This window comes from Bifidobacterium sp. W8104, from assembly GCF_016100735.1.
Lineage (GTDB): Bacteria > Actinomycetota > Actinomycetes > Actinomycetales > Bifidobacteriaceae > Bombiscardovia > Bombiscardovia choladohabitans.
This window is the reverse complement of sequence record NZ_JACFRW010000001.1, coordinates 692,059-749,729: the sequence shown is the minus strand read 5'-3', so window position 1 is coordinate 749,729 and position 57,671 is coordinate 692,059. Positions and strand designations below refer to the sequence as shown.

Annotated in this window: 38 protein-coding genes and 1 tRNA gene (2 of these 39 only partly in view); 29 read left to right on the top strand and 10 right to left on the bottom strand. The window is 61.7% G+C overall.

From position 1 onward, the window contains the following. On the top strand, positions 1–978 hold the 3' portion of the coding sequence (locus H3U89_RS02845; RefSeq protein ID WP_198178571.1) for a glycoside hydrolase family 1 protein. 210 nt of this gene lie to the left of the window's left edge; the window shows 978 of its 1,188 coding nt (coding positions 211–1,188); its start codon lies beyond the left edge, outside the window; its stop codon occupies positions 976–978. Positions 979–1,061: 83 nt separating this feature from the next. Here the strand turns inward: H3U89_RS02845 and H3U89_RS02840 are convergent, their stop codons facing one another. From H3U89_RS02840 to H3U89_RS02825, 4 genes are all read right to left on the bottom strand, one after another. Continuing rightward, the gene (locus H3U89_RS02840) at positions 1,062–2,951 is read right to left on the bottom strand and encodes a cellulase family glycosylhydrolase (protein ID WP_198178572.1); all 1,890 of its coding nucleotides are present in this window, start codon (positions 2,949–2,951) and stop codon (positions 1,062–1,064) included. 246 nt (positions 2,952–3,197) lie between these two features. Then, positions 3,198–3,270, bottom strand: a tRNA-Ala gene (locus H3U89_RS02835). Between the two features lie 141 nt (positions 3,271–3,411). Further along, positions 3,412–4,137, bottom strand: a complete 726-nt coding sequence (locus H3U89_RS02830) for a DedA family protein (RefSeq protein WP_198178573.1) — start codon at positions 4,135–4,137, stop codon at positions 3,412–3,414. Positions 4,138–4,400: 263 nt separating this feature from the next. After that, a complete protein-coding gene (locus tag H3U89_RS02825) occupies positions 4,401–5,051 on the bottom strand; it encodes a YesL family protein (RefSeq protein WP_198178574.1) in 651 nt (216 codons plus the stop codon). A gap of 374 nt (positions 5,052–5,425) precedes the next feature. Here H3U89_RS02825 and H3U89_RS02820 point away from each other — a divergent pair, with 374 nt between their 5' ends. The 12 genes from H3U89_RS02820 to H3U89_RS02765 all read left to right on the top strand — a co-directional run bounded on the left by H3U89_RS02820 (position 5,426) and on the right by H3U89_RS02765 (position 23,795). Continuing rightward, positions 5,426–6,397, top strand: coding sequence for an ABC transporter permease (locus tag H3U89_RS02820; RefSeq protein ID WP_232342615.1), 972 nt, complete (start codon positions 5,426–5,428; stop codon positions 6,395–6,397). A gap of 31 nt (positions 6,398–6,428) precedes the next feature. Next, positions 6,429–7,358, top strand: coding sequence for a carbohydrate ABC transporter permease (locus tag H3U89_RS02815; protein ID WP_198176963.1), 930 nt, complete (start codon positions 6,429–6,431; stop codon positions 7,356–7,358). Between the two features lie 361 nt (positions 7,359–7,719). Beyond that, positions 7,720–9,465, top strand: coding sequence for an ABC transporter substrate-binding protein (locus H3U89_RS02810; protein WP_198178576.1), 1,746 nt, complete (start codon positions 7,720–7,722; stop codon positions 9,463–9,465). Positions 9,466–9,621: 156 nt separating this feature from the next. Further along, positions 9,622–11,373 (top strand): ABC transporter substrate-binding protein, encoded by a 1,752-nt coding sequence (locus H3U89_RS02805; protein ID WP_198176961.1) that lies wholly within the window; start codon positions 9,622–9,624, stop codon positions 11,371–11,373. Between the two features lie 240 nt (positions 11,374–11,613). Beyond that, complete coding sequence (locus H3U89_RS02800) at positions 11,614–12,291, top strand: SGNH/GDSL hydrolase family protein (RefSeq protein ID WP_232345465.1); 678 nt, start codon at positions 11,614–11,616, stop codon at positions 12,289–12,291. Next, positions 12,278–13,801, top strand: a complete 1,524-nt coding sequence (locus H3U89_RS02795) for an alpha-L-fucosidase (RefSeq protein ID WP_198178578.1) — start codon at positions 12,278–12,280, stop codon at positions 13,799–13,801. The genes H3U89_RS02800 and H3U89_RS02795 overlap by 14 nt, the downstream gene beginning before the upstream one ends. A gap of 76 nt (positions 13,802–13,877) precedes the next feature. Next, complete coding sequence (yicI, locus tag H3U89_RS02790; protein ID WP_198178579.1) at positions 13,878–15,905, top strand: alpha-xylosidase; 2,028 nt, start codon at positions 13,878–13,880, stop codon at positions 15,903–15,905. A gap of 209 nt (positions 15,906–16,114) precedes the next feature. Next, on the top strand, positions 16,115–17,194 hold the full coding sequence (locus H3U89_RS02785) for a glycoside hydrolase family 5 protein (protein WP_029677562.1): 1,080 nt from the start codon (positions 16,115–16,117) through the stop codon (positions 17,192–17,194). Positions 17,195–17,206: 12 nt separating this feature from the next. Then, complete coding sequence (locus H3U89_RS02780; RefSeq protein WP_198178580.1) at positions 17,207–18,709, top strand: glycoside hydrolase family 43 protein; 1,503 nt, start codon at positions 17,207–17,209, stop codon at positions 18,707–18,709. An 88-nt stretch (positions 18,710–18,797) separates the two neighbouring features. Further along, positions 18,798–20,837, top strand: a complete 2,040-nt coding sequence (locus H3U89_RS02775) for a beta-galactosidase (RefSeq protein WP_198178581.1) — start codon at positions 18,798–18,800, stop codon at positions 20,835–20,837. A gap of 36 nt (positions 20,838–20,873) precedes the next feature. Beyond that, positions 20,874–21,920, top strand: a complete 1,047-nt coding sequence (locus tag H3U89_RS02770; protein ID WP_044097610.1) for a LacI family DNA-binding transcriptional regulator — start codon at positions 20,874–20,876, stop codon at positions 21,918–21,920. 126 nt (positions 21,921–22,046) lie between these two features. Next, positions 22,047–23,795 (top strand): extracellular solute-binding protein, encoded by a 1,749-nt coding sequence (locus H3U89_RS02765; RefSeq protein ID WP_198178582.1) that lies wholly within the window; start codon positions 22,047–22,049, stop codon positions 23,793–23,795. A 122-nt stretch (positions 23,796–23,917) separates the two neighbouring features. Here the strand turns inward: H3U89_RS02765 and H3U89_RS02760 are convergent, their stop codons facing one another. Together H3U89_RS02760 and H3U89_RS02755 are read right to left on the bottom strand one after the other, a co-directional pair. After that, positions 23,918–24,745, bottom strand: a complete 828-nt coding sequence (locus H3U89_RS02760; RefSeq protein WP_198178583.1) for an alpha/beta hydrolase — start codon at positions 24,743–24,745, stop codon at positions 23,918–23,920. Between the two features lie 76 nt (positions 24,746–24,821). Continuing rightward, positions 24,822–27,323, bottom strand: a complete 2,502-nt coding sequence (locus H3U89_RS02755) for a GH36-type glycosyl hydrolase domain-containing protein (RefSeq protein ID WP_198178584.1) — start codon at positions 27,321–27,323, stop codon at positions 24,822–24,824. A 414-nt stretch (positions 27,324–27,737) separates the two neighbouring features. Here H3U89_RS02755 and H3U89_RS02750 point away from each other — a divergent pair, with 414 nt between their 5' ends. The 6 genes from H3U89_RS02750 to H3U89_RS02725 all read left to right on the top strand — a co-directional run bounded on the left by H3U89_RS02750 (position 27,738) and on the right by H3U89_RS02725 (position 35,019). Beyond that, positions 27,738–28,640 (top strand): TetR/AcrR family transcriptional regulator, encoded by a 903-nt coding sequence (locus tag H3U89_RS02750; RefSeq protein WP_081708956.1) that lies wholly within the window; start codon positions 27,738–27,740, stop codon positions 28,638–28,640. A gap of 20 nt (positions 28,641–28,660) precedes the next feature. Then, the gene (locus H3U89_RS02745) at positions 28,661–30,133 is read left to right on the top strand and encodes a glycoside hydrolase family 1 protein (RefSeq protein WP_232345463.1); all 1,473 of its coding nucleotides are present in this window, start codon (positions 28,661–28,663) and stop codon (positions 30,131–30,133) included. Between the two features lie 435 nt (positions 30,134–30,568). Further along, positions 30,569–31,585 (top strand): ABC transporter permease, encoded by a 1,017-nt coding sequence (locus tag H3U89_RS02740; protein WP_198179423.1) that lies wholly within the window; start codon positions 30,569–30,571, stop codon positions 31,583–31,585. Positions 31,586–31,622: 37 nt separating this feature from the next. After that, a complete protein-coding gene (locus H3U89_RS02735) occupies positions 31,623–32,543 on the top strand; it encodes a carbohydrate ABC transporter permease (RefSeq protein ID WP_232342917.1) in 921 nt (306 codons plus the stop codon). Positions 32,544–32,628: 85 nt separating this feature from the next. Continuing rightward, positions 32,629–33,300, top strand: a complete 672-nt coding sequence (locus H3U89_RS02730; RefSeq protein ID WP_198178586.1) for a YesL family protein — start codon at positions 32,629–32,631, stop codon at positions 33,298–33,300. Positions 33,301–33,396: 96 nt separating this feature from the next. Continuing rightward, a complete protein-coding gene (locus H3U89_RS02725; protein WP_198178587.1) occupies positions 33,397–35,019 on the top strand; it encodes an extracellular solute-binding protein in 1,623 nt (540 codons plus the stop codon). Positions 35,020–35,745: 726 nt separating this feature from the next. Here H3U89_RS02725 and H3U89_RS02720 read toward each other — a convergent pair. Beyond that, on the bottom strand, positions 35,746–37,407 hold the full coding sequence (locus tag H3U89_RS02720) for a dolichyl-phosphate-mannose--protein mannosyltransferase (protein WP_415873552.1): 1,662 nt from the start codon (positions 37,405–37,407) through the stop codon (positions 35,746–35,748). A gap of 121 nt (positions 37,408–37,528) precedes the next feature. On the opposite strand from H3U89_RS02720, the gene rsmI reads away from it, so the two are divergent. Continuing rightward, a complete protein-coding gene (rsmI, locus tag H3U89_RS02715) occupies positions 37,529–38,482 on the top strand; it encodes a 16S rRNA (cytidine(1402)-2'-O)-methyltransferase (protein WP_198179432.1) in 954 nt (317 codons plus the stop codon). Here the strand turns inward: rsmI and H3U89_RS08360 are convergent. Beyond that, positions 38,446–38,919 (bottom strand): variant leucine-rich repeat-containing protein, encoded by a 474-nt coding sequence (locus H3U89_RS08360; protein WP_232345460.1) that lies wholly within the window; start codon positions 38,917–38,919, stop codon positions 38,446–38,448. The genes rsmI and H3U89_RS08360 overlap by 37 nt on opposite strands. Further along, positions 38,916–39,392, bottom strand: a complete 477-nt coding sequence (locus H3U89_RS02705; protein ID WP_198178588.1) for a hypothetical protein — start codon at positions 39,390–39,392, stop codon at positions 38,916–38,918. The genes H3U89_RS08360 and H3U89_RS02705 overlap by 4 nt, the downstream gene beginning before the upstream one ends. A gap of 396 nt (positions 39,393–39,788) precedes the next feature. Between H3U89_RS02705 and metG the strand changes: the two genes are divergently transcribed. The 6 genes from metG to H3U89_RS02675 all read left to right on the top strand — a co-directional run bounded on the left by metG (position 39,789) and on the right by H3U89_RS02675 (position 51,511). Beyond that, positions 39,789–41,660, top strand: a complete 1,872-nt coding sequence (gene metG, locus H3U89_RS02700; RefSeq protein WP_198178589.1) for a methionine--tRNA ligase — start codon at positions 39,789–39,791, stop codon at positions 41,658–41,660. A 237-nt stretch (positions 41,661–41,897) separates the two neighbouring features. Next, positions 41,898–44,918 (top strand): HAD-IA family hydrolase, encoded by a 3,021-nt coding sequence (locus tag H3U89_RS02695; RefSeq protein ID WP_198178590.1) that lies wholly within the window; start codon positions 41,898–41,900, stop codon positions 44,916–44,918. Between the two features lie 225 nt (positions 44,919–45,143). Next, positions 45,144–46,982 (top strand): ABC transporter ATP-binding protein, encoded by a 1,839-nt coding sequence (locus tag H3U89_RS02690; protein ID WP_198178591.1) that lies wholly within the window; start codon positions 45,144–45,146, stop codon positions 46,980–46,982. A 29-nt stretch (positions 46,983–47,011) separates the two neighbouring features. Beyond that, positions 47,012–48,919 (top strand): ABC transporter ATP-binding protein, encoded by a 1,908-nt coding sequence (locus tag H3U89_RS02685; protein WP_198178592.1) that lies wholly within the window; start codon positions 47,012–47,014, stop codon positions 48,917–48,919. A gap of 57 nt (positions 48,920–48,976) precedes the next feature. Beyond that, on the top strand, positions 48,977–50,101 hold the full coding sequence (locus H3U89_RS02680; protein ID WP_232345458.1) for a glycoside hydrolase family 43 protein: 1,125 nt from the start codon (positions 48,977–48,979) through the stop codon (positions 50,099–50,101). Between the two features lie 51 nt (positions 50,102–50,152). Then, positions 50,153–51,511 carry a glycoside hydrolase family 27 protein gene (locus H3U89_RS02675; RefSeq protein WP_198179438.1) on the top strand — a complete coding sequence of 453 codons (1,359 nt, stop codon included), beginning with the start codon at positions 50,153–50,155 and terminating at the stop codon, positions 51,509–51,511. 6 nt (positions 51,512–51,517) lie between these two features. On the opposite strand, the gene H3U89_RS02670 is transcribed toward H3U89_RS02675, so the two are convergent. Beyond that, a complete protein-coding gene (locus tag H3U89_RS02670) occupies positions 51,518–53,101 on the bottom strand; it encodes a glycoside hydrolase family 43 protein (protein WP_198178593.1) in 1,584 nt (527 codons plus the stop codon). 215 nt (positions 53,102–53,316) lie between these two features. On the opposite strand from H3U89_RS02670, the gene H3U89_RS02665 reads away from it, so the two are divergent. The 3 genes from H3U89_RS02665 to H3U89_RS02655 all read left to right on the top strand — a co-directional run. Further along, positions 53,317–55,488: a family 43 glycosylhydrolase gene (locus tag H3U89_RS02665; protein WP_198178594.1), complete on the top strand. Its 2,172-nt coding sequence runs from the start codon at positions 53,317–53,319 to the stop codon at positions 55,486–55,488. Continuing rightward, on the top strand, positions 55,485–56,567 hold the full coding sequence (locus H3U89_RS02660; protein ID WP_198178595.1) for a LacI family DNA-binding transcriptional regulator: 1,083 nt from the start codon (positions 55,485–55,487) through the stop codon (positions 56,565–56,567). The genes H3U89_RS02665 and H3U89_RS02660 overlap by 4 nt, the downstream gene beginning before the upstream one ends. 157 nt (positions 56,568–56,724) lie before the next feature. After that, positions 56,725–57,671, top strand: partial view of a family 43 glycosylhydrolase gene (locus H3U89_RS02655; protein WP_198178596.1) — the 5' portion only. 1,888 nt of this gene lie beyond the right edge of the window; only the first 947 of its 2,835 coding nucleotides appear in the window; it begins with the start codon at positions 56,725–56,727; its stop codon lies off the right edge, out of view.

Here is a 57,671-nt window from a genome sequence, read left to right as displayed (position 1 = left end):
ACCTACCGCTTCTCAGTGGAGTGGGCCAGGGTGGAGCCTGAGGAGGGGTTCTTCTCCCAGGCCCAGCTCCTACACTACCGGGCCATGATCGAAGCCTGCCTCCAGGCCGGGGTGACCCCCATGGTCACCCTGAACCACATGACCCTGCCCCGCTGGCTGGCCAGGCGGGGGGGCTGGCGTAATCCTGCCTCCGCAGACCTCTTCGGCCGGTACGTGGAGCACCTCATTCCTATTCTGGAAGGTGTCACCTGGGTCTGCACGATCAACGAGCCCAATATGGTGGCTCTGACCCAAGGGGGGCAGGAGGGCAGCGACATGGCTGCCGCCTCCCTACCCACCCCCGATCCGGGCATCTCCGAATCCCTGGTCAAGGCCCACAGGAGGGCTCGGGCAGTCCTTTCCCGCCGACCGGGAATCAAGTCCGGTTGGACCATTGCTTGTCAGGATTTCCAGGCCCTGCCGGGCTGTGAGCAGGACATGGAGGAGTACCGCTATCCTCGTGAGGACTTTTTCACCCAGGCCGCACGAGGCGACGACTTCATAGGGGTGCAGGCCTACCTGCGTACTTTCATCGGCCACGACGGCCCCCGACGGGTCCCGGAGGATGCGGAGAAGACCCTGACCGGCTGGGAGTATTACCCTGCCGCCCTGGGGGAGGCCGTGCGCCACACTTGGCGGACCGCCGGGCACATCCCCATCGTGGTCACCGAGAATGGGATCGCCACAGCCGATGACAGTCGGAGGATCGACTATACCTTTGACGCCCTGGCCGGCCTTCATCAGGTCATGGATGAGGGTGTGCGCGTGGAGGGTTACCTACACTGGTCGCTCCTGGACAACTACGAGTGGGGGTCCTACAAACCCACCTTCGGCCTGGTATCCGTGGACCACGAGACCTTCGAGCGTCATCCCAAGCCCTCCCTGGCCTGGCTGGGCCAGGTGGCCCGTTCCGGCATCCTCGCCCATCCCCGAGGCTAATACAGGCATGAGCACCAACGTTCGGCCCCGAACCGTCTTCGTATCGGTCCGGGGCCGAACGCTACCGCATACCGCTCTTGCGCTTACTGGTCTGCCGGGCGCGATGCCCCTGCCTGTACGGAGCCGGATGAAATGGTCATTGGGACCACGATCGAGGAGCCGTTGAAGAACTCGATGGTCACTTCTACGGTTCCATCAGTCACGCTGGGGTCGGAGAAGAAGTTCCCATTCAGGGTGAAGGTGCCGGCCCTTCTGTCACTGGAGAAGGCGGAACCGGCCTGCAGATAGGACCACCAGGAGGAGTTGGGGCCGACGGCCCGCCCGTATTCCTTGGCGGAGACCCTGCGGACGGCGTTTCCCTCATAGTTCATGGGGATTGTGATTCCGCTGCGCTGACCAACGGCGGGCGAGGAGGTGGCCTGCCCTGCTCGAACCAGATACTCATGCCAGTCGGCGCCGGCGGTGAACGTGAGGGTCAGATCGGCCAGCTGACCGTAGGCCGGTGCCTTAGGGGCAGACAGGATCCGGTTCAGGTAGGAGGCGGTCAGGGTCACCGTCTGGGAGGAAGCGTCGTAGGTGTAGTCGGAACCGGCCTTGAGGCCCTTGATCGAGTTGAAGGAGTTCCCGTTCAGGGTCAGGGGAATGGTCAGTCCCGATTGAGCCTTGGAGGCAAGATAAACAGTGTCGGGACCCGTGGCATAGGAAGAGACGGCGCCCATGGCCGCCTGGAGTTCGGAGCCGATCCGGGCGCTCTTCCACCCATACGGGGCCTGACGTGAAATCATGGAGCCGTTGTCCCAGAGCATGAGCCCAATTCCGCCCTGGCGGGCCATCTGGTTCATGTAGTCGTAGTACTTGAGTTCTTCTCCCTCCTGGAGCACGTCGCTGCCCGTGTCATACCCCAGGAGGCCGTACTCGCCAATCACCGTGCCGATGCCCTGACTGGTCAGGTTGTCCTGGATGGTCTTGAAGGTGGCGGCGGCCGAGGTTCTGGCCGTGGTAGGGCGGCCTTGGTTGTCGGTGCCGATTCTCTCGTCGAAGCCGGTGATCCCCAGGTTGGCGCTGTAGAGCCACTCACTGTAGTAGTGGACCGTGGCCGCGAGGTATGGATCGTTGAAGCTCTTGATCAGGGAGGCCAGATGCCTGGTGTACTCGTCGGAAGGGGTGGTGGAAGGGGTGGGCATGACGATCATGCGGTGCTCGTTGCCGGGCACGGAGCGGATGACGGAGCGCGCCTCCGTGTTCAATCTGTCCAACTTCTCCTGGGCGGACGGGTAGTCCCAGGTGTTGAACTGGGGTTCGTTGATGGTCTCGAAGGCCACCTTGTCCGACTCGTCGGCGAAGGTTCTGGCCAGCTGTTTCCAGAAATCCGAGAACATGACCTCCTCCTTGGCCCCGACCTGCCCATTCCACTGCTTCAGCCAGATCCAGGAGTCATGGTGGATGTTGACCAGGACGTGCATTCCCAGTCCGGTCGCCTGGTCGACCACCTGGCGATACCGGTTGAGCCAATCCCGATTGATCAGGTAACGGTAGCCGTCCTTGTTGGCCGAGCCCAGGTCCTGGTATCGCCGGTAGACGGTCATGGGAATCCGGATGCTGGTGTAGCCCTTGTCCTTGACTGCCTTGAGCAGGTCGGGAGTCACCTTGGGATTCCCCCAGGCCTGTTCGCCCTGATCGGGGGAGGACCAGTTGGTGTCCACCGCGTCGAAGGAATTGCCTAGGTTCCACCCCCTGCCCATCTCCCTGGCGAACCGGAGAGAAGGCGTCAGCCCGGTCTTCGGCAGGATGGTAGTCGAGGCCGTGATGTTCTCTGGGTCTGATTCGGTGCGGGTTTGTGTGTCCGCGCTCGCCGCAGGTGCCAGGACCAGCCCCATGGCGGTCAGGGCCGTTGTGGCCGCGGTCAGGGCCGGACCCCACCCTGTCGTTCCCGTCTTGCATGTCTTCGTGATAAATGATCTGAATCGCTTCATCGTCAATTCAATCCCCTGTTCCATGACTGGGCAGGCTCTGCCTGCAGGACAGGACCTGCCGGATGTTTCCTGTGTGCTGCTCTGAGCATGCAGCTGCGCGGCACAATCCGTATTATGTCGCCTTAGTGAGCCCGCCAACTGTGGCAGAATCTCATACAGATATTATAGTTCAATCATTAGAATAAATAGCGGAGGCCGAGCCGACTGACGGGCCAGGCATGCATGCCCGGAATTACTGGTGAAAAGTGGAGCTGAGGGTAGTCGAAACCCCGACCTCTTCGATGCGAACGAAGCGCTCTACCAACTGAGCTACAGCCCCATTCGTTGCCCGACCGTAGCCGAACAACAGACTGTACTGTATCGCACGGTGGGCACAAACGCAATCTGGACGGTCTGTGCCATGGCTCCGTGTTACAAACCCATGGCTCGGTTTCCGCGGCTGCCGGATGGGTTGTCGTATTCAGTCGCTGGGGTTCCCGTCCTGCTTGCTTTCCCCGAGATCGTCCCGGTCAGCGGCAGTCTGCGCGGATTCGGCCCTTTTGCCCTTGCCTGCCCTGGCCTTGATCAGTCCGATGACGGTCGGCATGACGGATATGAGCAGAATAAGGATGATGACCAGCTCGAAATGCTCCTGGACGGCCGGAATGCCGCCGAAGAAGTAACCCAGGAGGGTGAAGAGGGTGGACCAGACCAGGCCCCCCAGAACGCTGAAGGGGGTGAACCGGCTCCACTTCATTCCCGAGATTCCCGAGATGAAGGGCATGAAGGTCCTGATGAAGGGGAAGAAACGGCCCAGGAATACCGCCAAGGGCCCCCACTTGTCTATCATTCCCTCGGTTTTGGCCAGCCGCTCCGGGGTCAAGGCCTTCACCCTGCCTGACCTGATGATGGCCCGTCCGAAAAAGTGCCCTATGAAGTAGTTGCTCTGGTCGCCAAGGATCGGAGCCAGGCAGACGACCGGCAGGAGGATGTCCAATGCCATCCCGCTGGTGGGGTCGTGTGCGAAGACGCCGGCTGCGAACAGGAGGGAGTCGCCGGGCAGAAAGGGCATGAAGACCACGCCCGTCTCGATGAAGATGATCAGGAAGATGAATGCATATGTAGGCACCAGTCCCATGGCAATCCACCCTGCGATGGCGCTGCGCGGATCCTTGAGTAGGTTGATGAGCCAGTGTATGAATCCCATTTGCCAAAGACCGTCCTGTTATGTTGGAGCACGAACCGTTCCAAACTGTAGCAAGCCTGGACCACAGCAGGTTGGTCTTCGCCAGACCCTTGCGAGGAAGACACAACCGTTGCGCATCTCGGGCTGTGCGCGGGACAATCCGTATGAAGTGTGCCCTGCCATTCGGAGGGTCAGGTAGCAGGGTGATGGGGTCGTCCCGGTCTTGCCCTGCGCCTATTTCGCGTGAAAGGGGGTACCAGCCATACGCCTACTTCCATACGACCTCACAGGGAACCGTTCTTGTAGGTAGTCTTGGTGTCTCCCTTGGTTCCGCGTTCGAAACGATCGAAGGCCCGCAGATAGATCAGTGACTTGGCGTATGCCAGCCAGGAGAAGCCGAAGATGATGACCAGGACCCGCAGGAAGGGCACAGAGTAGATGAGGAAGGCGAAGGCCACGTCGATGGCCAGGAGGCAGACGGCGTAGAGGGGGATCCCCATGGGAACACCGACGGAGAGTTTGAAGAAACCCCAGACTGTATTGGTGTAGCGGGATTGCAGGGGGTAGAAGAACTCATATGAGAGGACCAGCAGGACGGTTCCGATGATAAGGATAATGAGGGCGAGATAGGTCATCGCCCCCTTCATATTCAGCCAGAAGGCCAGTGAGTAAATGACGATGGCACCCAGCGCCAGGTGGATGATGAAGGCGATGATGGACTGCTTGAACTCCCGGATGAAGCGTTGCAGGTACTGTCGGCAGAGGGGTATGTCCTCGTGGTCGTCATAGGCGAAGACCGTTCCATACAGGGCGCTGCGGGCGGGTCCTATCGTGACCAGGGGTATGCAGGTGACGACAAAGAGCAGGTTCAGGGCTGTGAATCTGAGCAGGGTGTTCACGAACTGCCAGAAGGGGCTTTCGAGGTTGAAGTGCATGATCCGCCTTTCCTATTCGACTCTACCTGTCAGCTCGTCTGGCGGCGGCACGCGGGCAGGAGAGTGAACGCGGCCATCCCGTTTGTTCTGTCTCCCGCTCTGTCGGCTACAGAACCATCTGCCGGACGGACCGGTCAAGAGGGTGTCCGATCCTCCTGACAAGATTCATGAGCGGAAGTGGCCCTGCCTCATGTGGTGACATGCCTTGTAGAGTACCGCGGCTTGACAGCTTAGTAAAATCGGTGTACTAATCTATTTACAAACATATAAATAAGCCGACTACGATCTACGCGGCGCCCAGATGTAGCGGATACATACGGCGCATGGCTGGCAACGCAAGGGAGCGGGCTTATGGGAAAAGACAGGAGGGCAGGATGTCAACTGGCGACATTCCGTTGAAGGCCACCCGGCGGGGTAAGGCTAAACGCCAAGAGGGCATAAGCGGCAGGAAGAAACACAGCATCAACCTCTTCCTTTTGACCGTCCCCTTTCTGATACTGGTCATCCTCTTCAGTTACTATCCCCTGCTCGGTTGGGTATATGCCTTCTATGACTACCAGCCTCCAATTCCCCTGTCGGAGAGCCAGTTCGTTGGCTTCCAGTGGTTCAAGATGATTGTCCAGAATCCGGCCCAGCTACACACGGTCGGCCAGGTTCTGATTAACACCTTCGTAATGAGCGGCCTGGGTATTCTGACCTCGTTCTTCCCGCTGTTCTTCGCCATCGGCCTCAATGAGATTCGCAATAAACACTTCAAGAACGTCATCCAGACACTGACCACCCTGCCCAACTTCATCAGCTGGGTCCTGGTCTACGCCGTGGCATTCGCCATGTTCTCCTCCACCGGCATGATCAACCAGCTCCTACAGAACATCCACCTGATTTCACAGCCCATCCACTTCCTGGATTCCGACAGTGGGACCTACTTCAAGATGCTCCTGTGGAGCCTGTGGAAGGGTCTGGGCTGGGGGTCCATCCTCTATCTGGCCGGCATATCAGGCATCGACCCCGAACTCTATGAGGCCGCCCAGGTGGATGGGGCAAACCGCTTCCAGCAGATCATCCATGTCACGGTCCCACAGCTCATGCCCACCTACCTGGTCATGCTGATGCTGAGCGTCTCCAACTTCCTGAACAACGGGATGGATCAGTACTTCGTCTTCCAGAACGCCTTCAATCTCAAGCACATCCAGGTGCTTGACCTCTACGTCTACAACGTGGGCATGGGTCAGAACAGCCTCTCTCTGGCAACGGCCATATCCATGCTGAAATCCTTGGTCAGCGTGGTTCTCCTGTTCCTGGTCAATTGGGCCTCGAAGCGGACCCGTGGCGAGTCAATTATCTGAGCGTGAGGGGAAAACAATCATGAGTGACAGCATGGCAATCGAATCGAAGGGTGTCTCCCCCCTCCTGCAGCGGACCAAGGGCGAGAAGGTGTTCAATGTCTTCAACATCGCCTTCTTCATCCTCTTCGCCTTCATCTGCGTCTACCCGTTCTATTACCTGATCATCAACAGCATCTCCGACAACACCTTGAGTGCCGCCGGCAAGATCACCGTCCTGCCCAAGGGGGTCCACTGGAGCAACTATGTGGAGGTCTTCAAGCTGGAAGGTCTGGGCACAGCCGCCATGGTCTCCCTGGGACGTACCGTGATCGGCGCGACTCTGACCGTACTGGCCAGTGCCTTCCTGGGCTTTCTCTTCACCCAGCAGGGCATGTGGCACCGCAAGTTCTGGTACCGCTTCATCATCGTGACCATGTACTTCAATGCTGGCTTGATTCCCATGTTCATCACGATGAAGAACCTGGGGCTGACCAACAACTTCTGGGTGTACATCCTGCCGGCCATCGTGCAGCCCTTCAACATCATCCTGGTGAAGACCTACATCGAGTCCATTCCCAAGTCCCTCCAGGAGGCGGCCGAGGTGGACGGTGCCGGCACCCTGACGGTCTTCTTCAAAATCGTCCTGCCCATGTGCACACCGATTCTGGCAACGGTGGCCATCTTCTCGGCCGTCGGCCAGTGGAACTCCTTCCAGGACACCTTGATCTACATGACTGATTCCAAGCTCTACTCCCTGCAGTACCTGCTCTATCAGTACATCAACCAGGCAAGCTCCCTGGCCAGTGCAGTCAAGGCCAGCGCGGGCGGCGCCTTGAACATGGCGGCCCTGGCCACCCAGCAGACCCCGTCGTCGATCAGGATGACCGTCTCGGTCATCGTGGTCCTGCCCATCCTATTTATCTACCCGCTCTTCCAGCGTTACTTCGTCAAGGGCATGATGCTCGGCGCCGTCAAGGGCTGATCGGGAGGAGATGCAACCTCGCCGCTGTGTGGGCCTGTCCTGCGCGGCGGCCAGGAAGCGTCCATGTCGATTCATCAAGGAGGACAAATCGATGAGAGATGCAAGGCCGGCAGTGGCCCCGCCGGTCCGAAGGAGATCAACCACCGGGTTGACCATCACCGCTCACGGAGTCGTCGGCGGTTGGCAGGGGTCTGAAGCCGGGCGTATCGACCGAGGAAGGCCCCGCAGGCCGTTGAGACAGTCTTATGAGCCACAAGGATGTAAGCGGAAGTCAGAACCCTCCCGATGACCTGTGGTCCGCCGACCTGCCGAAGGTGACAGGACGGGCCCAGGAGCCGGACGGTGTCTGGAAAGGGGAAACATGCAAGCCAAGAAGCTGACGGCGGTGGCTGCCGCTGTCATAACTGTGTCCATGGCCTTGGCGGGCTGTGGCGGCGGCAACTCCGCCAACGAGAAGGACGACGGGTCGCTCATGCAGGTGGATGTCTTCGATGGCCTGGCCAACTACCAAGGCATCCAGAAGGGCTGGTTCGCCAAGATGGTCAAGGATAAGTTCAACCTTAAGTTGAACATCGTGGCCCCCAATGTGGCGGGCGGGGGCAACACCCTCTTCGATACCCGTTCGGCAGCCGGGAATCTGGGCGACATCGTCATTACCGGCTCGGGCTCCGGGCAGGCGGCCAAGTTGGTCAAGGCCCATCTGATTGACGACATGACGCCGTACATGAAGAATGCCAAGAACATCAAGAAGTACAAGTCCGCCACCGACGCCTTCAACAAGGTGGCCGGGCAGACCAGCGGGGTCTGGGGAGTGCCCGGGTCGGTCACTTCCCTGCCGCCCACGGAGCCCTCCGAGGGGCTGGAGCCCACCTTCGGCCCCTACGTACGGTGGGACATCTACAAGGAGGTGGGCTATCCCAGGATCGCCGATATGGATGACCTGGTCAATGTCCTCAAGCAGATGCAGGACAAGGACCGGGCCGAGACCGGCGACAAGAACATCTACGCCATGTCCCTCTTCAAGGACTGGGACGGCAACATGATGAACAACGCCAAACAGCCCACCTGTTACTACGGTTACGATGAGATGGGCTTCGTCCTGGCCAAGGCCGACGGCTCCGACTACCAGTCGGTTACCCAGAAGGGCGGGATGTACGAGAAGGCCCTCCAGTTCTTCAACAAGGCATCACAGGCCGGCCTGGTCGATCCCGAGTCGACCACCCAGAACTACGACACCATGTACGCCAAGTACCAGCAGGGCAAGATTCTCTTTTCCTTCTGGCCCTGGCTGGGGCAGGCAGCCTACAACACCACGGACAACAAGGCCCAGGGCAAAGGCTTCATGATCGCGCCTCTGGAGGACATGAAGATCTTCTCCTACGGCGCCACACCTGACGGGGGGAGCACCTTCATCGCCTTGGGTTCCAAGGCCAAGAACAAGCAACGCCTGGTCAACTTCATCGACTGGCTCTACTCGCCTGAGGGAGTCTACGCCTCCGGTGCCCAGACCGGCGGGTCCGCTGGCCCCAAGAACCTGAACTGGACGGTCAAGGATGGCAAACCCGAGCTGACCGATTTCGGCGAGAAGGTCCTCTTCGGCAACGGTGCCAACGTACCGGCCGATTGGGGCGGCGGCACATACAAGGACGGGGTCTCGGCCTTGAACTACCCGACTGTGATCGTTCAGGACAAGGATCCCTCCACGGGCTACCCCTACAACGCCAGCATGTGGCCCTCGCAGCTGGCCAAGAACACGGACCCGCTGAGCACTGATTGGTCCGCCCACATGGGCGGGGCCAAGACCACCATGGAATATCTGAAGAAGAACGACAAGATCATGGTGGCCCCCGGTTCCAGCTACGTGACCCCGGACGAGTCCTCCCAGATAAAGACCCTCCGCGGCCAGGTGAAGACCGAGATCGTCAACGCCTCCTGGAAGGCCTCCTTCGCCAAGGACGACAACGAGTTCAATGCCCTCCTTGATGAGATGCGCTCCAAGGTTGACGGGATGGGCTACAAGCAGGTTCTCGATGTGGACATGAAGGACGCCAAGGATCAGAACACGGCTCGGGTGGACATCAAGAAGCAGTTCGAAAACAGGAAGTGAACCGGAGGATGAGCGTCCGGCCCCCGTCGGGGTCCCCGGGGGTCCGGACCTCACATGAAGATTTGCACACTCCGGTCGGCCCGTGTCGGGCGACCGCACGGGCCGACCGGAGAGTCTGAAAACCAGACTATGACAGAGAAAGGTAACAAGGAAACCATGAAGAAGAGCAAACTCGCAGTGGTGACGGCAGCGGTGCTGTCAGCCTCGCTGGCCCTGGCCGGCTGTGGCGGCGGCGGAGGCAACTCCGCCAACGAGAAGGACGACGGCTCCCTGATGAAGGTGGATGTCTATGACGACCTGGCCAACTACCAAGGCATCCAGAAGGGCTGGTTCGCCAAGATGGTCAAGGACAAGTTCAACATTCAGTTGAACATGATCTCGCCCAATGTGGCCGGTGGCGGCAGCACCCTCTTCGATACCCGTTCGGCGGCCGGAAACCTGGGTGATCTGGTCATCACCGGGGCCGGCAACGGCAGACTGACCAAGTTGATCAAGGCACACCTGATCGAGGATATGACGCCGTACCTGAAGAATGCCAAGAACATCAAGAAGTACAAGACCGCCACCGACGCCCTCAACAAGTTGTCGGGCCAGAGCAGCGGGGTCTGGGGGGTGCCGCAGAGTGTCTCCACCAAGAGCCCGACCGACCCTTCCGAGGGCAACGAGCCCGTCTTCGGCCCCTACATCCGCTGGGACTACTACCGTGAGATCGGCTACCCGAAGTTCAACAACCTGGATGACTTCCTGCAGGTGCTCAAGCAGATGCAGGACAAGGCCCGGGCCGAGACCGGCGACAAGAATGTCTATGCCTTCTCCCTGTTCAAGGACTGGGACGGCAACATGATGAACAACGCCAAGCAGCCCACGACCTACTTCGGTTATGACGAGATGGGCTTCGTCCTGGCCAAGGCCGACGGCTCCGACTACCAGTCGGTCACCCAGAAGGGCGGGATGTACGAGAAGGCCCTCCAGTTCTTCAACAAGGCCAACCAGATGGGCCTGGTCGACCCCGAGTCCTCCACCCAGAACTACGACACCATGTCGGCCAAGTACCAGCAGGGCAAGATTCTCTTCTCCTTCTGGAGCTATCTGGGGCCTGCCGCTTACAACACCACGGAAAACAAGGCCCAGGGCAAGGGCTATATGCTGGCCCCCATGGGTGACATGAAGATCTTCTCCTACGGAGCCACCCCCAATGGCGGCGCCTCCATCATTGCCGTCGGGTCCAAGGCCAAGAACAAGCAGCGCCTGGTCAACTTCATCGACTGGCTCTACTCCAGGGAGGGCGTCTATGCCATGGCCGGCAACGTCAAGGGCATGAACTTCGACATCAAGGACGGCAAGCCCGAGCTGACCGACTTCGGCAAGAAGCTCCAGAGCAACAAGTCCTCCAAGGTCTCCGCCCAGTTCGGTGGCGGCTCTTACTCCGACGGTGTATCCGCCCTGAACTTTGCCACCGAGCTGGCCACCGACATCGATCCCGACACCAAGGAGCCCTATGACTCCAGCATGTGGCAATCCACCATCGACCAGTTCAGCAACTCCGCCCTGGACAAGGATTGGTCCGAGCATATGGACGGGGCCAAGACCTCCATGCAGTACCTGGAGAAGGCGAACAAGCTCATGATCGCCCCCGGTTCCAGCTTCATCCAGCCCGATGAGTCCTCCCAGATCTCCACCCTGCGCGGTCAGGTGAAGACCGAGATCGTCAACACCTCTTGGAAGGCGGTCTTCGCCAAGGACGACAACGAGTTCAACAGCCTGATGGACGAGATGCGTTCCAAGGTCGACGGACTGGGCTTCAAGCAGGTTCTGGATGTGGACATGAAGAACGCCAAGGACCAGAACACGGCCCGCGTCAACATCAAGAAGCAGTTCGCCAACCGCGAGAAGGCGGAAGGCAACTGATTCCGCACCGGACGGTAAGGCGGGGGAGCTCTGGTGACCCTGCCCATCGTCAGGCATGTACCGGTGGGGGAGCGTTAGCCGGGCGGGTGGTCAACCACCCTCCGTCGCGCTCCCCTTGCCATGTCGGTGACACGGTGGATGTGTTTCCGGTTACCGGTTATGAATGTGGCCTTTGTTCCAATCAGGGGCCGTGCCGCGAATGATAGAAAACAGAGAAGGAAAACGAGGTGCGAGAGCTGCATGCTCCCATTTGAAAAGAATTCAAGAATTGTCTTCTGCGGAGACTCGGTCACTGACGTCAACCGTGATTACAAGGCCATTCCCGCCGGCTGGGGCTCCTTCGGTGATGGCTATGTCAACCTGGTCCACGCCCTTCTTACCGCCGTATACCCTGACCGGGAGCTCATGATCATGAACGAGGGAGTCAGCGGGGACGACATCAAGTTGATGGCAGCCCGGTGGGACAGGGACGTGCTCGATATGAAACCCGACTATGTCTCCGTCATGATAGGGATCAACGACGTCTGGCGTCACTTCGACGGTCCCTTCCGCCAGGCGGACCTGGTCTCCCTGGATGAATTCGAACACACCTACGAGGATCTGATGGGCAGGACCGAGCCCCGTGTCAAAGGTCTGATTGTCATGAGCCCCTTCATGATGGAGCCCAACAGGGAGGACCCGATGAGGGCCATGGTCGACCGTTATGCCGAAGTGGCCAGGAAGGTGGCGGACCGACATAAGGCCATCTACGTGGATGTCCAGGCTGCCATGGACCACTTCCTCGAGAAACAGAGCAGCTACATACTCAGCATGGACCGTTGCCACCCCGGGATCGAGGGGCATATGCTGGTGGCCCGGACCTGGCTCCAAGCCGTCGGCTTCGACTGGGAAAGGACCACATTCGATGACGAAAAGTGAACAGGAGCCCCGTTCCCTGCGTGAAGACGTGGTCGGGGCCGACGACCTTTCGCGGGTGGATGCCGAGATCAGCCGGGGTGCCTTCAAGGCCGATTGGGCCTCCCTGTGCGCCATGGAGCCCCCCACCTGGTTCGCCGATGCCAAGTTTGGCATTTTCACCCACTGGGGCCTGTACAGCGTGCCTGCTTACCGTAACGAGTGGTACTCGCGCAACATGTACATCAAGGGATACCCGGAGTTCGACCACCACGTGAAGACCTACGGAGCCCAGAAGGAGTTCGGTTACAAGGACTTCATCCCCATGTTCAAGGCGGAGCGTTTCAACCCCGACCAGTGGCTGGACCTCTTCCGCCGGGCCGGTGCCCGCTACTACATGCCCGTGGCCGAGCACCACGATGGATTCCAGATGTACCGCAGCGACCTGTCGGAATGGAACGCCTTCGACAAGGGGCCCCATCGCGACCTGATCGGTGAGCTGCGGCGGGCCACTCTGGATGAGGGGCTTCACTTCGCTCTGTCCGACCACCGGGCTGAGCACTGGTGGTTCATGGGCCACGGGCAGGAGTTCGACAGCGACGTGCATCAGCCCATGAAGAGGGGTGACTTCTACTGGCCCGCCATGCCCGAGCCCGACAACCAGGACCTCTTCAGCAAGCCCTATCCCACCAAGGAGTACCTGGATGACTGGCTCCTGCGGGTCTGCGAGGTGATCGACGCCTACCGGCCCGAACTCCTCTACTTCGACTGGTGGGTCCAGCACGAGGCCTTCAAGCCTTATTTACAGCGCCTGGCCGCTTACTACTACGACCGGTCAGTCGAGTGGGGGATTCCGACCGCCATCTGTTACAAGATGGACGGCATGGCCTGGGGCTCGGGCATCGTGGACGTGGAGCGCGGCGGCTTCGCCAACCCCACACCCTTCGTCTGGCAGACGGACACTGCCATCGCCCGCAACTCCTGGTGCCACACGACCACCCTGGACCACAAGTCGGTGGCTGAAATCCTGGCCGCCCTCCTTGACGCGGTCAGCAAGAACGGCAATCTCATGCTCAACGTGGGCCCTTGCGCCGACGGGTCCATCGACCCCGAGGAGGAGGGGATGTTGGAATCCATCGGTCGGTGGATGGATGTGAACGGGGAGGGGATCTATGGATCCCGCCCCTGGTGGGTCGCCCAGGAGGGTCCCACCCACCCGGCAGCGGGGTCCTTCGCGGATCAGACCGAGGCCGTCTTCACCCCCGAGGATTTCCGGTTCACCTCGGCATCAGGCGCCATCTACGCCTACCAGCTCAAGCCGGCCGCAGATGGACGGGCCCTTATCAAGGCCTTTGCCCCACTTGGCAAGGAAGGGTCTGTCTTTCAGGGGATTGTCCGCCAGGTCAGCCAGTTGGGTGCAGGACCGGTCAGCTACGAGCTGACGGACCGGGGACTGGCGGTTCAGGGCCTCAAGGACCCCGTTGGAGCCACGGCCAGCGGCCTGCCACTGGGCATCCGGATCGACGTGGAGTGAGATTCGGCCCCTGCGGGATTTCTGTCAGCGGCTCGAGGACTTAGTGACCGACAACAACAAGGAAAGATAGGAAGATATGAAGTTCCTCAACGGAGAATGGCTTGTGCGCGACGGTTTCGACGTCAAATATGCGGCCAATATCTACAGCGCGGATATCGAAGAGAAAAGGCTGACCCTCTACGCCCCCTTCCAGGTGATCAGGAATCCCGGCATGACCCTGGACGGAGGACTGCTTACCATCGAGGTCACCTCCCCCCGTCCCGACATCATCACCACCCGGATCATCAACTACAGGCAGGACCACAGCCATGACCCACGGTTCACGCTTGACCGGACCGATCCCCCGGTGAGGATCGAGGAGGATGAGAGGGGATGGACCTTCACCAGTGGCAGGCTGGCCCTGAAGATCGCCAAGGGTGATGCCATCGACTTCGAGTACGAGTATGAGGGCCGTCCGCTGACAAGGTCGGCGTGGAGGGGCAAGGCCCTGGTGACCGATGACGATGGCAGGCCACACATGGTCGAGTCCCTCAACCTGGGCGTGGGAGAGAAGATCTACGGCCTGGGCGAGCGTTTCACCAACTTCGTCAAGAACGGGCAGACGGTCACCATCTGGAATCAGGATGGTGGTACAGGCACGGCCCAGGCCTACAAGAATGTCCCCTTCTATATGAGCAACCGGGGGTATGGAGTCTTCGTGGATTCCACTGACAAGGTGGAGTTCGAGATCGGTTCCGACGAGGTCTCCAAGGTCCAGTTCTCCGTCCCCGGCCAGGAGCTGACATACTCGGTGATCGGCGGCCAGGACCTCAAAGGGGTGCTGAACACCTATACCGATCTGACCGGTAAGCCCCCTCTGGTCCCCGACTGGAGCTTCGGCTTGTGGCTGTCGACCTCCTTCACCACCGACTATGACGAGAAGACCGTCAACGAGTTCGTCGACGGTATGGCGGAGCGGGACATCCCCCTGTCGGTCTTCCACTTCGACTGCCGTTGGATGGACGACCTGGAATGGTGCAACTTCGAGTGGAAACACTCCGCCTTCCCGGACCCCGAAGGGATGCTGGCCCGCCTCCACCAGAAGGGTCTCAAGGTCTGTGCCTGGATCAACCCCTATATCGCCCAGAAGTCCAAGCTCTTCAAGGAAGGGGCCGAGAAGGGGTACTTCATCAAGCGTACCGACGGCCAGGTCTGGCAGTGGGACAAGTGGCAGGCAGGCATGGCCATCGTCGACTTCACCAACCCCGAGGCGACGGCCTGGTACCAGAGTAAGCTCAGGCACCTGCTGGACCAGGGCGTGGACTGCTTCAAGACCGACTTCGGCGAACGCATCCCCACCGAGGGCGTCGTCTATTACGACGGTTCCGACCCGGTCAAGATGCACAACTATTACACCCTCCTATACAACAAGGCCGTCTATGACCTCCTGGTCGAGGTGAAAGGGGCCGACCAGGCCATCCTCTTCGCCCGTTCGGCGACGGTGGGCGGACAGTGCTACCCGGTCCACTGGGGCGGGGACTGCACCTCCAACTACCCCTCCATGGCCGAAAGCCTGAGGGCCGGTCTCTCCTTCGGTATGAGCGGATTCGGCTACTGGAGTCACGACATCGCCGGCTTCGAGGACCAGCCCACCCCCGACATCTACAAGCGCTGGACCCAGTTCGGCCTCCTTTCCTCGCACTCCCGCTACCACGGGTCCACTGCCTACAAGGTTCCCTGGCTATACGGGGATGAGGCCGTCGAGGTCACCCGTGAGTTCGCCAAGCTCAAGCAGCGTCTTGTGCCCTATCTGATAAAGATGTCGCATGAGACCCATGAGACGGGCCTGCCCATGATGAGGGCCATGGTCCTGGAGTTCCCCAGCGACCCGACCTGCGAGGACATCGACACCCAGTACATGTTGGGGGACGACATCCTGGTGGCCCCAATCTTCAATGAGGACGGGACCGCACGCTTCTACGTTCCTGATGAGGGCACGGGCCGACCCTGGGCCAACATGCTGACAGGAAAGACCTATGAGCCTGGACGCTGGTACCAGGAGACCTACGACTACCACACCCTGCCGGTCCTGGTCAGACCAGGTACCGACCCCCTCCACGTGTGAGGCGGATTCTGGTATCACGCGGCCGGCACTTCCCTGTGCCCGGTGTGGTTCTCCCCGGATCGGCAGGTCAGGGGAGGACCTGGATCGCATAAATGAAAACTCCAGTGGATGCATGTGTCCGTCGGCTTCCCTCCGTTCGGCGGCCCTGTCTGTCAGGCGGTGCATCCCTTATCAATACAGCCTTATCGGCAGAAAGAAGTGGACGGTTTATGACGACCGCTCTTGAATTCGTCAGACAGTTGGGCCTGGGATGGAACCTGGGCAACACCTTCGATGCTTTCCCGCTCCAAGGGGAGCATGAAAGGGCCATAAAGGAGGGTCGGACCTGGACCCCGGAGGATCAGGAGAAACTCTGGTTCAATCAGCCCTTCACCCCTGGGTGCGCCCGCCTGGTCAAGCAGGCCGGGTTCGACACCATCCGCATCCCGGTCACTTGGGTGGAATGGATTGACGAGGAGGGACACGTGGACTCCATCTGGATGAACGCGGTCCGCCGGGCCGTCGACTGGAGCCTGGATGCCGGGCTCAAGGTGATCGTCAACGTCCATCACGATGGTGGTGAGGGCGACCTCCCTTGGATCCGCAAGGCGGACAAGGACCCGGATGGGGTCTGCAGGCGATTCGCCGGTCTCTGGCGTGAGATCGCCGACACGTTCAAGGATTACGGGCAGGACCTCATCCTGGAGGGCGGCAACGAGATCGGTTTCGATGACATGGACCGGGATCAGGCCTATGTCCTCCTGGAAAGGCTCAACCAGATCTTCGTCGACACGGTCAGGGCCAGCGGATCGCACAACGCCGACCGTTTCCTGCTGATTCCCGGTTACAACACCGACACGGCCATGACCTGTGATTCCCGTTACCACCTGCCCAAGGACAGCGCAGCGGACCGGCTGATCGTATCCATCCACTATTACTCACCGGCCGATTTCGCCCTGGCCACACACGACACCACCTGGTGCAAACCCAGGCAGGAGTGGGGCAGTGAGGCGGACATCAAGGCGGTGGAGGCGGATTTCGCCACTCAGCGCCGCCGTTTTGTCGATGCCGGCATCCCCGTGATCATCGGAGAGTATGGTCTGCTGACCGAGGCCGTGGACGGGAAGGACCACGCCAGCAACCTCAAGTGGATATCGACCGTTCTGAACTGCTGCCGCGAGAACGGATCCTGCCCGGTCCTCTGGGATACCTCCACCAAGGAGATGTGTTTCCTGGATCGGGCCACTGGCCGTTTCTTCGACCCGGACATGGCCTCCTTATTCGCCCAGGCCAGGGCGGACCGCCGGTAGGGAGGTGCCGCGATGACCCTGTTCAACTGCAAACCCGCCCGTCGGATCGCGTCGGGATTCCACCCGGACCCGACTATCTGCCGGGCCCCTTCGGGCCGCTACTTCCTGGTCAACAGCTCCTTCGAGTATTTCCCGGGCTTGCCCATATACGAGAGTGGCGACGGGAAGCATTGGGCCCTGGTGGGGAACGCCATGGACCGCCCCTCCCAGTTCCCCTGCGAGGGCATGGGCAACAGCGGGGGCATCTATGCTCCCACCCTGCGCTGGCATGACGGCCTGTTCTACCTGATCGTCACCAACGTCAACAAGGGGACCATGATCATGACCACGCCGGATCCCCACCAGGGATGGTTCGATCCTCTGTGGATCAAGGGGTGGCCTGGTATCGACCCCACCCTGCTCTTCGATGACGATGGAACCGTCTACATCTGCGGCAATGAAAGCGACCAGGTTGACCAGGAAGGCAGGAGGGAGGTCCCCGGTATCTACCTGTCCCGCCTGGATGTGGGTACGGGGACCGTCCTGACTAAGAGGGAGAGGATTTGCGGAGGGACCACCGGGGCAAACCCTGAGGGGCCTCACATGTACAAGAGGGATGGCCTCTACTATCTGATGTGGGCGGAGGGGGGCACCGAGGCTGGCCACATGGAGAACATGGCCCGTTCCGCCTCCCCCACAGGCCCCTACGAGATGTGTCCGGGCAACCCACTGATCACCAACCGGAGTACCCACCTGACCCTTCAGGCCATCGGCCACTGCGACTGCGCCGGATTCGATGAGGACCGCACCCTGATGGTCTTCCACGGAACGCGGAACAACCATGAGTATCCTGCCCAGGGCTGGCTGGGCAGGGAGTCCTATGCGGTCTGGTTCGATTGGCAGGATGGCTGGCCCACCTTGGCCGATCAATCCTACGATGTGCCCCTTCTGGGCAAGGGGGATGCACTTGAGGATCAGATTGACTGGATCACCCCCTCCCTGGACAGCGCTGGTCGTTTCAGCGTGACCGGTTCGAGTGACCCGACGGCGGCCCGCATACGCGTGGAGGCCGCCGGCCATGACTTCGGCCTGGATGACGGGGCGCCCATGATCGGAACCCGGCAGACAGATTTCCGCTGCAGCTTCGAGGCCGCCCTCCCCGATCCGGCCCAGTTGACTTATGGCCAGGCCGGATTGGCCGTCTACGCCAATGCCGGCCATTACATGGATCTGTCGGTGGAACCTGCGCGGGATGGTCTGGTGCATGTCCAGGTCCAGGTACACAACGCCGGCCTGGTCAGCCTGGTGGGGTCCGCAGACCTGCCTGCTGGGGCACCCATAGGTCTTCAGATCAGGGGGGACGAGATGGGCTACGCCTTTCGTGCTGTGGGTCGGGACGGGGGTCACGACCTGGGTCATGCCCCGGGCAAGGTCCTCAGCTTCACCAATGCCGGTGGCTTCACCGGAATCCTTCTGGGGGTCTACGCCCACGGTTCCGGACGAGTTACCTTCGATCCGGTGGCCTACCGGGTCTGAGCAATCTGTTCGTTCGCAAAAACAACAAGAGAAGTCGCCCGCTATGGTGCCATCTGGTGCCCGTCGGACGACCTGAAGGAGATCGATCATGAAACCCACTTTCAGCAGCTTCCTGTTCGGGGGCGATTGGAATCCGGAACAATGGCCGGAGGACACCTGGGAACAGGACATCGAAAAACTCGAGGATGCCCACATCAACGAGGCCACCATCAACGTCTTCTCCTGGGCCCTCCTGCAGCCTTCGGAAGACAAATATGACTTCTCCATGCTGGATAAGATTGTGGCCCTCCTGGTCAAGCACCGGTTCAACATCGTCATGGCCACAGGTACGGCGGCCCTGCCTGCCTGGATGGTCAGGACCCACCCAGAGGTGATCCGGACCGACCAGGAGGGCAGGCATCGCGTTTTCGGTGGGCGACACAACTTCTGCCCCACCAGTGAATACTTCCGACAGGCTTCCGGGGCTTTGGCAGGCCACCTGGCCGAACGCTACGCCGACACCCCGGGCCTGGTGGCCTGGCATGTGGGCAACGAGTACGGCGGTGGCGGCGGCTTGTGTTACTGCGAGGGCTGTGCCCGAGCCTTCCGTGTCTGGCTGAAGGACAAGTACGGTACGATCCAGGCCCTCAACCAGGCCTGGTACGCCAACTTCTGGAGCCACACCATCTACGACTGGGATGACGTGGTTCCACCTGTGACCTACGGGGATGGGATCGGTGAGAACAAGTGTGTGATCTCCGGGTTGCAGATGGATTACCGCCGTTTCCAGGAGCAGGCACAGCTGGCCTGCTTCACCAATGAGCGCGACGCCATCCGCCGCCACGACGGTTCCACGCCGATCACCACCAACCTGATGGGGACTTTCAAGGACCTGGACTACTTCGAGTGGGCCCAGCAGATGGACCTGGTTAGCTGGGACAACTATCCGGGCATGGACACCCCACCCAGCTTCACCGCAATGTCCCACGACCTTATGCGGGGGGTGGGCGGTGGCCGTCCCTTCATGCTGATGGAGCAGACGCCCAATCAACAGGGCTGGTTCCCCTTCTGCAAGGTCAAGCGGCCCGGCGAGGTCCGCAAGCTCAGTTGGCAGGCCGTGGCTCATGGGGCCGACACGGTGCAGTTCTTCCAGATGAAACAGTCCCTGGGCGGCTGTGAGCGCACTCATGGGGCCGTCATAGACCACAGCGGTAGTGAGGAATCCCGAGTCTTCAAGGAGACCGCTGCCCTGGGTGCCGAGCTGGATCGGGTGGGGGCCCGTCTCATGGGTAGCCGAGTGGTGGCCAGGGTGGCCATCATGTTCGACTGGCAGAGCTACTGGTCCCTGGAAGGTTGCGTGGGCCCCACGACAGGCTTTTCCTACCCCCAGGAGGTCCACCGCTTCTACCGCCCTCTCTACCGCCGCAACCTGGCCGTGGACTTCATACCCAGCACGTCCTCGGTCGAGACCCTGAAGAAGTATGACCTGGTCCTGGCCCCGGCCCTGATCTCCCTATTGCCCGATGTGGCAGACCACCTGGAGTCCTATGTGTCCGATGGGGGCACCTTCGTCACCGGCTATATGGCCGGTATCCATGACGAACGCGACCTGGTGGTTCCAGGTGGGTACCCGGGTGTTCTAAGGAGGCTGACCGGGGTCTGGGTCGAGGAGATCGATGCCCTGGCGCCTGATGAAACCATACCGGTGGAAGGTCTGGCAGCTGTTGACGGCCAGCCTGCCGGTCAGATCGTGGCCAGCCTGATTCATTGCGAGGGAGCCAAGCCCCTTGCCTCCTACGGGGGTGGCGACTTCTACGCCGGTAGTCCGGCCTTGACGGTGAACGATTTCGGCAGGGGGAAGGCCTACTTCGTTGGCACCCCCCTGGACGAGGCTGGCATGGAAGCCTTCATGGATCCCATTGTTGACAGCCTTGGGCTTCCTGCGGTCGACACTCCCAAGGATGTCAGCCTTTCCGTCCGCCAATCGGATGACGGGACCCGGTATGCCATCGTGATCAACTCGGCCCGCTCGCCAATTACCGCCGACCTTCCCCTCCTGAGGGGAGGTGAGGACCTCCTTGCAGGAGGTCGGGTGTCTGGCCCACTGGATCTGCCCCCCTACGGGGTGGCTCTGGTCGCGCTGGCCTGACCGGCTAACGGCGAACCTGAGTATCCAGGTCCTGTTATGGCTGGCATCAAGGAGGTGGCCGCACGAGTCGGCGTCTCCATCAGCACCGTCTCCTATGCCATAAGTGGGAAACGGTCGGTTAGCGCCTCTACCAGGGCCAGGGTCATGCAGGCCGCCCGCGAACTGGGCTATGCCCCCCGGTCGCATGGACGCCTGGCCCGGGGTGGAGAGACCAGGATCCTTGCCCTGAGCTCACCCATGGACGAGCGGACGGTCTACGGGGATTGGTCGCCTTACTTCTTCGGGGTGGCCCGGCGTTCCCATCTGCGCGGGTATGACATCCTGGCCCTTATGGGTGAGGATGAGGACCTGGCTGGTCTGGCGGATTCAGGCCAAGTGGACGGAATCCTCCTGATGGATGTGACGGTGGACGACCCACGTACCGCACTGGCCGCTTACTCACGGGTTCCCGTGGTGTCCCTCGGTTGTCCGGACAGCCTGGACGGGGCCTACGCGGTGGATCTGGACTTCGAGCAGATGGGCCGTCTGGCCGTCCACCGTATGGTCGCGGCCGGCCACACCCACCTCCTCTTCCTGGGGGCCGACCCCGATGCCTACGAGGAGGGCGTTAATTTCCTGGTCCGGACCAGGAAGGCGGTCAGGTCATCGGCCGCCGGTGCCCATGTAGCTGTGACGGAGGAGTACCTCGACGGTGAGGGGGCTCGTCCCATGAAAAGCCTTGTATGTCGCGCTCTGGCCGTTGATCCGGAGATCTCGGCCGTTCTGGGACAGGTGGACACTATGGGAATGTTCAACCTGACAAGAGCCCTGGCTGCTGTCGGCAGACCAGTTGGATCGGCCATGTCGGTCATCCAGTTGGGCTCCTTCGGCAAAGGGGCCGTGTTGGACCCGCCTCTGGACGAAATCCCCCTGCGCCCTTACCTGGCGTGCGGCCGTGCCGTCGATGTCCTGGTCGAGATGGTGGAGGGAAGACGCCCCAGGCCAGGCAGGGGAATCAAGGAGTTGATCCCGGTCACATACCTGGACCGGGGTTCGGTCAGGTCTCCGGTCAGGTCCGGGAACTGTCGAAATCCTTCGAAATGATTCGTTCCCACGCTTCAGTCCCTTTTATGCTAATCAGTGCGTTCTTGCATGGCGATGAGGCCATGGCGTATGGCTCGTGATGGAAGCGAGGTAGATATGCACAGTCAAAAGACGAGGAAGTCGAAGATGTGGACCAGGCCGATGGCCCTTCTGGCCACCCTGGCAATCTCGATGACCGTGGGGGCCTGTGGATCGGGTGGCGAATCGGAGGCCGAGGGGGTTGACGACGGAGCATCGATGACGGTGGAGGTCTTCGACCAACTGGCCAACTATCAGGGCAAGCAAAAGGGTTGGTTCGCCAAACTGGTAAAGGACAAGTTCAACATCACCCTCAATATCGTGGCCCCCAACGTGGCAGGCGGTGGCAACACGCTTTTCGACACCCGTTCTGCTGCTGGCAATTTGGGTGACCTGGTGGTCATAGGCTCCAACGGCGGTCAGGCCAAGAAGGTGGTCAAGGCGGGCCTGGTGGCCGATCTGACCCCTTATATGAAAGATGCCAAACACCTTAAGGCCTATCAGGGGGCCATGGATCAGCTCAGGGCCGATGTCGGCCGTAAGGACGGTACCTGGGGAATCCCTATCTCCGTCTCGGCCCTCTCGCCTACGGAGCCCAGTGAGGGGGTGGAGCCCACCTTCGGCCCCTTCGTCAGATGGGACTACTACAAGGAGGTCGGCTACCCCAAGGTCGCCACCCTGGAGGATCTTCTGCCTGTCCTTGAGAAGATGCAGGAGAGAGCCCGTCAGGAGACCGGCCGCAAGGACATCTACGCCCTGAGTCTCTTCAAGGACTGGGACGATCAAGCCATGCAAAACGGCTTCCAGTTGCCAGCCTTCTACGGTTATGCCGAGGGAACCGGATATGTGATGAGCAATGCCGACGGGTCGGATGCCCAGTCCCTAATCGCCCCGGACGGGATTTATGTCAGGGCCCTGAAATTCTTCAACAAGGCGCAGAGGATGGGTCTGGTCGATCCCGATTCCACCACGCAGAACTACGACACCATGTTCGCCAAGTACCAGCAGGGCAAGATTCTCTTCTCCTTCTGGCCCTGGCTGGGGCAGGCAGCCTACAACACCGAGACCCACAGGCAAGAGGGGAAGGGGTTCATGATGCTCTCCATAGACGACATGAAGATCGCCTCCAAGGGGGCGCAGCCCAACGGGACCTCTACTTTCATCGGGGTTGGGGCCAAGGCGAAGAACAAGGCCCGCCTGGTTAGATTCATCGACTGGCTTTATTCACCGGATGGCATACAGGCCTCCGGCTCCCAGACCAACGGAGCCGCCGGGCTCAAGGGGCTGACCTGGAAGGTAGAGGGAGGCCGACCGGTCCTGACGGATTTCGGTGTCAAAGCTCTGTCCGGTGAGAAGGTAAACGTCCCCGAGGAATACGGGGGAGGGGGCTACACGGATGGGGCCTCCCAACTCAATGTCAACACGGTCCTGAACAAGGGGTTGGATCCCGCCACTAAAGCCCCCTACAACTATCAGATGTGGGATTCGGAACTGGACAAGCGGACCACGGCCCTCGACAGGGACTGGCAGGCGCACATGGGCGGTGCCCGCACCACGATGGAGTATTTGGAGAAAGCGAAGAAGCTGGCTGTGATACCCGGGGCCAGCTATTCCACCCCCAAGGAGTCCTCCGTTATCTCGACCATCCGGGGACAGGTCAAGACCGCAGTGGTTAACGGCTGCTGGCAGGCCGTCTTCGCCAAGGATGACGAAGGGTTCGACTCGGTCTGGTCCTCCATGGTGAAGAACGTGGACGGGCTGGGCTTCCAGAAGGTCTATCAAGTGGACATGGATAACACCCATAGTCTCTTCTCGGCGCGCAAGGCGATCGAGAAGCAGTATGCCGATCGGAAGTAAGCCCGGCTCATCCGATGCGGCCCCAGAATTCCGGTTCTTGATTGCAGGATCGGAATCCTGGAGAATGTGGATGGCAGGGACTTGTCACCTTCTTGGGGTGTGAGCAAGAGTCAGACGGTCGGCTACTCCTGCCCCCTGAAGGTCCGCTTGATCCAGGCAGCCGCGAGACGGGGCCAGATCTGCACGCAGGGCTCGATTCCATTGGTTCCCTGCCAGGCGGTCTCTTCGGTCCCCAGGCCCAGACCGTGGCCTCCATGGGGGAAGAGGTGGGCTTCCACGCTGACCCCGGCCTGCTTGCATGCTTCTACCAGCATGAGGGTGTTCTCCGGAGGGACCAGACCATCCTCCATGGTGTGCCAGACGAATACGGGTGGGGTCTTGCTGTCTATGTGCTTCTCGATGGAGACCGCCTCCAGGGCCGTAGGGTCCTCCTTCTTGTCGCCCAGGAGGTGGTCGATGCTCCCTCGGTGAGCGAGGGGACCGGAGGTGATGACCGGATAGCCCAGCATGAGGCCGTCGGGGCGGACGGCATCGGGGTCGTAGCCGTGGGCCCGGAGGTCCTGGTCTCCGGCGGTTGTGGCCAGGTTGGCTGCCAGGTGGCCACCGGCTGAGAAGCCCATGATGCTGATGGCCTTGGGGTCCACGTGCCACTGGTCGGCGTGCTCACGGATGCGCTTCATGGCTTCGGCCGCTTCGACCAGGGCTGTCGGGTACACGGAGGGCCAGCAGGAATAGCGTAGGACGAAGGCATTGCAACCAGCCGCTAGGAACTGTACGGCGATGGGTTCGGCCTCCCTGTCCGAGGTCATTTCATAGCCGCCTCCGGGGATGACCAGGACTGATGGGCGAACCCGGTCCGGCAATACCTCCTCGCTGTTGTCCAAGCTGTAGCCGACGAATTTGGCCCGGCTGCCGTCAATCCCCTCAATCTCCTGCTCAAAATACTGCATCTGCTCTCATCCTCTTCGATAGTTAGGGCCCTCAGGCCATGGCTCATTGTAAATCACCAGGTGACTCGGCGACCCCTCAGAAGGTCACGGTCACGTTCACCGGATTCTCGCTTGTCTGGGGTGGTACCATCCCGCTACTCAGTTCGTGGCCGTCCAGGCTGACCGAACGCCTTCCAGTCCGCTTCATGGAAATTCGATAGGTGACCCCCCTCCAGGTCCTGCCGACGGTCAGTTCGTTGAATTCGGCGGGCAGGTGGGGTTCGATAGCCAGTCCGTCCAAGGTGGGCCTGACCCCCAGCAGATACTGGGAGACATCCACGAAGGACCAGGCGGCCGTGCCTGTCAGCCATGAGTTCTTTCCCTCGCCGGGGGTGGGAGACTCAGGACCGGCCACCATCTGGCAGTAGACGTAGGGCTCCACCTTGCGGATGTCGGACTTCTCCTCCAGGTAGGCGGGGCAGGTGCGTCTGTAGACCGCGAAGGCCTCTTCGTCATCGCCGACCATGGCGTTGGCTATGGAGATCCAGGGGTTGACGTGGCAGAAGACGCCACCATTCTCCTTGTACCCCCTGGGGTAGGAAGAGATCTCGCCTAGTTCGATTCGGTAGGTGGAATAGGCGGGGGCCAGAATGGCCGTTCCCCAGGAGGAGGTCAGCCTCTCCTTGACCGAGGTCAGGGCCTGTCGGGCCTTGCCGTCATCGAGACCGATACCGGCCATTACACACATCCCCTGGGGTTCGATGTAGATCTGCCCTTCGGTGTCAGTGTGGGAGCCGACGGGACGGGAGTAAGCGTCGTAGGCCCTGAGGAACCACTGGCCGTCCCAGCCGGCCTCCTCCACGGTATGGGTCATCTTCTCGATGGCCTGGCGGACCGAGGCGGTCTCCTGGGCCACAGCATCCCTGTCCATCCCGCAATCCGTCCCGTAATGGTCCAGGATGTCGGCGTAGTGGCCGGCATAGAGGACGAACATGCCTCCGATCAGGACCGACTCAGCCACACCTGTGTCATTGTTTTCGACAGTCTGGAAACTCTCTCCTGGTGTATCGGAGAAGCAGTTGAGGTCAAGGCAGTCGTTCCAGTCGGCCCGTCCGATCAGGGGGAGGTCATGCGGGCCCATGTGGTTCATTGTGAACCCGATCGACCGGCGCAGGTGTTCCAGGAGGGGTTTCTCGGTCCCTGCCACATTGTTGAAGGGGACGGGCTCCTCCAGGATGGAGGAATCCCCGGTCTCGGCCAGGTAGGCGTAGGTGCCGGCCACCAGCCAGAGGGGGTCGTCGTTGAAGCCGCCGCCAATGTCGGCGTTCCCCCTTTTGGTCAGAGGCTGGTACTGGTGCCAGGCCGACCCATCCTCCAGCTGGGTTGAGGCGATGTCGATGATGCGCTGACGGGCGCGGTCGGGGATCAGGTGGACAAAGCCCAGGAGATCCTGGTTGGAGTCGCGGAAGCCCATCCCCCTCCCTGTGCCTGATTCGAAATAGGAGGCCGAACGCGAAAGGTTGAAGGTGACCATGCACTGGTACTGGTGCCATATGTTGACCATCCGATCCAGGCGGGGGTCGCCGCTGTCCAGGGTGAACCGGCCCAGGAGATCGGCCCAGTAGGCCTTGAGGTCGGCGAAGGCCTGGTCGACCTGGTCGTCCCTTCTGAATCGGTCGAAGAGGGCGTGTGCGGGCTTCTTGTTGATGATTCCCACCTTGGCAGGGTCATCGGGGTCCTCCCACTTGTCCTCCTTGGGCAGCTGGACATAGCCCAGGATGAATACCAGGCTCTCCTCCTGGCCGGGGTCCAGGGATAGCCTGACCCTGTTGGCGGCTATAGGGAACCAGCCGTGTGCCACGGAGTTGCGGGCTCTGCCCTCGGTGATGGCTTCGGGGGTGTCCCAGCCGTTGAACTTACCCAGGAACTCGTCCCGGCTGGTGTCGAACCCGCAGGTGGGCTGGTTGACCCCGAAGAAGGCGTAATGGTTTCGGCGTTCCTTGTACTCGGTCTTGTGGTAGAGAAGGGTGGCTTCCGATCCCTGCTCGACCTCCACTTCGCCCGTAGACAGGTTGCGCTGGAAGTTGCTGGAGTCGTCCACGGCGTTCCACAGGCACCACTCAACACAGCCGGTCACATCCAGAAGGATGGGGGAGTCGGTGGTGTTCCTGATTTTCAAACGGTTGATTTCGGCATCGGCATCCACGGGGACGAAGGCGGTCATGACTGTATCGATGCCCTTATATGAGGATTCGAAAATGGTATATCCGATCCCCTGACGGCAGCTGTACCGGTCCAGGGGAGTCCTGGAGGGCAGGAAGGTGGGCGACCAGGTGGCCAGGGGGGCGGACTCTGGGTTGTCCCGATCCATAAGGCTCAGGTAGTAGCTGCGGCTGCCGTTGTCGGCAGGTACCCCGTTATAGCGGTAGCGGGTTATCCTCTGGAGCTTGGCATCTTTGTAGAAGGAATAGCCACCGCCTGTATTGGAAATGAGGGAGAAGAAGTCCTGGTTGCCCAGATAGTTGATCCAGGGCAGCGGGGTGGCGGGTGTGTCGATGACATACTCTCTGGCTGCGTCGTCAAAATGACCGTATTGCATGTTCTCCCTATCCTCAATGCAACCTTGGCCCAGCCCCGTCGGGTTGGGGCCGGTTGGGCAGGCCGTAGGCGGCCCTTCCGGACTGTCCCGAGGCGTCACAACCCCTTGAAAGCAGCAGTGCCTGATAGGAATAGCTGCCGGAATCGTGCCCCATTTCGGGAAAGACTGCTAAGGCTTGCGACCCGCGTTTGTATTATCGTTTGACTAAGATGATAGCATTAATTAATAAACCTATAGATAAGCGTGTGCGGATTCCCTATAATGGTTGAACTCATGTGGCTTCCAATAGGCCGGAACCCCAAAGGTTGGGCAGATTGGAGCCGCCTGCAGTCATGATGGGGACCCGCAGGGGCGGGCGGCACTGTAAAGAGACAGGATCCCACCACCCGCCAAGTGCCTGAGTAAGGGGGGTTCATGACTGGCGTAGAGGATTGGAACCAGTACCGGGCAGGAAAAAGTGTCACCGGATCCGGTCCGACGGTCGGGTCCACCTTCTCGGAGAACCCTCGTGCCCGTCAGGTCTTTACTGGCAAGGGCTTCCCCCGGCGCAAGCGCATGACCGCCGATGAGCGCAAGGAACAGATTGTCAAGGCGGCCGTCAAGGTGATTGCCGCCAAGGGCTTTTGGGGGATGTCCCTGCAGGACGTGGCCGATCAGGTGGGCATCACCGAGGCCGCCCTCTATCATTACATCGACTCCAAGAACGACCTGTTCAGGATGGTCATGGAGCAGGCCTATGATTCCCCTGAGGCCGACGAGTTCATCTACACGACCTGCACGGGGACGGATGCGGACGGACACAACCTTCTCTTCTTCCCTCGGTTCTGCGCCAACAACGTCATTTTCAATGCCCGCAGGCCGGAGATGGTCAAGCTCTTCTCCATCTTGAACGGAGAGGCTCTCAGCCCCTCGCACCCGGCCCACCGCTATTTCATAGGCCGAAACCAGAAGTTTTGGCAGACCATCAAGTCACTGAACTGGTGCCTGCCCAGAGGGTACGACCTTGACCGCTTCCACCACATGTGGGTGCTGTGCATGTCGGCCATGGATGGCCTGCAATACCGCTGGCTGGCGGACGGGTCAGCCGACCTGGTGGCCGAGTGGCTTGCCTTCTCCGATGAGCTCTTCCCCCAGGAGAAGTGGCATGGGTTCATGGACCCCAGTGACATCGACCCGGACTCAGAAGAATGCCTGGCCTCCTACGGCCTTATTACGGGTGGAGGACCGGCGGTGCAGGACCAGCGGCTACGTCCAGACGACCCCTCCGGTGGGACAGCGGCCACCGAGGACGTCCAACGGCCGGGGGACAGCAAATGACTGCAGGAGAGAATAGCGCCATGGATATGAAAGAAACGAAAGAGAGGATTGGCATGGGCCAAGAGAGCAAGTTCATCTTCCCGTCCGATTTCACCTGGGGAACGGCCACGGCAGCCTTCCAGGTGGAAGGGGCGGCACATGAGGACGGCAGGACGGATTCCATCTGGGACACATATTGCGCCCGGCCGGGCGTGGTAGTCGACGGGTCCAACGGTGATGTGGCCTGCGATCAGTATCATCGCTACCCGCAGGACATAGCCCTGATGAAGCAGATGGGTGTCGGTGCCTACCGCATGTCCATATCCTGGTCCCGTATTTTTCCCAGGGCTGATGGTCCGGTGAACCAGGCCGGGCTGGATCACTACCTGAAGGTCCTTGATATGCTGCGCGACAATGGAATCAGGCCCGTCGTCACCCTATATCACTGGGATCTTCCCCAGTACCTACAGGATGAAGGCGGCTGGCCCAGCAGGGACACAGCCCTCCGTTTTGGCGACTACGCCTCCGCTCTGGCGGCCTCCTTCGGCGACCGGGTGGACACCTGGACCACCTTGAACGAGCCCTGGTGTGCGGCCTATCTGGGCTATGGGAACGGGGCCCATGCCCCAGGGATCAAGGACTACGACCAGGCCCTGTCCGCCGTTCATCATCTGAACCTGGCCCATGGCCTGGCCTGCCAGGCCATCAGGGCCCAGGTCGGTCAGGCTGCCCAGCTCTCGGTCACCCTCAACCTTCAGGTGACCCGGGCGGCCTCTGACAGCCCGGAGGACCTAGCCGCCAAGAAGAGGGCCGATCTCTTCGCCAACGAAGTCTTTCTGGCCCCCATGCTGGAAGGTGTCTATCCGGAAGGTGTCAGTCAGGCGGCAGGGGAGGATACCGACTGGCGCTTCGTGCAGGATGGTGACCTAGAGACCATTCATCAGCCCCTTGATGTCCTTGGACTGAACTACTACGCCACGACCTATGTAAAGGCCAGGAAGGCTGATGATGAATCCGCCGATGCGTCGGTCGGTCCCGAGGGCAAGCTGGTCGATCGTCATGCCAACGCCATGCCGGCCCAGGATGGCGTGGAGGGACTGGCCCCGCAGGGGGAGCTGACAGGGATGGGTTGGAATCAGGAACCTAAGGGTTTGACTGATGTGCTGGTCGAGCTGGGCCGACGTTTCCCCGACATAGAACTCATGGTGACCGAGAACGGTTCCGCCTGGGATGATCAGGTCAGTCGGGATCCGGACGCGCCCAGCGGAAAGATCGTTCACGACCCCAAGCGGGTAGCCTATCTGGAAGAGCATGTCAAGGCCGTGGCCAGGGCCATTCAGGCCGGGGCTCGGGTTACCGGCTACTTCGCCTGGTCCCTGCTGGACAACTTTGAGTGGGCCCTGGGCTACACCAAGCGCTTTGGGTTGATCAGGGTCGACTATGACACTCAGGAGCGGATCTGGAAGGATTCAGGAAGGCGCTACTCCCGGATTGTTCAGGCCAATGCGATCTGAAAGGGCTCTGACATCGATTGGTCTGCAGTCGGCAACGGCTCCGCATGCGATCTGTGGGCCGCACCACCGATCCTGAACATTTAATCAGGTTGATCATGCAGGCAGGGGAGGGGGTGACTCTCCCCGTCGGCATGATTGAAGTTTCCTGATTTTCGAACCCCTCATATCCAGCTTGGTTGCCACATGCGAATTCATCGGAGCCCGCAAGGAATCGGAAGGGCCGTCCTCAGGGGCAGACAAGACAGGGAGACCGGGACGAGGGGGCCCAGGATGAATCACGTATCAGCGTCGATAGGCGGTTTTGGACTGAATTGACATTTTTTACAACGATAGATAAACTGGCGCTGTCATGACGGCACAGTTGCCGGCTGTAGATTCCCCCAGGTTCAAGGATTGAGCCGGATGGGAGCGAAACTAGTCATAGAAGGGCTGAGCATGAACGGAACCGATGCAGAAGTCGACCGTCAGGTCAAGACTTCCGGTAAAACCGCGCGCCTCGCCTCCTCCAAACCCGCCAAGGCACATAAGGTCCTTTCGTCGCGGGGGGGGGGGGGGTATAAATCTTCCCTGAAGCGCTGTTGGCCCTTATGGGTCATGGTGCTTCCAGCCATGCTGTTCGTGGCCGTATTCAACTACGGCCCTATGTACGGCATTCAACTGGCGTTCAGGAAGTATGATTTTACCAAGGGCCTCACCGGAGGCGACTGGGTGGGCTTCCAGTATTTCAAGCAGTTCTTCGCCTCACCTATGTTCAAGCCCCTCATGGTCAACACGATCAGGATCAGTCTGTGGACTCTGGTCATGGGCTTCATCGCCCCCATCATCCTGGCTCTCCTGATCAACCAGATCCATTCCACCAAGGTCAAGAGCTTCGTACAGACCATCACCTACATGCCGCACTTCATATCTACGGTGGTGATTGTGGCCATGATTAACCTTTTCCTGACCCCCTCCACAGGTCTGCTCACCCGTTTCCTCTCCTTCCTCCACGTCGACAACGCCAACTTCATGGGCAATCCCAGCACCTTTACGCCCATCTACTGGATCAGCGAGGTCTGGCAGCATATGGGCTGGAACTCGATTATCTACCTGGCCGCCCTCAGTTCGGTCGACGTGGCCCTCTACGAGGCAGCCAAGATGGACGGGGCAGGCCGTTTTCAGCTTATTCGTTACATCGATATACCTGCCATCATGCCCACGGCCGGCGTCCTCCTGATCCTGAACATGGGCGGTGTGCTCAACGTAGGCTTCGAAAAGGTCTTCCTCATGCAGAACACCCTGAACCTGCCAGCCTCCGAGGTCATATCGACCTACACCTACAAGATCGGCATCCTGCAGAATCAATTCTCGTATTCCACAGCCATCGGCCTGTTCAACATGCTCATCAACTTCGTCTTCCTGGTCATCGCCAATCAGATCTCCAGGAGGGTGTCTCACACCGGCATCTTCTGAGGGGGAGGAAGACAACAAAATGAAAAACACGCAAGACATGGCACGCGCCGGGGCCCGCAGGGTCAGACGGCTTATCGGGGGGAAGACGCTGGGAGACTGGCTGGCTGACCTGATCATCGTCCTCATCCTGCTGCTGATAGTGGCCTCCATCCTCTACCCAATCTGGTTCATCATCATCGCTTCGGTCTCTGATCAGACCCTGGTCAACACAGGCCAGGTCACCTGGATTCCCAAGGGCATTTCGGCCTACGGCTTCCAGCAGATTCTCGGGGATGACAGGATCTGGAACGGCTACCGGAATACGTTGATCTACACTGTGGCAGGCACCGTCTTGAACCTGGTGGTCACCATGCCGGCGGCCTTCGCCCTCTCCCGGCCCGAGTTCAAATGGCGCCGCCTGATCATGCTCTTCTTCACGATTACCATGTTCGTCAACGGCGGTCTGATCCCGACCTACCTTCTCTACAAGCAGCTGGACCTCCTGGACTCCTGGGCGGTCTTCGTCATTCCCCAGGCCCTGAATGTCTACAACCTGATCATCGCCCGGTCCTTCTTCGAGAGCTCCATCCCCGAGGACCTCCACGATGCCGCTCAGATCGACGGGGTGGGGTACTTCCGCTACTTTACGCGGATCGTCATCCCCCTGAGTTCCGCCATCATCGCCGTCATCGGCCTGTATTACCTGGTGCAGCACTGGAATGACTTCTTCACCGGCTTGGTCTACATACGCACCTACGACAAGCAACCCCTGCAGATCGTCCTGCGTGACATCCTCCTGTCCAACCAGGCTTTCCAGGGGGGGTCGGGCTCGACGGCCGGTGCCGGATACGGGCAGGAGTTCGCTGACCAGATCAAATACGGGGTGATCATCGTCTCCACCCTCCCTCTCCTGGTCATCTACCCCTTCATACAGAAGTACTTCAACAAAGGTGTCATGATCGGGGCAATCAAGGGCTGATTGCACCGGACCGTCCTACTGACGGGGAACAAAGACAAGACGTATGGGCCGGACAGCCATGGCTGTACCCGGGAAAGGAGGAAGCATGCAAAGATTCGCCCTCGGATACGAGCAGGCGGCCCGTTTGGTCCTGGTGGCCTTCATCACCAACCTGGCCCTGCTGGCACACACCATCATGGGGCTTGTCCTGGTAGGCTTCTTCCCCTCCCTGGCCGCGACCTGCGGGGTTTTCAGAAGGTGGCTGACAGACGAGGACAGGGAGTGGGGGATCGCTCAGACCTGGCGGACCTTCCACCGTCTGTGGAAGAAGGAGCTCAGGGGGGCCAACATTTTCGGCTGGGCACAGGCGGCCATCTGGGCCCTCCTGCTGGGGGATTATTGGATTGTCAACTTTCATCGGACCGGCAGGGTCGGGGTTTTCGTCTCCGGCATCCTCTTCTGCCTCATGGTCTTCATGATTCTGGCCACTGCCCTGTCCTGGGTCCTATTCGCCCTCTACGACCAGGGGGTCGGTTGGATTCTGGTCAGGTCGGTCCAGATGGTTCTGGCGCGTCCCTGGATGAGTGTGGTCCTGGCTTTCGGTCTGGCCCTTATGGCCTTTGCCTGCTGGTCCTGGCCCGGCCTGGCCGTAGTCTTCGGGCCTGCCCTGCCCTGCCTCCTGTCGTCGTCGGCGGTCTGGTTCTACGGCAGGCTCGACGGTTTTTCCGTCCGGATGCGCCGGGGCGCGCAGGGCGAGATGGCAACGAAAGGAGAGTGACGGATCCGTCATTAAGTACACCGCCTGGACCGGTGCGATCGGCGCATGGGCCCGGGGTAAGCAGAGAAGTTCACTGTCGAACAGGAGGAGCGAATCATGAGTTCGTTCGGGAAACACAGGTTCAGGAACCGTCTGGTGGCCATAGGGGCCATGACGATGGCCATGTCGATGATGCTGGCCGGTTGCGGCGGTTCCAAGGAGCCCACCACCAATGCCCAGGGCCAGCCGATCATCACGATAGCCGTAGCCAAGCACCCTCTGACCAAGAAGATATCCAAGATGAAGTGGCCCAAGCAGCTGGAGAAGGAGTGTGGCTGCGAAATCCATTGGCAGGAGGCGAGCTCGGACTGGGACCAGAAGAAGCAGGCCATGCTGGCGGCCGGCGATGTGCCCGACCTCATTCTCAAGGGGATCAACCTGGCGGACATAGCCACTTATAGCACCCTCTTCGAGGATCTGAGCCAGGACCTGGACAAGATGCCGAATGTCAAGAAGATGTTCAAGACCGACCCCACGGCCAAGCAGGTGGTCTCCATGCCGGACGGGAAGATCTACATCCTGCCCGCCGTCAAGAAGGGTATCTGGCCCAAGGCCGTCAGCCACATGTACATCAACAAGCAGTGGCTGGACACGCTGGGCCTGAAGGTGCCGACCACCTGGGATGAGCTTGAGGAGGTGCTCAAGGCCTTCAAGACCAAGGACCCCAATGGGAACGGACAGGCCGACGAAATCCCCTTTGACTTCCAGTCTCCCGGTACCGGTGGCTTCGGTGACTATCAGCCCACCCTCCTGCTGGGGAGCCTGGGCATCGTGACGTCGGTAGGTGGCGGCCAGGGCTTCTATGCCGACAAGGGCAAGGTCAAGTCCTTCCTGACCGATGACCGTTACAAGCAGCTGATCCAGTACCTCAACAGGCTCTGGGGGGAGGGGTTGATCGCCAAGGACGCTTTCACCCACGACTACTCCAAGTCCCAGTCCACCGCGCGAGGACAGGGCGACAAGGCCAAGATCGGTTTCACCTGGGGGTGGACGGCCTCCGACCGCTTTGGCGACAAGTTGGCCAGTCAGTATGTGGCCATGCCCCAGCTGAAGGCCAAGGCCGATCAGAACCCGGATGAGCTGGTCTACGACACCCAGGGGGACCGGTTGGACTACAGCGAGTTCGCACTTGTGGTCTCGGCCAAGAGCAAGAACAAGGAGACCGCCATCAAGGTGGCTAATGCCTTCTATGGGCAGGACATGTCCCTGCAGATGCTCTGGGGTGATCTGGGCACGGATGTGCAGAAGACAGGGCCGGACTCCTATAAAGTCCTGCCGCCTGCTGACTCCACCAAGGACCCCTCCACCTGGAAGTGGACGGAGACCCTGGCTGATGACTCTCCCTACTGGATACGTCCGAATCTCAAGATCGAGCTGCCGGCGGATCTCGAGGAGGTCAAGGGCCAGGAGCAGCCTCTTGAGCCGGCTCTGGCCCATGTGGATCCCAAGTTGGATGTCATTCCGGGTGCCCTCAAGTATTCCTCCGAGGACCAGACCACCATGCAGAACAACAACACAACCCTGATGAACACCGCTATGACCAAGTTCGCCCAGTGGGTGACCAAGGGTGGTGTGGACCAGGATTGGGACAACTATGTGCAGACCCTGAAAAAGGCCAATTTGGATCAGAACATCAAGCTGGTGCAGAAGGCCTACGACCAGTACTACTCCAAGAACTGAGGGATGCAGACGTGCCCTGGGGCCCTTCAGTGATTCACGGAGGGCATCCAGGGTCCGTCGGACCTCGGGCTCGCCCACCACACGAGACGTTCTCTGGGGAGGCCGATGAGGCGGCTGGGTTGGCGACTGGCTCCATCAGAGCTCGGCCGTTTCTGTAGGCGGGTCCATGGCCGTCAATAGTCCGGGTTCGAGGGGTGGTGAGGAGGCACGGTACGGTCTTTCGACCGGGTTCTTCGGTTCCCTCCCGGATGGGCACTCACCGCCCGAGTCAGCCTGAGGGGATGGCATCCCCCCCCCCCCCGGAGTGCTGTCGGATTCACGGAACAGGAGGGCTACCTGCCGGGCTCTTGCCTTCTCCCGGTGGGTTGCCCTCTTGCACCATTGTGGTCGGCTGCCTCCGTTTCCTGCCGGGTCGCCGCGACCTTGGGCCAGATCATAGGAGGGTCCTCAAACCGCCAAAGTTCGGAAGGTGACCGTTATAACCGGTCGAATGCCGGCGTTTTGTGTGATTTGGGGCTCAGCCATGACCTTTTCATCAGGATCAGGACCGGCGTCCATCGAACTTTGGGCTGATTAGGGTCGACAATGACACCCAGAAGCGGATCTGGAAGGATTCCGGTCTGCGGTACGCGCAGATCATCCGCGACCGGGCAGTCTGAGCACGACGGCTTATAAACGCGTCCGCGAGGCGGTTGGGCATCGCTGTCCGACCGCCTCGCCTTTGTCTTAGATCCAGCTGGACAGCCACATGTGCATGCGCCAGAAATCGTAGGGGATGGGCATGGCGGTCCACAGTGGATAGAAGAAGACCGAGGTCAGGCCAAGTAGGGTCAGGCCCATGATCATGGTCTGCCGGTAAAGGATGCTGTCGGAGTTCTGCCGTAGCCAGTTGGCCACGTAGCAGATTGCCAGGATCATCCAGGGCAGGATGACGATGGAGTAGAAGGTGAAGGTGGTCCGGTTCATGTATTGAATCCAGGGCAGCCAGCCGGCCAGCATGCCTGCCAGTACCCCCCAGATCCGCCAATCTCCGTGCTTGACCACGACGGCGATGACGATGGCCAAAATCATGCAGATGCTGCCCAGCCACCAGGTCAGGGGATTGCCCAGGGAGGTAACGGCGGCCACGCAGGGTGAGTCCTTGGCCAGTCCGCACAGACCGGGGAAGCCCGTGAGCTTCTGCCAGTAAAAGCTGGTGGGTCTGACCTGAAGGGGCCAGGTCAGGGGGTTGGCCATGTATGGGTGACGGGTATGCAGGGTGGTGTGGAAGTGCCACATCTGCCGGTGGTATTCAGCCAGGGACCGCAGCCCCTCCGGCAGCCAGGTCAGGCCCTGGCCAGGGTGCTGGGCCGCCCAATTGTGCATGAATGAATCGCCGTGCAGGAACCATCCCGTCCAGGAGGCCAGATAGGTGCCCGCCCAGACGGGAATCATAAGCAAGGCCGCCGGGAGCCCGTCCCTGAACACGGCGCTCTGCAGCCAGGATCCATACCCTGCCTGATGGCGCTCCCAGCCGTCCCAGAGCACCGAGATCAGCGCGAAGACGGCAAAGAAATATGCACCAGACCACTTGGTGCCGGTGGCCAGGCCCAGTAACAGGGCGGCTCCGGTCCGCCACCAGGACCAGGCGATGAAGGGGCCGGTGGTGGCCACGGGCAGTTCGACACGGCTTTTCTGCCCTTGATCTCCCTGTGACTGAATGACCTTCACCCGGTAATGCAGACGGAAGTCAGCCTGGTCCTTGGCCCAGGATTGTCGCAGCCTGGCCCGAGCCCAGTCCCGATGGCCCATCAGACACAGCCAGGCTCCCAGGACGAAGACCATGACGAAGTTGTCCAGCAGGCCGGTACGGCTCATGACGATGCCCAGACCGTCTATGGCCATGAGGAAGCCTGCCGTCAGGGCGATAGGCAGGTTGTGGAAAAGGCGCAGAGCTACACGGCAAAGCAGCAGGATGGCGATGGTGCCGGCCAGGGCAGTGGCCGCTCGCCAGGCGAAGGGGTTGCCGGCTCCTCCGAAGAGCTTGAGACCCAGGGCGATGCACCACTTGCCCACCGGAGGGTGGACTACGTATTCGGCCTGGGGCAGCCAGCCGCTGGTGTGCCCCTGGGCGAAGATCTGGTCGATGGGAAGGTCCAGCGGACCGGCTGTTTTCGGCCAGTTGCGTGGCTCGCCGGTCATCAGCATGGTCCAGGCGTCTTTGACGTAATATGTCTCGTCGAAGACGATGGCCCGGGGGCTGCCCAGCCGCACAAACCGCAGGAGCCCTCCCAGAAGAGCCATGAGTATGCAGGCCAGCCAGCCGCTCTGCCGATGGGAGAGCCGGGGAATCCGGTTGATTCCTCGCTTGGTATGCTGACCCTTTGGCTTGCTGAAGATGGACAGCATGACAGGGCGACCGGACCGGTGGGCGGCGTGCCTGCCGTGTCTGGAGGAGCGATGCTGCGAAGAAAGCCCTGCCAAAGATGTCATCACCCCTAGATTAGGCCATACTAAAGGCATGAGCAGCATGAATGGCCGGAGCGATGGACATACACAGGGCGGAGAAAGTCATGAGGAGCCGATTTCATCCAGTGTTTCACGTGGAACGTTGGTGCTGGCGGCCACGCCTATCGGCAATGTCGCCGATGCCTCGACGCGATTGGTGAAGCTCCTGCAGTCGGCGGACCTGGTGGCGGCGGAGGACACGCGGAGGCTCTACGACCTGGCCAACCGGTTGGGGGTGCGCGTAGGCGGCAGGGTTATGGCTTATCACGATCACAATGAACGGCGGATGGCCGATCCCATCCTGGATCAGGTTCGTGACGGAGCTTGCGCATTGGTGGTCTCGGATGCGGGCATGCCCACCATCAACGATCCGGGCATGGCCATCGTCAGGCGGGCCATCGAGCGAGGCATACCGGTCACCTGTGCTCCCGGCCCCAGCGCGGTGCTGGATGCCCTGGCCCTCTCCGGCCTGCCGACAGACCGCTTCTGCTACGAGGGATTTCTTCCCCGCCGGCACCAGGAACGGCTGCGACATCTGCGCACCCTGCGCAGCGAGGAGCGGACCATGGTCTTCTACGAGACCCCCCACCGCATTGATCAGGCTATGCAGGACCTTCAGGAGGTCTTCGGCCCCGACAGGCTCATGGCCCTCTGTCGGGAGTTGACCAAGGAGCATGAGCAGATCCGGCGGGGCACCATCGGGGACGTTGTGCGCTCCCTTCAGGAGGACCCTCCCCGGGGAGAGATGGTCCTGGTCGTGGCTGGTGCCTCCGCCCTGGAGGCCAGGCGCAATGATCCTGAGGCCATGGATGACCGGCAGCTGGCCGCTCTGGCACGTGCTCTGGCCCGATCCGAGGGCCTGCGGCTCAAGGAGGCCATCGCCCGGGTGGCTGCCGAGCATCCCCTGGCCGATGGCAGCCTGCCCAATCGCAAAAGGATTTATGCCTTGGCTGTTGAAGAGGATAAGGAGGACTGATTCCCGTTCCCCTCGTCCAGCAGCACCTCCAGCGCCCTGCGCACACCGGGTCCGCCCAGCTGGGAGACGGCCTCCAGCAGGGCTGGGGAGGCGGCGGGATTGGCTACCAACCACCGACGCAGCTGTGGCTCTTCCCGTGCGATGGCCCAGAGGATGCTCGGGTCGGTCTCGGGGTCTGTGGCCATCAGGGCCGTTGGCACCAGGGGAGGCTCTGGCGGTGGGGCGCGCACCTCGGCCATTGGTTCCAAGCCATCGCAATCGTCTCGGTTCGAATCGTCTTCCGCCCAGGGGTGTGACCGGCTGCTGACGGCAGTCATGAGCCGGGCCATGCGTTCAGCGGCGGAGAATCCACGACGGCCCTGATCCCGATTCCGATCATGGCCGTGGCGTCGATGATGGCCATGCCTGCGTCGGCTACTTCTCATCGGCAGATTCATAGGATCGCCTTGAGTCGTCTTATGGTCTCCAATCCTTGAGCGTGGCCAGGCCAGCGCGGGTTGGAGGACAGGAGCTCCTCGCAGGATCCGCAACTGACCTGGTACCGTTCCATGAGTTCATGCAAGACCGCCGTAATCTCCTCTCCGTTGCATTGGCCCGAGGAGTCGCAGGCCAGATCACAGGCCGTCCAGAGCGGCGAAGTCACCCAGAGCTTCCCGAGCTTCATCAGGTAGCGGGCATCCAGCTGTCGCTGGTGGGGCCGTAGGGGCCTGCCGTGAACCGGCGTGCGGAAATGGGAGTTGGAGATGATGTCCAGCGCATCGGGGAATTGGCCGTTGAGCCATATCCAGACCGCCAGACCGCCGCATGCCGCTGCGCCGTAAGGAACCATGGGCGTGACGATGGATGCGCGACCGTAGAGTCCCTCAGCCTGTTCGTTCAGGTAGCAGCAGGATTGGTCCAGACAGGTCACGATCCCTTCCTTCACCAGCAGACTGAGGCTGAGCGGACCGGGCAGATCATCGGTTTGGATCAGGCTGGGCAGCGGTTCGGGTTCGGGGGCCGGTGCCCCAAATTCGACCGTGGAAGGACGACTGCGGGCATGTGTCGGCGCTCCCCCGGCTTGTAGCGGTCGACTGGGCGGCTTGGTGGTAGCTCTAGGGGGGCGGCTGGTGGCAACCGCAGTGGTAGGCGTCCACGATGCTCCCCCGAGCGCGTGTTCTCGATTCATGGTTCGACTGTAAATGGTCCTGTCCGGATTTGCCTGGGAGAGGGCCGAATTTGTGCATTTGTGGATAATTCGCTTGCTCGGTGGCAGTCCTGTGGACGAGCAGGGGGATTGTAGGGCTGAGCCGATAATCTTGCTGGTATGAGTCATATCCTTGTTTCCGTCGCCTGGCCCTACGCGAATGGGCCCCGTCACATCGGCCACGTCGCTGGGTTCGGCGTTCCCTCGGACGTCTATGCACGCTACGAACGCATGAAGGGCAATGATGTCCTTATGGTTTCGGGGACTGACGAGCACGGCACCCCCATCCTGGTGGAGGCCGACGCCGAAGGTGTGGGACCTCAGGAGATCGCCGACCGTTATAATCGGGTCATCGTCAAGGATCTGTGCGATCTGGGGCTCAGCTATGACCTTTTCACCAGGACCACGACCGGCAATCATGAGAAGGTGGTGCAGGAGCTCTTCCGTCAGTGCCGGGCCAATGGCTATATCTATGAGGGACAGCAGAAGGTGGCCATCTCACCTTCCACCGGCCGGACCCTGCCGGACCGCTATATTGAGGGGACCTGCCCTATCTGTGGCGCTGATGGCGCTCGCGGCGACCAGTGCGACAACTGCGGCAACGAGCTGGATCCGGACGAGCTGATCAACCCTGTGTCCAAGATCAATGGGGAGACCCCCCGCTTCGAGGAGTCCAGGCACTTCTTCCTGGATCTGCCCGCTCTGGCCGAGGCCAACCTGGCCTGGCTGAAGACCCGGAAGGGCTGGCGCAGCAACGTGCTCAACTTCTCCTTGGGGCTGTTCAAGGAGGTCAAGCCGCGGGCCATCACGCGCGACATCGACTGGGGGATTCCCGTGCCTGTGGACGGCTGGGTCGACGACCCCAACAAGAAGCTCTATGTCTGGTTCGATGCCGTCATCGGCTACCTGTCGGCATCCATCGAATGGGCCCGCCGTCAGGGCGACCCCGAGGCCTGGCGCAAGTGGTGGAATGACCCCAAGGCCCTGGGCTATTACTTCATGGGCAAGGACAACATCACCTTCCACTCGCAGATCTGGCCCTCGGAGATTCTGGCCTACAACGGCCAGGGGTCCAAGGGCGGACAGCCGGGATCCTACGGCGAACTCAACCTGCCCGAGCAGGTGGTGGCCAGCGAGTTCATGACCATGGAGGGCAAGAAGTTCAGCTCCTCCAGGGGCATCGTCATCTACGTCAAGGACATCCTGGCACGCTATCCGGTCGATGCAGTCCGCTACTACATTTCCATCGCCGGGCCGGAGACTTCGGACTCGGACTTCACCTGGGCTGAGTTCGTCCGGCACAACAACGAGGAGCTGGCCGCCTCCTGGGGCAACCTGGTCAACCGCGTGGCCAACCTGCTCAACAAGGACTTCGGCAGCATCCCCCGCATCGAGGAGGACTGGCTGACCGAGGAGGACAATGCCCTGCTGGACCGCAGCCTGCAGGCCTTCGATACTGTGGGCTCCCTGATCGAGAATCATCGCCAGAAGGCCGCCCTGGTCGAGGCCATGGCTCTGGTGGGAGACATCAACAAGTACATCTCTGCCCAGGAGCCCTGGAAAATCAAGGATGACCAGAACCGACTGGCTGCCGTCCTGCATACCGCAGCCCAGGCCGTGCTGGACGCCAATACCATGCTGGCGCCCTTCCTGCCTCATGCCTCTCAGCGGGTCTGGGAGACCATGGGTGGCAAGGGCACCTTCTCGCCCCTGCCCCGTGTCGAGGAGGTTGACGACCTGGATCGGTCCGATTTCCACTATCCCATCATCACCGGCGATTACCGGCTGGGGGAGACGGTCCATCCTTGGGCGCGTGAGCCCCTCAGGGACGGTACGCCGATTGATCGGCCCACACCCATCTTCCCGCGCATCCCCAAGGAAGCCGTGCAGGAGGAGCTGGACCGCTTCCAGGAGCAGCTTGACCGCCGCAAGGCCAGGGAGCACGCCAGGTTCGAGGCTGAGCAGGCCAAGTTGGGCGACCAGGGCAAGTAGCGGCCGACGCGCCCGAATGTGAGCTCGGGCCCCAGTTCATGATTCACAGAGAACTTTGAGGTTTTCGGGCACTTCCTCCAAGGTAGCGCTGGTTATATTTGGTCTGTCGGTTGAAGTACTGGCCGATGGGGGTCATGCGGCCCCGATAACTGAACCCCTTCTTCTCTCTCTTCTCGCCCGGCGGTTCTTCGAACCGCCGGGTTCTTTCGTCATGGAAGACTCATAGGATGTGTAACCATGAAGGTTGCCCAATTCGCCTGTGTGCTCTTCGATCTGGACGGGGTGCTGGTGCCCACGACCATCCTGCACAAGGCCGCCTGGAAGGCGTTGTTCGATCAGGTCCTGCCCGCGAACGTCCCGGCCTACACGGAGCAGGACTATTACGCCTATGTGGATGGCCGGCCCCGTTATGACGGTGTCGATGCCCTGCTGCGCAGCAGGGGCATTGAGCTGGACTGGGGCAACCCTGATGACGATCCACAGCTGGACACCGTCTGCGGATACGGCAATCGCAAGAACATGACCTTTGAGCGCATGCTGAAGCAGAAGGGCATCGATCCCTACCCGGACACGGTGGATATGCTCAGGCACCTGCGCACCGACAAGAAGCGTCTGGCTGTGGTGTCCAGTTCGCGCAACACGGCCCAGGTCCTCCAGGCTGCCGGGATCGCCGGATACTTCGACACTGTGGTGGACGGCAATCTCAAGGACGAGATGGGTCTGCAGGGCAAACCTGCCCCGGATACCTACGCCTATGCGGCCAAGGTGCTCGGACTGCGCAATGAGGATGCTGTTGTGGTCGAGGATGCCATCTCTGGTGTAGCCGCCGGTCACGCGGGCAGGTTCGGCCTGGTTGTGGGCGTGGACAGGGGCGCCGGTCACGAGCAGCTGCTCAAGGCGGGTGCGGACCTGGTGGTGGACCAGCTGATTGAGCTGATCGACGACGATGCCAGCGAGCGCGGGCAGGGGGAGGACCCCGGTCTGGATGAGGATCGCTTCCCTGTGGAGGACTGGGGGCTCAGCGAGGTCGGTCGGCCCGACGCGGTCAGCGCCACGGTCTTTTCGGTCACCAACGGTTCTGTAGGTGTCAGAGGTGAAGGCGGCGGGGAACGTTGCCTGGGCAACGGTACTTTCTTAAGCGGCTTCCATGACACCTTCCGGATAGCCCATCCCGAAAGCGCCTACGGATATGCCAAGGTGGGCCAGCTGATCCAGGGGGTGCCCGATGCCTCGGACTTCACCCTCAAGGTGGAGGGGCTGCCCCTGGGTCGGCCGGAGAAGACCACGCAGCGTCTGGACTTCCGAACAGGAATCGCGACCACCACCAATCTGTACGATCTGGGCCACGGCATCCACCTGAAGACCGTGCTCACCCGCATGGTCTGCCTGTATGACCGCAGCCTGAGCGTCTGCACGCTGACTGTCGAGTCGCCTGACCGGGACATGGCTGTGGTGGTCGAGGGGCCGGTCAACGCCGACAACCCCCGCCATGTCAACTCCAGCGACCCCCGCAAATCGACCTTTGTGGACGGCTGCGGAATCCACGAGGTATTGGACAATGCGGTCTATGGCGAGCTGAGTGCGGATTGCAGGGTCTTCCGATGCAATAATTCACGGCTCAGCCTGGCCCTGGGCGTCAGGCAGTTCAGGGATGGACGCCCTGTCGAGGGATCCGGCTGGCGCATGGATGTGCCCAAGGGCGGTTCCACCCGTCTGGTCCGTTATGCCATCTACCGCAGCCACCCCATCCTTCCGGCCGGCACCAGCGGCAACGGTCTGGTCGTGCAGACCCGGGGCGAGGGTACCAGGAATCTTGTCGAGGACTGCCGCGATCGTCTGGAGGAGGTCAGCACCCTCTCACTGGATGAGCTGGAGCAGCGTCAACGCGAATGGCTGGATCAGTTCTGGGAGCGTCAGGATATCCGCATCCAGGCCGACGATGGCGGTCGCACCCAGCAGATGGTGCGCTGGGAACTCTTCCAGCTGGCCCAGTCCACGGCCCAGATTGAGAACGGCGTGGGTGCCAAGGGCCTGAGCGGATCCGGCTACAGCGGCCACTACTTCTGGGACACCGAGATCTATATTCTCCCCTTCCTGATCTATTCGGCGCCTGCCCGGGCAAGAGCCGTCCTTCACTACCGCTACCTGATGCTGCCTGCCGCCAGGCGCAGGGCCTGCGCGCTCAACCTGAACGGCGCCCTCTTCCCCTGGAGGACCATTGACGGCGAGGAGGCCTCCGCCTACTTCCCTACGGGCACGGCCCAGTACCACATCGATGCCGACATCGCCTACGCGGTGGCCCAGTATGTGCAGGTCACCGGCGATGAAGACTTCCTGCAGGCCGAGGGTGTGGACATCCTGGTGGAGACGGCCCGTCTCTGGATGAGCCTGGGGCGCTACAAGGAGGACGGCCGCTTCCACATCCACTGCGTGACCGGCCCGGACGAGTACACGGTCCTGGTTGACGACAACCTCTACACCAACCAGATGGCCCGGTTCAACCTCCTGGCCGCTTACAAGGCCTACCAGTACCTGTGTGAGAAGCACCCGGATCTGATCGGCGGCATCCGTCAAAGGCTGCACTTCGACGACGAGGAGGCCGCCAAGTGGTTTCGTGCGGCCGAGGCCATGTTCGTCCCCTTCGACGATCAGGAGGGGGTCCATGCCCAGGATGCCCAGTTCATGCAACGCCCCCGCTGGCACTTCGACCAGTTCACGGCCAGGCCCCTGCTGCTGCACTACCATCCGCTGGTCATTTACCGGCACAAGGTGCTCAAGCAGACCGACGTGGTCATGGCCCTCTACCTGCTCAGCTCCTGGTTCACTCCGGAGCAGAAGCTGGCTGACTTCGACTATTACGATCCGCTGACCACCGGGGATTCGACCCTGTCTGCAGCCTCCCAGTCCATCCTCGCCGCCGAGGTGGGGCATGACCAGCTGGCCATGCAGTACTTCCGTCGGTCCTTGTTTACGGACGTGGACGACCTGCATGCCAATACGACCGACGGCATCCACCTGGCCGCCTGCGGAGGCGTCTGGTCCAGCCTGGTCTGCGGCTTCGGGGGCCTGCGTGACACCGGCGGAACCGGGTTGAGCATCGACCCCCATCTGCCTTCAGTCTGGCGCTCGCTGACCTACGAGCTGGAGGTGCGGGGTACCAGGTTCCGGGTTGCCGTAACAACAGACGGTGTCGATCTGAAGCGCCTGTCAGGACCCGAGCTGGACCTTCTGGTCCAGGGGCATCCACGCCACATATGACCTCTGGATTCCGGGCCTAGACACGCCGGGATCCGGGGTTGCATCTGGTTGAGGCTCCAATAGAATAGGCAACGCTTGACGAATCCAGGGCGGACACGCGCGGCGTTGCAGAGGCGAGGAACATAGCCGGGCGTCACCATCGGTCAGTCACTCTCCCGGACGGTCACGGCAATGAGAAGAGACCAGATCAGAGAAGTTCAACAGGGAACGTGAGGGTGTCCTCCAATGTACGTCGATTCTGCAAAGAATCAGCACAGCAGCAACCTTCGATGGATCCTCCCCTACTGCAGGCCGGACGCCGGTAGAATCGCCGCCGCTCTCCTGCTCTTTGCGGCGGACAAGGTCCTGGTCATGCTTATGCCCATTTTGGCGGGCATGATCGTGGACCAGGTCATTGGCCAGGGGCATGAGGATCGGTTGCCCAGGCTCTGTTTCGCCATGATAGCCGTCACCCTTGGGCGCAGCGTCTGCCGCTATGGCTACCAGATGTTCATGGAGCGATTCGGCCAGAACACCATCTATCGGCTGGTCAGCGACGAGTACGAGAAGCTCCACGACATGGACTTCACCTACTTCAACCACACCCGTAACGGCGACATCATGAGCCGGATGACCTCGGACACCGATGCCATCCGCCACTTCGTCTCCTGGGTCTCCTACAACATCCTGGATGCCGTCTGCCTCTTCGCCGGGTCCTTGGCCGTCATGTTCACCATCGAATGGCGGCTGGCCCTGGCCCTGCTGGCGGTGACCCCATTCCTCTTCTACTTCACCTGGCAGCTTTCCAAGCACGCCCACCCGCTCTTCTACGCCATCCGCAACTCGCTGGCATCCCTCAACTCCATGGTCGAGGAGAACATCGAGGGCAACCGGGTGGTCAAGGCCTTCGTCCGCGAGCCTTATGAGACCGAGAAGTTCGATCGGCACAACGATGACTACATGCAGCGCAACATGGACTCCGCCCGCAACAGCCGCACCTACATGCCCTGGCTGGACGGCTGCTCCTACATGCTCCAGCTGATCACCCTGATCCTGGGCGGTTGGCTGGTCATCCGCCAGCAGATGACACTGGGAGCCCTGGTCTCCTTCAACAGCTTCCTGTGGATGATCGACGGCCCGGTGCGCCAGTCCGGCTGGCTGATTAACGACGTGGAGCGCTTCAACGCCTCCTGCGTCAAGATCCGTCGGCTGCTGACGGCCGAACCCAGGATCGTCGAGCGCAAGAACGCCCAGGCCGGCGTGGTCCAGGCGGCCACGGTCCGTGCCAAGGTCAACGGCGAGCAGACCGAGGACCCGGTCAGGATCCGCGGAGACATCCGCTTCGACCACGTCAGTTTCGCCTTCCCCGACGATCCGGAGACCCCCATCCTCAAGGACATCGACTTCCACGTGGCGGCCGGCACCCGGCTGGGCATACTGGGGGAGACCGGCTCGGGCAAGTCCACCCTGGTCAGCCTGGTGGCCCGCTTCTACGACCCAACCGTGGGCCATGTGCTCATCGACGGGATCGACGCCAGGCAGTGGCCCTTGGACCTGCTGCGGCGGCAGGTCAACATCGTGGCCCAGGACACTTTCCTCTTCTCCGACACCATCGGCGACAACATCGCCTTCGGAGCCCAGCGCGACGACGAGCAGTACGTCAGGACCATGGCCTCCATGGCCGGAGCCGACTCCTTCATCAACCGGATGCCCGAGGGCTACGACACCGTGGTGGGCGAGCGCGGCGTGGGCCTGTCGGGCGGCCAGAAGCAGCGGCTCAGCCTGGCCCGGGCCCTGGCTGACGACCCGGCCATCCTGATCATGGACGACACCACATCGGCCGTCGACATGGAGACCGAGGCCACCATCCAGCGGCATCTGCAGGAGATGGAGGGCACCAGGACCATGGTCACCATCGCCCACAGGATCTCCTCCATCAAAGATTCCGACCTGATTCTGGTCCTGGATCACGGCAGGATCGTGGAACGCGGGTCCCATGAGGATCTGGTCCACGCCCACGGCCGCTACTACCGGATCTACCGCAAGCAGCTTGGGCTGCAATCCGGGCAGTCGGCGGGATTCTGACACAACGGCAGGCATGGCAAGGTGAGACGATGAAGCAGCAAAAGCAACGTTCGGCGGGCACCGCGCGCAGGAACACCTTCCGCGAGGACGAGGACCTGGAGGAGCAGATCGACTTCGGTGACATCAAGCGTATAGGGGCCTATCTGAAGCCCTATCTGCGCCAGGGGGTGATCATCCTTGCGGCGGTCCTGTCCATGAGCGCCATCGCCGTGGCCATTCCCTACATGACCAAGACCATGATCGATACGGTCATCCCCTCCAAGGACCCGGTCCGGCTCTTCACCCTGGGCGCGGTCTTCCTGCTGGCCATCGTGGTCTACGAGCTCCTCCTGCGGTACCGGACCGTGGCCATCACCCAGGTGGGCCAGCTCATGCTCAAGGACATGCGCCGGGACCTCTTCACCCACATCCAGACCCTGCCCTTCTCCTACTTCGATTCCAGACCCCACGGCAAGATCCTGATCAGGGTGGTCAACTACGTCAACACCCTCTCGGATACCCTGAGCTCGGGTCTGATCAACGTGATTGCGGACATCTTCACCTTCCTGCTGACCCTGGTGGTCATGTTCGTCATCGACTGGAGGCTGACCCTCTGGTCCCTGGTCCTCATGCCCCTGCTGGTGCTCTATGTGCTGGTGCTCCAGCGCTTCCAGCGGCGGGCCTACCAGCGCCTGTCCAACAAGCAGAGCAATCTGAACGCCTACATCCATGAGTCCATCGCAGGGGTCAAGACCACGCAGACCTTCGTCAGGGAGCGCGAGCAGTTCCACACCTTCCAGGAGCAGCAGGGGCAGGTTCGCAGCTCCTGGATGCGGGCCGTGCACATCCAGTACCTGATGTGGCCGGGAGTGCAGAACATCTCCACCATCACCATCGCACTGATCTACTATCTGGGGATCACCGGGCTGGGCGGCGTGCAGGTGACCACGGGTATGCTGATCGCCTTCGTCGGCTATGCCAACAACTTCTGGAACCCCATCATCAACATCGGCAACTTCTACAACCAGCTGATCACCTGCTCGGCATACCTGGAGCGCATCTTCGAGACCCTGGACGTCCACCCGGAGATCGAGGACCGCCCGGGGGCCATGGAGCTGCCCCCAGTCAAGGGTAGGGTGGACTTCAACGATGTGGTCTTCAAGTACGAGCCCGGAGGCCGCAACATCCTCAACCTGGTGGACTTCCATGTGCCGTCAGGCAGCACGGTCGCCTTGGTCGGGCCCACGGGTGCCGGCAAGACCACCATCGTCAACCTTCTCTCGCGTTTCTACGACGTGACCGAGGGCAGCGTCTGCGTGGACGGGCATGACGTGCGCGACGTGACCCTGGCCTCCCTGCGCCGGCAGATGGGGGTCATGCTTCAGGACACCTTCATCTTCACCGGCAACGTGCGCGAGAACATCCGCTACGGCCGCCTGGACGCCACCGACCAGCAGATCGAGGAGGCCGCCAAGGCCGTCCACGCCCATGAGTTCATCATGGAGCTGCCCGACGGCTACGATACCAAGGTCGAGGAGCGCGGATCCACCCTCTCCGCAGGTCAACGGCAGCTGATCGCCTTTGCCAGGGTTCTGCTGGCCGACCCCCGCATCCTGATCCTGGACGAGGCGACCAGCAGCATCGACACCCGCACCGAGGAGGCCCTCCAGGCCGGACTGGCCCACCTGCTCAAGGGGCGGACCTCCTTCGTCATCGCCCACCGGCTGTCCACCATCGAGAATGCGGACCAGATCTTCTACATCGATCACGGGCAGATTGTGGAGCACGGCACCCACCAGGAGCTCCTGGCCAAGCGAGGCGCCTACTACCGGCTGCACGAGTCACAGTACGCAATGATCCGCACGGCCAACGGCGATCGGGCGCAATCGGCACAGCCCGGCGATGATGCGGAACAGGGCAGCCAGGTTCAGCAGGATTCGGCTGTCTCTGCGCAATAGCGGACTGATCCATGTGCCGTCGGCGGTTCCCGACAAGCAGTATTACATCGTTGTAAAATGAGTGGCGACAAGTCAGGGCCGACAGGATCGGCGGCCAGAGCAAAGGAGCGGACGTTGAGCAATACGGTTCACAAGGACATCAAAGGAGCCGACCCCTACGGGTATCTGATGGTGCACTTCATCGAAGACCCCCAGGGGTATGCCGAGCGCCTCTACTTCGACCTGTCGCGGGGCGACGACCCTCTGAGCTGGGATCCGCTGTACGGGGGCAGGCCGTTGCTGACCTCGCATCTGGGCACCACCGGTCTGAGGGATCCCTACATGGTACGTGACCCGCGCAACGGCCGGGTCTATGTCATGGCCACCGACCTGCGGGTGTTCGGCGGCGATCAGTCGCAGGGCAGCGGCTGGGATCACTGGTCCCGCCATGGCAGCACCAAGCTGATGATCTGGTCCACTGACGACCTGATTCATTGGTCAGGTCCCTGGCCGTTGGATGTGTCCTTGCAGCAGGACGGCAGCAGGGTCCAGCTGGGCATGGCCTGGGCGCCGGAGTGCCTATGGGTGCCCGACTATGAGGGACCGGGACAGGGGGCCTTCGTCCTCTACTGGTCATCCAGGCTCTTTGACCAGGCCGATCCCGACCATGCCGATCCGTCCGCCTACGACCGGGTGCTCTGGGGGGCGACCACCGACTTCACCCAGGAGCACTTCCGCTATGGCGGAGTCCTTATCGATACCGGTCGCAATGCCATCGACACCACCATGATCCAGCGTCCTCTGCCCGGGGGCGGACTGCGCACCTACCGGGCCACCAAGGACAATGGCTATGGCAGGGGCATCTGGCTGGACAGCACCGACGATCCCCGATGGTGGCTGCCACAGGCCCGGTGGACCACCATCCAGGAGCGGATCGGCGCCAACTGGTGCGCCGACGGTAACCCCTCGGGCGTGGAGGGTCCGGCCCTCTACGCCGATCATGCCCGGAACCGTTGGTACCTGCTGGTGGATGTGATCCCCTCAGTGGGCTATAGGCCCATGGTCAGCGATGATCCGGACGCCGGGTTCGACTACGCCCGGGAGCAGGACTTCCACCTGCGCCCCCATACCAAGCACGGAGGGGTCCTGTCCCTGACCCGGCAGGAATACGAACGTCTGTGCCCTCTGGCGCAGCAGGACTGAAACAAAGCACTGAGAAAGGAGCACGACATGGACAAGGCCTGGAGACCACCAATGGGGTGGAACAGCTGGGACAGCTACGGGACCACCGTCACCGAGCAGGAGGTGCTTGACAATGCGCAGGTCATGCGCGACAGGCTGCTCCCGGTGGGCTGGGACACGGTCGTCATAGACATCGCCTGGTATGACCCGACCGCCAGGGCCCATGGCTACAACGCCAAGGCGCCTCTGGTCCTGGATGACTATGGCCGGCAGCTGCCGGATCCGGTCCGGTTCCCGTCGGCGGCCGACGGTCAGGGGTTCGCCCCTCTGGCCGCGCGGATCCACGATCTGGGTTTGCGCTTCGGCATCCATGTCATGCGGGGCATCCCCAGGCTGGCGGTCGAGCGGGACCTGCCCGTCCTCGGCACCTCCTATACAGCCGCCCAGGTTGCCGACACCACCCATGTCTGTGCGTGGAATCCCGACAATTACGGTCTGGACCAGTCCCATCCGGGAGCCCAGGCCTGGTACGACGCCCAGGTTGACCAGTTCGCCCGTTGGGGGGTTGATTACCTGAAAGTGGACGACATGCAGGCCCCCTTCATGGACCGGGAGATCGACGCCTACGCCCGGGCCATACGCAAGGCCGAGCAGGCCCATGGGCATTCCATGACCCTCTCCCTGTCACCGGGCACCCGGGTTCCCACCACCCACCTTGGCTTCCTGCGGGATCATGCCCAGCTCTGGCGGATTTCGGACGACCTCTGGGATCGCTGGCAGGACCTTTACGCCCAGTTCGCCCGTCTGGCCCGCTGGGCGCCTCTGCAGAGCACAGGCCACTGGGCCGATGCGGACATGCTGCCCCTTGGGCATATCGGACTGCGGGCCGAGCGGGGCGGGGACCGGTCCAGCCTCCTGACAGCCGACGAGCAGCGCACCATGCTGACCCTTTGGGCCATGGGGCGCTCGCCGTTGATGGTGGGTGGCGACCTTCCCAGCAGCGATGAGGACACCCTGTCGCTGCTGGACAACCCGGCCCTGGAGGAGGTCACCGCCGGCTCGGCCGACAACGGTGAGATCATCCGGGAGCCGGTCGAGAGTGGGGATGGCCAAGGCAGGAAGGTCTCAGGCGAGGAGATCGTCTGGAGGGCCCTGGCCAGCGACTGGGCCGACGGAACCCCCTCGGCCCATGCCGGTGGGGTCTATGCGGCTGTCTTCTGGACCGGGGACCGCCCACGGAGGGTCAGGACGGCCCTGTCCTCCCTCGTGGGCCTGGATGGGGTGGACGGAGCCTGGACCCCGGTCGACCTGTGGCGGGACCGGACCTCGGAGCCCGCCCGGATCAGCCTGGAAGGACAGGGCACCGACCGGGAGCTGGTGGCCCTGGTGCCCGCACACGGCGTGGTCTGGGTGGCTCTGGATCCCCGCTGAGGCTGATCAGCGCTTGGAGCCCCAGATGCACACGTTGTTGCCCAGGGCGCTGAAGGTCATGACCGTGCGGTGGTCCTTGTCCCTGGGCAGACGGGCGAAGACGCCCTGGTAGGTCACGGTCCCGTCCTCCTCATTGAGGTCCATGGACAGCCGTCCCCGGTCGTCGACCTGCCAGTGGCCCTGGCGCGCTCCGGTCACCTGGCCGCCGGGCTCCAGGCGGATGTCCACGGCCTTGACCACGCCCCGGTATCGGGTGCTGTGAGTGTCGGTCACCTTGCGCGGTCCCTTGAAGAAGATGGTCGGATCATGCTCCACCAGCTCATAGGTGCCGGCCTCGTCCTTGGCGTTGTAAGGGCCGCCGGCCTTGGTGCCCAGATACTCATAGGGGGCGGCCACCAGCCACCCGTCTGCCGTGGGCATCAGCTGCCGGACACGGATCTGATGCTCCTCCTTGCGGTCGGAGAACCTGGTGTGATAGACCACGTAGTCCTGGCCGTCCTTGTCGTGCAGGGCCGTGTTCCCACCCTGCGAGACCTCGATGTCGCCCTTCTTGTCCCCGCTCCACTGGTAGGAGCCCATTAGGCGGATGCCTGTCTCACTGGTCCAGTTGTCGGCCTCGCCGCTGGTGGCGATGGCCGGGTTGCCCCGCTGGTCCAGGTAAGGGCCGGTGATGGAGTCCGAGCGGAACATCCGCATCTGGTAGCCCCCGGTCTGCACCAGCTTGCCGTAGGAGAGGAAGAGGTACCAGTGGCCGTTGGTGTGCAGCAGCGCCGATCCTTCGCCTGAGTTGCCGAAGCCTCCGGCGAGTTTGTGCCCGTAGTAGGCGTCGGACTGGTTGGCCTGGGTGGGGTAGGTGGTGGAGTAGTCGCGCAGCCCGGTCCTGGGGTCCAGGCGGATCATCCAGATGCCGCCGAACCAGGAGCCGAAGCTCATCCACAGGCCCCCCTGCCCGTCATCCTTGACACAGGCGTCAATCGCATTGATACCCGTATCCGTGTAGGACTGATAGCGGTCCAGCTCCGGGTCCGAGCCCAGCACCCTGGGAACGTCGGTGCTCATGTAGTTGGCCCGGGTGAAGCCGGAGTAGACCACCGGTCCCACATAAGTCCAGTCGCCGTCCACCCGGTCGGCGGTCAGCAGGACGATGACCGAACGATGCTCGGCCCCGTTCAGGCTCAGGTACATGCACCACTTCTTCATGGTGGCGTTGTAGTAGACGTCAGGCGCCCACATGTTGCCGGTCACGTCCGGATTGGAGGACTGCTTGGGCCAGTCCTTCCATATCTTGGCAAAAATCTTCTTGTAATCGCGGCTCAGGTTATTGGTGAAGGGGGTCCAGTTGACCAGATCCGTGCTGCGGGCATAGGCCCGGTGCGAGCCGAAGACGTAGTAGCTCTTGCCGGAGCGAACCACGGAGGGGTCGTGGACCGAGACGCGCTTGGGTTCCTGGGTGGTGGCGGCTTTTGCGCCGCTGGCTGACGGCTGCTGGTTCGAGCAGGCGCCCAGGGCCCCTGTCAGCAGTACCGCCAGACCCGCCGTCAGGGCGGTCAGGGCCTTCATGGCCCGTCCGGTGCGTTTGGGTCTTCTCATGGTTCCTCGCTTTCCGTGGAGGCAGCCCGATCGACATCGATGACGACCCGTGGCGCATGGCCGACCTTGCCGAGTCGGTTCGGATGAGCGAACAGCCCGGCCTCATCCATGCGGGCATCGGGCGTCGGGGGGGACTGGCCTCCATGTATAATTTCTATCGTTAGAAACGATAGTCGCCGGCGTTGAAGCCGGCAAGCCGGATGGAAGGAATCGTCATGGGTGAGGATGCTCTGGACGGTGGACGAGAATCTGGGGATGGGGTTGCACTCATGTGCTACACCCGGCATCCCACTGATCGGCAGGAGGCCAACAACGAGGATGTCGCCCTGAGCATGCACCTGGCGCTGCGATCGCGGGCGACCGGCCGTTGGGAGCCCCTGAACGGCGACTACGGCATCTTCTTCGCTGCGGCTGTGCCCACCAAGGCTGTGCCGGATAGCGCCCGTGGCGCCTGCACGGCAGGGGCCGCCCTACCTGGCGAGGCGGCGCCGCAAGAGGGCGGGCATAACCCTGGACTGGACGCTCACCAGGCATCGCAGGCGGCCCAGGAACTGGCGGTGGTCCCAGGGCAGGATCTGATCCTGAAGAGTCTGATCGACCCCTTCCTGCTGCCCCTGAGGGACGGCACCTTCGTCATCCTGGCCACCAGGACGGCCAGGGGCGGCCGGTCTGATGGATCCCAGGCCGACTCCATCCTGACGGCTCTTTCACCGGACCTGCTGACCTACCGACGGCTGCCGCAGGTCCACATCCTGGGAGCCCATGGGGTCCACCGGCCCAGGGCGCTGCTTCTGGACGATGGCCAGGGCTGCCGGCTCTACTGGGACGACGACCGCGGGCGGCTGTGCACGGCCACGGTGGACGATCCGGCACGGATGGGCATGGTGACCGGCATGAAGGTCCTGGAGGATGATGATCCCCTGGCCCAGGGCGACCCCCTGCCCCTGGATCGGCGGCGGGCCCTGGAGGAGGACTGCGGTATGAAGGGCATCCTGGCCGGCAATGTCGTGCTGGTCAGCGCCGACTGCGAGCGTGGCCTGCTGGAACGGTTTGGCCGCATCTATAACACCGGCGTGAAGGTGGACCCGGTTCAGGTGTCCCGGGGCGACGGTCTGGAGCCGGTCCGGCAGACCCAGGCACGGCTCCTCTACAGCGACGGGTCCACCGCCCTGCGCGGGGTGGATTGGGACCAGAGCCAATTGGACCGTCTGACCAGCGACCTGGCCCAGGGTCGCCTGAATCCTGGAGATACCAGGCTGATCGGCGGACGGATCCGGCAGACGGCTTACCCGGTCCCCTTCGCCCGGCAGCGTGCCGATCCCTCCATTTTCCGCTGGTCCTGGAGGGGCCGGCGCCTGTTCATGTTCATCGCCACCGAGGATGCGGATGGCAACTGCGTCGACCCCTTGAACGGGCACACGCACATGCCCCTGCGGGTGGCCGACACCATCGAGGGCCTGAGCGATCAGGCCGGCGGCCATGAAAAGGAGGTGGACCTGCTGCGCAGGGGCGATCGCAACAGCGAGGGCCGGGTCATGACCGGCTGCTTCTGGGCCCCGGAGATCCACCTGATCGGCGGCAGGCTCTCCATCCTCTTCATGCCTTGCTTCGATGGTCCGCGGACCAACCCGGACGGGACCGCCAATGATCGGGCCGGAAAGCCGGACATGTGGACGGGCTGCTGCCACATCATGCAGCTGCGCCGCGACGACCAGGGCCGGGATCTGGACCCTCGCCGGCCTGAGAACTGGGACAGCCCCCGACCCATCCTGCGGGCTGACGGCACCCCTCTCAATCCCATCCAGCGCATCAGCCTGGACATGACGGTCCTGCACGATACCGGCCGCTGGTATTACGCCTGGCAGCAGCTGGGATCGGTCTGGATCGCCGCCTTCGACCCGGCCCGCCCCGACCGTCTGACCAGCACGCCACGGCAGATCATCGTCCCCGAGTTCGCCTGGGACAACATGATTGCCGAAGGGCCCAACGCCGTGGTCCACGATGGCCGGATCTTCCTGATCTATTCCGGCTCCCTGGTGGGCATCGACTACACCACCGGACTGGTGACCGCACCGGCCGGAGTCGGGGCCGATCTATGCGATCCCGGCGTGTGGAAGAAGCTGGACTACCCATTGCAGAAGTCCGGGAAGTACAATGGCCATTGGCAGCTGGGCACCGGCCACGGTATGTGGTCCCAGGACGAGGACGACACCATGATCTACGTCTTCCATAATGCCGAGCATGACCAGGACCGCTACCTTGGCCGCGACAGTCAGGTAAGGCGGGTACATTGGTCTGCTGAGGGGATGCCCGTATTGGATATGCAGACGGATGAGGAGCTCGACCCCACCCGCGCCACGGTAACCTTGGAGGTCAGGGTCTTATGAATTTAGCCGCTTCCCCCGGCACAGGACGTGGTTCCACCCCGACCATGAAGGATGTGGCCCAGGCTGCAGGAGTGTCGGTCAAGACCGTCTCCAACGTGGTCAATGACTACGAATTCGTCTCCGAGGCCACCAGAGGCAAGGTCAACAAGGCCATAGAGGAGTTGGGCTACCGGGTCAACGTGCCGGCCAGAAACCTGCGGTTGGGCTACACGGGAATGATCTCCCTGGCCATACCGGATCTGGCCATGCCCTACTTTGCTCAGCTCTCCTCCCTGGTCATCGAGGAGGCCAAGAAGCTGGGCATGAGGGTGCTGGTGGAGCCCACCCTCTACTCGCGCGAGGGTGAAATCGAGGCCCTGCACGGTTCCCAGCGATCCATGATCGACGGCCTCATCTACAGCCCCCTGGAGCTGGGCATGGACGACCTGGACCAGCTACGGGTGGACTACCCCCTGGTGGTCGTGGGGGAGCGCATCTTCAGCGATCAGTTTGATCATGTGGCCACGGAGAACGTGGAGGGAGCCAAGCACGCCACCGCCTATCTGATCAGCACAGGCTGCCGTCGGGTGGCGGTCATCGGCACCCACCCCGGCGAGAAGCTGGGTTCGGCCGCCCTTCGCCTGGAGGGGTACAGACAGGGTCTGGAGGAGGCCGGCCTGGACTACGATCCCCGGCTGGTGGCCCCATCGCGCATGTGGCACCGTATCGACGGGGTCAATGCCATGAACTCCCTGCTGGACCAGGGCATCGTCCCCGACGGTGTGGTGGCCCTGAACGACATGCTGGCGGCAGGGGTCCTGCATTCCATACAAATGCACGGTATGTCGGTGCCGGATGACATCTCGGTCATCGGCTTCGACAATTCGGACGATTCCCAGTATCTGTCGCCCTCGTTGACCAGCATCTCGCCCGGGCTCAAGGCCGTGGCCAGGCTCTCGGTCCGTGTCCTCAAGGACAGGATCAACGGGGTGCAGCCGCTGACTACCAAGGAAGGCGAGCACGTCTTCCGCAAGGTATCCTCCTCGCTGGTGGTCCGCAATTCAACCCGTGCCCTGCCCGGAAACGAAATCGCCGTCTGATTGCTGATGTTCTTTCTCGAGTGTTCCTGGTTTCTTGATTTCTAACGTTGTAATATACTGAAGACGTTCTCGAATGATTTGAGGCGGCATCGGCTGACCATGGAGGCCTGCCGGTCGGAGCGCAGTCGCTCCGATGCCTATATGGAAAGGTGTGAACATGCGTCATCAATCGTCATCAGACGCAGGACGACGAGGTCGAGGAGGGGTTGCAGCGGCGGCCCTCATGGGCATGATACTGGCGGGCGGCACAGTCGCATCCCCAGCCTGGGCGGATCAGTCCCAAGCCGACGGCAGCGCCACAACCAGGATGTCGGCCAGTCAGCCCCAGCCCCTGCTCGGCTACGATTTTTCGGCCCTCGCTCCAGGAGCCAAGGAGGCAGAAAATACCGTCTCAGGCTCATCCTTCGGCCCGGCCCGCATCCTGGACGCCGATGGTCGGCCGACAGGGGCAGTCAAGACCGACGATGCGCTCCTGTTCGATGGAACCACCTATGTCAAACTTCCTGATGACATACTGAGCGGACGCGCCAACGCCACGGTGTCCATCCGCGTGCGCAACGACAGTTTCAACGCCTCAGGCCCCTGGACCTACCTCTGGTCGCTGGGGGGGACAGGCCAGCAGGCCGTCGGCTCCTGGACCGTCTCCACCCACACCTCCCTGTACACCTCCATCACTTCCAAGGCCAACGGCCAGGGCGAGACCTATCTGCCGGCATCCAAGAACCTGCCCGATGACCGCTTCTCCACCTTGACTGCCACCATCGATGGCAAGAACAACATGGTCCGGCTCTACATCAACGGCCTGCAGGTGGCTGAGGGCAAGGCCACGGTCAATCCCGCCGCCTTCGGCGACCACCGCCACAACGTAATCGGCCAGTCCCGATACCCCGGCATAGGCGATGCGCTCTTCCATGGCGCAGTGCAGTCATTCGCCGTCTATCCGCAGGCCCTGGATGCCGACCAGATCGTCGCCACCCTGCCCTGGGAGGACCTGGGGGATCTGATCGACCAGCAGGCCACATCACTGGCGGTCCCTGCAGCCGTGGACGGTGATTTCAACCTGCCGGTCTCAACTAGTGTCGCATCGGTAAGGTGGAACTCTTC

Coding starts and splice junctions, on each gene's coding strand:
- H3U89_RS02810 (WP_198178576.1), top strand. CDS start 7,720: ATGCAAGCCAAGAAGCTGACGGCGGTGGCTGCCGCTGTCATAACTGTG.
- rsmI (WP_198179432.1), top strand. CDS start 37,529: ATGAATGGCCGGAGCGATGGACATACACAGGGCGGAGAAAGTCATGAG.
- H3U89_RS02800 (WP_232345465.1), top strand. CDS start 11,614: ATGCTCCCATTTGAAAAGAATTCAAGAATTGTCTTCTGCGGAGACTCG.
- H3U89_RS02750 (WP_081708956.1), top strand. CDS start 27,738: ATGACTGGCGTAGAGGATTGGAACCAGTACCGGGCAGGAAAAAGTGTC.
- H3U89_RS02735 (WP_232342917.1), top strand. CDS start 31,623: ATGGCACGCGCCGGGGCCCGCAGGGTCAGACGGCTTATCGGGGGGAAG.
- H3U89_RS02755 (WP_198178584.1), bottom strand. CDS start 27,323: ATGCAATACGGTCATTTTGACGACGCAGCCAGAGAGTATGTCATCGAC.
- H3U89_RS02685 (WP_198178592.1), top strand. CDS start 47,012: ATGAAGCAGCAAAAGCAACGTTCGGCGGGCACCGCGCGCAGGAACACC.
- yicI (WP_198178579.1), top strand. CDS start 13,878: ATGAAGTTCCTCAACGGAGAATGGCTTGTGCGCGACGGTTTCGACGTC.
- H3U89_RS02660 (WP_198178595.1), top strand. CDS start 55,485: ATGAATTTAGCCGCTTCCCCCGGCACAGGACGTGGTTCCACCCCGACC.
- H3U89_RS02770 (WP_044097610.1), top strand. CDS start 20,874: ATGGCTGGCATCAAGGAGGTGGCCGCACGAGTCGGCGTCTCCATCAGC.
- H3U89_RS02695 (WP_198178590.1), top strand. CDS start 41,898: ATGAAGGTTGCCCAATTCGCCTGTGTGCTCTTCGATCTGGACGGGGTG.
- H3U89_RS02795 (WP_198178578.1), top strand. CDS start 12,278: ATGACGAAAAGTGAACAGGAGCCCCGTTCCCTGCGTGAAGACGTGGTC.
- H3U89_RS02815 (WP_198176963.1), top strand. CDS start 6,429: ATGGCAATCGAATCGAAGGGTGTCTCCCCCCTCCTGCAGCGGACCAAG.
- H3U89_RS02680 (WP_232345458.1), top strand. CDS start 48,977: ATGAGTGGCGACAAGTCAGGGCCGACAGGATCGGCGGCCAGAGCAAAG.
- H3U89_RS02785 (WP_029677562.1), top strand. CDS start 16,115: ATGACGACCGCTCTTGAATTCGTCAGACAGTTGGGCCTGGGATGGAAC.
- H3U89_RS02690 (WP_198178591.1), top strand. CDS start 45,144: ATGTACGTCGATTCTGCAAAGAATCAGCACAGCAGCAACCTTCGATGG.
- H3U89_RS02775 (WP_198178581.1), top strand. CDS start 18,798: ATGAAACCCACTTTCAGCAGCTTCCTGTTCGGGGGCGATTGGAATCCG.
- H3U89_RS02760 (WP_198178583.1), bottom strand. CDS start 24,745: ATGCAGTATTTTGAGCAGGAGATTGAGGGGATTGACGGCAGCCGGGCC.
- H3U89_RS02665 (WP_198178594.1), top strand. CDS start 53,317: ATGGGTGAGGATGCTCTGGACGGTGGACGAGAATCTGGGGATGGGGTT.
- H3U89_RS02745 (WP_232345463.1), top strand. CDS start 28,661: ATGGATATGAAAGAAACGAAAGAGAGGATTGGCATGGGCCAAGAGAGC.
- H3U89_RS02675 (WP_198179438.1), top strand. CDS start 50,153: ATGGGGTGGAACAGCTGGGACAGCTACGGGACCACCGTCACCGAGCAG.
- H3U89_RS02825 (WP_198178574.1), bottom strand. CDS start 5,051: ATGCACTTCAACCTCGAAAGCCCCTTCTGGCAGTTCGTGAACACCCTG.
- H3U89_RS02805 (WP_198176961.1), top strand. CDS start 9,622: ATGAAGAAGAGCAAACTCGCAGTGGTGACGGCAGCGGTGCTGTCAGCC.
- H3U89_RS02725 (WP_198178587.1), top strand. CDS start 33,397: ATGAGTTCGTTCGGGAAACACAGGTTCAGGAACCGTCTGGTGGCCATA.
- H3U89_RS02765 (WP_198178582.1), top strand. CDS start 22,047: ATGTGGACCAGGCCGATGGCCCTTCTGGCCACCCTGGCAATCTCGATG.
- H3U89_RS02720 (WP_415873552.1), bottom strand. CDS start 37,407: ATGCTGTCCATCTTCAGCAAGCCAAAGGGTCAGCATACCAAGCGAGGA.
- H3U89_RS02730 (WP_198178586.1), top strand. CDS start 32,629: ATGCAAAGATTCGCCCTCGGATACGAGCAGGCGGCCCGTTTGGTCCTG.
- H3U89_RS02740 (WP_198179423.1), top strand. CDS start 30,569: ATGAACGGAACCGATGCAGAAGTCGACCGTCAGGTCAAGACTTCCGGT.
- H3U89_RS02780 (WP_198178580.1), top strand. CDS start 17,207: ATGACCCTGTTCAACTGCAAACCCGCCCGTCGGATCGCGTCGGGATTC.
- H3U89_RS02830 (WP_198178573.1), bottom strand. CDS start 4,137: ATGGGATTCATACACTGGCTCATCAACCTACTCAAGGATCCGCGCAGC.
- H3U89_RS02820 (WP_232342615.1), top strand. CDS start 5,426: ATGTCAACTGGCGACATTCCGTTGAAGGCCACCCGGCGGGGTAAGGCT.
- H3U89_RS02670 (WP_198178593.1), bottom strand. CDS start 53,101: ATGAGAAGACCCAAACGCACCGGACGGGCCATGAAGGCCCTGACCGCC.
- metG (WP_198178589.1), top strand. CDS start 39,789: ATGAGTCATATCCTTGTTTCCGTCGCCTGGCCCTACGCGAATGGGCCC.
- H3U89_RS08360 (WP_232345460.1), bottom strand. CDS start 38,919: ATGAATCTGCCGATGAGAAGTAGCCGACGCAGGCATGGCCATCATCGA.
- H3U89_RS02840 (WP_198178572.1), bottom strand. CDS start 2,951: ATGAAGCGATTCAGATCATTTATCACGAAGACATGCAAGACGGGAACG.